Source organism: Sphingobacterium sp. UBA5996 (genome assembly GCF_002429765.1).
Classification (GTDB): domain Bacteria; phylum Bacteroidota; class Bacteroidia; order Sphingobacteriales; family Sphingobacteriaceae; genus Sphingobacterium.
This window is the reverse complement of sequence record NZ_DJAS01000003.1, coordinates 173,015-230,685: the sequence shown is the minus strand read 5'-3', so window position 1 is coordinate 230,685 and position 57,671 is coordinate 173,015. Positions and strand designations below refer to the sequence as shown.

Annotated in this window: 32 protein-coding genes (2 of these 32 running past the window's edge); 1 reads left to right on the top strand and 31 read right to left on the bottom strand. The window is 42.6% G+C overall.

Annotated features, from left to right (window positions below):
• From B3E00_RS02125 to B3E00_RS02000, 26 genes are all read right to left on the bottom strand, one after another.
• Positions 1–436: the 5' portion of an alpha-L-arabinofuranosidase C-terminal domain-containing protein gene (locus B3E00_RS02125; protein ID WP_293936589.1), read on the bottom strand. It extends 2,093 nt beyond the left edge of the window; 436 of the gene's 2,529 nt are visible here — the first part of the coding sequence; the start codon lies at positions 434–436; its stop codon lies beyond the left edge, outside the window.
• Positions 437–632: 196 nt separating this feature from the next.
• Positions 633–2,468, bottom strand: a complete 1,836-nt coding sequence (locus tag B3E00_RS02120; RefSeq protein WP_293936587.1) for a RagB/SusD family nutrient uptake outer membrane protein — start codon at positions 2,466–2,468, stop codon at positions 633–635.
• A 14-nt stretch (positions 2,469–2,482) separates the two neighbouring features.
• The gene (locus tag B3E00_RS02115) at positions 2,483–5,668 is read right to left on the bottom strand and encodes a SusC/RagA family TonB-linked outer membrane protein (RefSeq protein ID WP_293936584.1); all 3,186 of its coding nucleotides are present in this window, start codon (positions 5,666–5,668) and stop codon (positions 2,483–2,485) included.
• 14 nt (positions 5,669–5,682) lie between these two features.
• A complete protein-coding gene (locus tag B3E00_RS02110) occupies positions 5,683–7,152 on the bottom strand; it encodes a fasciclin domain-containing protein (protein WP_293936581.1) in 1,470 nt (489 codons plus the stop codon).
• Between the two features lie 11 nt (positions 7,153–7,163).
• Positions 7,164–8,972 (bottom strand): fasciclin domain-containing protein, encoded by a 1,809-nt coding sequence (locus B3E00_RS02105; RefSeq protein ID WP_293882898.1) that lies wholly within the window; start codon positions 8,970–8,972, stop codon positions 7,164–7,166.
• A 3-nt stretch (positions 8,973–8,975) separates the two neighbouring features.
• Positions 8,976–10,433 (bottom strand): RagB/SusD family nutrient uptake outer membrane protein, encoded by a 1,458-nt coding sequence (locus B3E00_RS02100; RefSeq protein WP_293882901.1) that lies wholly within the window; start codon positions 10,431–10,433, stop codon positions 8,976–8,978.
• A gap of 9 nt (positions 10,434–10,442) precedes the next feature.
• The gene (locus B3E00_RS02095) at positions 10,443–13,703 is read right to left on the bottom strand and encodes a SusC/RagA family TonB-linked outer membrane protein (RefSeq protein WP_293936579.1); all 3,261 of its coding nucleotides are present in this window, start codon (positions 13,701–13,703) and stop codon (positions 10,443–10,445) included.
• A gap of 13 nt (positions 13,704–13,716) precedes the next feature.
• Entirely contained in the window at positions 13,717–15,930 is a 2,214-nt protein-coding gene (locus B3E00_RS02090) for a fasciclin domain-containing protein (protein ID WP_293936576.1), read from the bottom strand.
• Between the two features lie 242 nt (positions 15,931–16,172).
• Positions 16,173–17,477 carry a rhamnogalacturonan acetylesterase gene (locus tag B3E00_RS02085; protein ID WP_293889425.1) on the bottom strand — a complete coding sequence of 435 codons (1,305 nt, stop codon included), beginning with the start codon at positions 17,475–17,477 and terminating at the stop codon, positions 16,173–16,175.
• A gap of 240 nt (positions 17,478–17,717) precedes the next feature.
• Positions 17,718–19,088 (bottom strand): FGGY-family carbohydrate kinase, encoded by a 1,371-nt coding sequence (locus B3E00_RS02080; protein ID WP_293889424.1) that lies wholly within the window; start codon positions 19,086–19,088, stop codon positions 17,718–17,720.
• A gap of 13 nt (positions 19,089–19,101) precedes the next feature.
• A complete protein-coding gene (locus B3E00_RS02075; RefSeq protein ID WP_293889423.1) occupies positions 19,102–20,376 on the bottom strand; it encodes a sugar isomerase in 1,275 nt (424 codons plus the stop codon).
• 80 nt (positions 20,377–20,456) lie between these two features.
• Positions 20,457–22,565: a bifunctional aldolase/short-chain dehydrogenase gene (locus B3E00_RS02070; protein WP_293889422.1), complete on the bottom strand. Its 2,109-nt coding sequence runs from the start codon at positions 22,563–22,565 to the stop codon at positions 20,457–20,459.
• A gap of 18 nt (positions 22,566–22,583) precedes the next feature.
• Positions 22,584–23,660, bottom strand: a complete 1,077-nt coding sequence (rhaT, locus tag B3E00_RS02065; RefSeq protein WP_209578225.1) for an L-rhamnose/proton symporter RhaT — start codon at positions 23,658–23,660, stop codon at positions 22,584–22,586.
• Positions 23,661–23,931: 271 nt separating this feature from the next.
• Positions 23,932–26,256, bottom strand: a complete 2,325-nt coding sequence (locus tag B3E00_RS02060; RefSeq protein ID WP_293936573.1) for a DUF5703 domain-containing protein — start codon at positions 26,254–26,256, stop codon at positions 23,932–23,934.
• A 6-nt stretch (positions 26,257–26,262) separates the two neighbouring features.
• A complete protein-coding gene (locus B3E00_RS02055; protein WP_293936571.1) occupies positions 26,263–27,684 on the bottom strand; it encodes a sialate O-acetylesterase in 1,422 nt (473 codons plus the stop codon).
• Positions 27,685–27,703: 19 nt separating this feature from the next.
• Positions 27,704–29,722, bottom strand: a complete 2,019-nt coding sequence (locus B3E00_RS02050) for an aceric acid hydrolase (protein WP_293936569.1) — start codon at positions 29,720–29,722, stop codon at positions 27,704–27,706.
• 7 nt (positions 29,723–29,729) lie between these two features.
• Entirely contained in the window at positions 29,730–33,131 is a 3,402-nt protein-coding gene (locus B3E00_RS02045) for a glycosyl hydrolase (RefSeq protein WP_293936566.1), read from the bottom strand.
• Between the two features lie 152 nt (positions 33,132–33,283).
• Positions 33,284–36,604 (bottom strand): glycoside hydrolase family 2 TIM barrel-domain containing protein, encoded by a 3,321-nt coding sequence (locus tag B3E00_RS02040; protein WP_293936563.1) that lies wholly within the window; start codon positions 36,602–36,604, stop codon positions 33,284–33,286.
• The gene (locus tag B3E00_RS02035; protein WP_349681456.1) at positions 36,582–38,813 is read right to left on the bottom strand and encodes a trehalase family glycosidase; all 2,232 of its coding nucleotides are present in this window, start codon (positions 38,811–38,813) and stop codon (positions 36,582–36,584) included. Before B3E00_RS02035 ends, B3E00_RS02040 begins: the two co-directional genes overlap by 23 nt.
• Positions 38,814–38,873: 60 nt before the next feature.
• Complete coding sequence (fucP, locus tag B3E00_RS02030) at positions 38,874–40,169, bottom strand: L-fucose:H+ symporter permease (protein WP_293936560.1); 1,296 nt, start codon at positions 40,167–40,169, stop codon at positions 38,874–38,876.
• Between the two features lie 11 nt (positions 40,170–40,180).
• Positions 40,181–40,633, bottom strand: a complete 453-nt coding sequence (locus tag B3E00_RS02025) for a MaoC/PaaZ C-terminal domain-containing protein (protein WP_288809038.1) — start codon at positions 40,631–40,633, stop codon at positions 40,181–40,183.
• Between the two features lie 53 nt (positions 40,634–40,686).
• Positions 40,687–41,772, bottom strand: a complete 1,086-nt coding sequence (locus B3E00_RS02020) for a Gfo/Idh/MocA family protein (RefSeq protein WP_293936556.1) — start codon at positions 41,770–41,772, stop codon at positions 40,687–40,689.
• Positions 41,760–42,986, bottom strand: coding sequence for an extracellular solute-binding protein (locus tag B3E00_RS02015; protein WP_293936553.1), 1,227 nt, complete (start codon positions 42,984–42,986; stop codon positions 41,760–41,762). Before B3E00_RS02015 ends, B3E00_RS02020 begins: the two co-directional genes overlap by 13 nt.
• Positions 42,979–44,121 carry a CaiB/BaiF CoA transferase family protein gene (locus tag B3E00_RS02010; RefSeq protein WP_293936550.1) on the bottom strand — a complete coding sequence of 381 codons (1,143 nt, stop codon included), beginning with the start codon at positions 44,119–44,121 and terminating at the stop codon, positions 42,979–42,981. The genes B3E00_RS02015 and B3E00_RS02010 overlap by 8 nt, the downstream gene beginning before the upstream one ends.
• Position 44,122: 1 nt before the next feature.
• The gene (locus B3E00_RS02005) at positions 44,123–45,274 is read right to left on the bottom strand and encodes a CaiB/BaiF CoA transferase family protein (RefSeq protein ID WP_293889413.1); all 1,152 of its coding nucleotides are present in this window, start codon (positions 45,272–45,274) and stop codon (positions 44,123–44,125) included.
• Complete coding sequence (locus tag B3E00_RS02000; protein WP_293936548.1) at positions 45,267–46,430, bottom strand: ABC transporter substrate-binding protein; 1,164 nt, start codon at positions 46,428–46,430, stop codon at positions 45,267–45,269. The genes B3E00_RS02005 and B3E00_RS02000 overlap by 8 nt, the downstream gene beginning before the upstream one ends.
• Positions 46,431–46,812: 382 nt before the next feature.
• Here B3E00_RS02000 and B3E00_RS01995 point away from each other — a divergent pair, with 382 nt between their 5' ends.
• Complete coding sequence (locus B3E00_RS01995) at positions 46,813–47,589, top strand: IclR family transcriptional regulator (RefSeq protein WP_209578213.1); 777 nt, start codon at positions 46,813–46,815, stop codon at positions 47,587–47,589.
• Between the two features lie 5 nt (positions 47,590–47,594).
• On the opposite strand, the gene B3E00_RS01990 is transcribed toward B3E00_RS01995, so the two are convergent.
• From B3E00_RS01990 to B3E00_RS01970, 5 genes are all read right to left on the bottom strand, one after another.
• A complete protein-coding gene (locus tag B3E00_RS01990) occupies positions 47,595–49,175 on the bottom strand; it encodes a sodium:solute symporter family transporter (protein ID WP_293936546.1) in 1,581 nt (526 codons plus the stop codon).
• Positions 49,172–50,266: a Gfo/Idh/MocA family protein gene (locus B3E00_RS01985; RefSeq protein ID WP_293889410.1), complete on the bottom strand. Its 1,095-nt coding sequence runs from the start codon at positions 50,264–50,266 to the stop codon at positions 49,172–49,174. The genes B3E00_RS01990 and B3E00_RS01985 overlap by 4 nt, the downstream gene beginning before the upstream one ends.
• A 1-nt stretch (position 50,267) precedes the next feature.
• The gene (locus B3E00_RS01980) at positions 50,268–52,778 is read right to left on the bottom strand and encodes an L-rhamnose mutarotase (protein ID WP_293936544.1); all 2,511 of its coding nucleotides are present in this window, start codon (positions 52,776–52,778) and stop codon (positions 50,268–50,270) included.
• Between the two features lie 67 nt (positions 52,779–52,845).
• A complete protein-coding gene (locus B3E00_RS01975) occupies positions 52,846–54,624 on the bottom strand; it encodes a RagB/SusD family nutrient uptake outer membrane protein (protein ID WP_293936541.1) in 1,779 nt (592 codons plus the stop codon).
• Between the two features lie 12 nt (positions 54,625–54,636).
• On the bottom strand, positions 54,637–57,671 hold the 3' portion of the coding sequence (locus tag B3E00_RS01970) for a SusC/RagA family TonB-linked outer membrane protein (protein WP_293936538.1). The gene runs 82 nt beyond the window's last position; the window shows 3,035 of its 3,117 coding nt (coding positions 83–3,117); its start codon lies off the right edge, out of view; its stop codon occupies positions 54,637–54,639.

The window sequence follows — 57,671 nt, the reverse complement described above, 5'->3', positions numbered from 1 at the left end:
CCAAATCATTTAATTCGACATAATAGTCTTGCCTGCCCCAATTAAAAAAATCAGTTGTAAAAGTATAGGCATATGGCCCATTATTTTCAGGACTTAATTGCCACGCACAGGACCACCCCCCGCCATTTCGAGGAAACAACACCGGATTTATCATCCGCTTTTCTGATCCCCAACGCCCATAATCTGATTTCACAAATGCGAGTTCTGTTCCAATAGCGTCCCATTGTTTACCGTCCAAACTCCAGGCATATAATAACCCTTCTCTACCAGCATTCTTATCTTTTGCATAAGCAAAGAGATAGGCTGAATCCGGTTCAGAAATCGTGCTGCTATAGGCGTATGCGGGCGTACTGAAAATCCAAAACAGACAAAAAAAGCAAATTGCTTTTGCAAGAAAAAAAGAGCAGGCTCTTAATGTGAAAATAGCTCGTTCCATTGGTTATAATTAATCAGAAATAATTATAAATGTAAATATTACATTTATAAAACACAAATCGAATGGTCAAATGATCGATCTGTCATTGACATGTTACGATGATATCGGCTTCTCGCAATCCGCAAAAAATAAAGAAAAAGGCCTGCACAAAGCAGACCCTTAACGTTTAAATCAATAATCCAAATCTATGCCGGCCTTACCGCAATTTAAATGGCAAATACCAATTGTTCATATCCATCAGCTTGCTGCGTACTGCTCCAGCTTTCGGGTTATTTGCTTTCAGCAATTTCTCATAGACTTTATCGGCTAGGAAAGCTGGATCATGACGGCGTTTTGCTATACGCATCAGATCGGACCAACGTTCGCCTTCGAAGGCTAACTCAAGAGCAGATTCTTCGATAATCTTATCTTCCAGATCAGCTTGCGGCACATTAAAAGCGGTCATCACGCTTCCGTAACCACTTACTGTACCTGGCCCATATTCAATGCCTGCGAATTGCCAACGCGGCATGGTAGCCCGTCCACGGATTCCCGAATTCCGATACCACACCCCACGTACGATACTCGCATTGTCGCGTGCATCAAAATAATAGGGCGAGGATTCGGCAAAAGTGGTCCTATTCGTCCCAAATCCTTCATGGGTTATCTCCGACTCCAATTCAAAAAAATTGCCAGGTATAATAAAACCGTCTTTCGTAAAAGCGCCATAATAGAAGGTACTGATTAGCCCCCAGTTTGCCAATGCATAGGCCAAACGGCCCTGACCATCACGATTAGCAGCTTCTGCAAAGCGAAGATGCGCCCCTGCGGCTCGATTGATATTCCAACGACCGCCCTTATTCAGCAAGCCCAATACATCTCCTGAATTGTCCGTAAATTTTGTAATCACAGGATCACCATTTGCAGCAACTTCATAAGATAGCTTACTCCGGGGATCCCAGGGAATACCCGCATTATTGGTCTGTGAATTCCATAAATCAATCACCTTTTGGGAGGGCTTAAGCGCATATTTTCCTGACTTAGCAAATAGCTCTATAAAAGGATTTCCAGGAGCAAAAGAGTTATGGTATGGAATAGACCAGTTCCATTCGGAATTCCATTCCCGTACCGTGTTCGATAGCGCAAACATACTTCGCCACCCGGCTGTTAGGGAATTGACCAAAGATGAACCCTCCTGGGCTCTTGCAAAACTCACATTAAAGTAGCTCCAGCCAATACGGTTGAAGTTGAATAGGTAATCAATATTGCTGTTATTGTCTTCAGCAGAGAGTAATCTCTTGTAACTCCTTGCGGCTTCATAATAGTTTCCTTTCCAAAGATAGAGTTCGCCGAGGACATGAGCCTTACTGATGAACACCTTCTGTGTGCTCGCGCCATCTGTCGTAAAAACCAATGTGCTGCCTGTCGGATAGGCATAAGGGTCTTGATATGGCAAATCTTTTGTATCATTGATCAGAGAATCGACCAAATGATCAAAAGTTGTTTTCGGATAGTTCTCCAAACTTTTAATCTCGTCAACACTTTCTATTGTATTTTTGATATAGGGAACATCTCCAAAGTGGATCCCTAATTGTAAATACAACCATGCACGCAGCATCGCGAGGTCAGAATAACGCTGATTAAATTCGGTATTGCTCAGCTTACCCTGCCGCTCCATCACCTTGAAGTTCTTCAAGGCATCATTGCAATTGAAGATAATTTTATAAAAAGCAGATGGATCGGCATAAGGATTATCTTCCGCTACTTCATGATTGGAAACTTGCTGCAAATAGGGATTTGCATTTTGTGTTACATCTATGAGATCGGCCCTTAATTCGTTCAGGACAATATAACGTTCACCTAGCCCAGCTACTTGTCCATAAATCCCGAGCACCACCGCATCAGCATCGGCAAGCGTATTGTACATTTTTGAACTGTCCAATTTATCTTCGGGAGAGAAATCCAATGCTTTCTTACAAGATGTAAAAGAAAGGCTACAGGCCAATATGGCCCAAAGCGAATATTTCGAATATTTTCTGTATGTGATAAACATAGTATATTAAATTTTTATAGACCGATCCGCAATCCCAGCTGCACAGAGCGAACGATGGGTTCCAGCGTCACATCAACCCCTTGATGAAAAACATCAGCAGACTGCGCGAATTCAGGATCATAACCCAAATATTTACTTAAAGTCAACAAGTTATTGGCAGTACCATATAGACGGACGTATTTGATGATACGTTTATTGACTGGAATACCGTACTCAACGGAAAGCTGACGAAGCCGAACATATGAGCCGTCTTCTATCCATCGGTTTGAAAATCGACTATTTCCCATTGGATCGTTGAGCGCAACGCGAGGTACATCGGTTTCCTGGCCCTCCGCCCGCCATCTATTTTGTAATAGTCCTGTCTGATTGTAAAATGTACTTCCCGACTCTAGTTGCGCCCGTGTATAGTTATAAATATCATTGCCTAAGCTGAACGTCACCAATGCACCGAATTTCCAGTTTTTATAGGTCAGGCTGTTATTCAATCCGCCCACCAGATCTGGATTAGGATCACCTAAGATCATTCTATCACGATCATCAATGATCTTATCACCGTTACGGTCGGTAAATCGAGCATCTCCTGCCTGGAAAGGTATTTTATTGCCTGTTGCATCTAAAATCGCCAGTCCGGAAGCGGCAGCTTCAGCACTGGTACGGTAAACACCGTTGAACTGGTACCCATAAAAGGCATTTGGTGCGCCGCCTTTCTCGCTCACAAAAGTTCCACCGGCATATTGTGTATAAGATGTTTCGGGAAGATCTGTGATCGTGCTTTTATAGTGACTTAGTGTCAATGATGCATCCCATTTGACCGGACCCGTCAGCATACGTCCAAATAACGTAAAATCAATACCGCGTGTACGCATTGCGCCATTATTATAGAGGTAGTAACTAATTCCAGACACAGTATTCCCCGAATTATAGGCTAGCATATCACTTGTCTTGTTTTGGTAGATATCTACGCCTAAATTGATGCGTTCATTCAACAACGAAAGATCTGTCCCAACATTTATTTTTTCAACTTTCTCCCATTTTAGATAAGGATTGGCTACACCATCGCGCACAAGCCCCTGGACACCTAAGAAGTTCTGGGAAATGTAATTCTGCCGCGCGTCATAATTGCCAATATCATCGTTGCCTGTAATTCCATAACTCGCCCGAAGTTTCCATAATGACACCGTACTATTTTCTTTCAAAAAATCCTCATTGGACAATAACCAGGCAGCTCCAACGGCCGGAAACACTGCATACACCTTATCTGCAAGCTTCAAGCCTCCTTTTGCTTTATCTCCAAAGCGGGAAGATCCATCCATTGATATGGATGCATTTAAGATATAGGTATTTTTCCAGCTAAAATTACCTAAAGCATAGGCCGTCATATTTGCCCATTTACCAATATGTCCGCCATAGACCCGGGATGCCGGTGTCGAATTACCAATACTGACCAGCTGATCGGTGGCCGAATTATAGCCTAATGCATAATCTTGTTCCGAATCATGCTTATGGTACCGGAATCCACCACTAGCTTCCAAACGGCCTTGAGTTCCCCAATCCTGATTGTATTGTAGACGCAAATCATTTGAAATTGAATAGTAACGAGCCACCTGCGCGCCCAGGCGACTGTAAACTTCCATATTATTTATCGTATCCTTCGCGACTCCTTTTTTAGGAATAAAGAAATCCTCTTGCGCTTTGTCATAGGTTACAGTAGACAAATTACTTAACTTAAAATTTGAATTGAACGCATAGTTGAACACCAAAGAGCCCAAAAATCGATATGCCTTTTTATTGTTAATCCCATTTTGTGTAAGTTGCATCGGATTAGAATAGCCGAAATAATCAGCTTCGGCATAATTCGGTGAGATGCTACCATCTGGAGCAATATCATGCTTATTTAGAAATGGAGACTTAATCAATGAAAGAAACAGCGGGTTGGTCTTCGGTGATAACCCCTGATCCTTCAAGTTTTGCTGCCCATAACCTATGGAGATATTCGTCTGAGCAGTAAATTTCCTGGTCAAGTTCATGTCGCCATTAAAACGTGCCGTGTAGCGACTTTGCTTTGTATTGTCTAAAACACCTTGTTCATTATTGTAACCTACTGACAAGGCATAGCGTGCAATGTTATCTCCGCCTGTCACGCGAAGAAAATAATTTTGGTCGACCGTATTATTAAGCACTTCTTTTTGCCAATCCGTTTCGTTATGATACTTTGCATATTCATCGAATTTTGGGTTATCATTATTGAAAGGCATATTGGCAATTTCCTCACCACTGTACGTACTCGTTGCCAACAAGTCATTCAAATAACTTCGATAGGCATAAGATTTCATGACAGGAATAGTTTTCGGACGGAAATTATAGCTTGTTGTTGCCTGCAAATCAATCTGTGTGGCCAACTCTTTTGAATGGTTGGTGTTAATGACCACGACTCCATTGGAGGATCTGGCGCCATAAATATTAGCGGAGACTGCGTCCTTCAACACCGTGACATCTTGAATATCACGCACGTCAATATGCTGCAAGGCATTATTGAGATGTCCTGTGGTTATAGAAGGACTCAAATGTTCCGCATGATATACAATACCATCAACAATATACAAGGGCTGATTATTGGAATATAATGATTGCAGCCCTCTAATATGGAGATTTCCACCAATTGATGGTGTTCCTGAATGTCGCGTTACTTGCACTCCGGCCAGCTTACCCTGCAGGTAGCTATTGACCGTCTCAGAATTCTGTTCCCAGGCATTAAATTCTAATTTATCGACTGCGCCAGTATTGTTTAAAACTCCATTATCACCAAATACTGTCTCTGTTTTTTTATAGAAAGAACGGTACCCCTCAGGGTATAATACCACCTTCATGGTTCCATCTAGCAGCACTGGTACCTGTTTGGCGATATATCCATCCAACGAGACTTCAACGATTGCATTGGAAACCGGTAGTTCCAAACGGAAATTCCCTTTACTATCTGTCAATTTCGCTACGCTAATACCATAAGTGATACGGGCACCTGCAATAGGTTTATTGGTTTGGCTGTCATAAACCGTACCTTTAACAGAATAAGCAGCGGTACCCTGACCTTGTGGTTGTATATTGCGGGCGGCAGTATCTTGTTGCGCCCAAGTGCTGTGCGCTCCCAACGTGGAAATAAACAAGATAATACCCAATTTATAATATATTTTGATCGAACTCATTTCGTTTTGCTTTGTTATTGAATAATCGGGACGAATCGGAGATATTCTAAAATAATAGGGCCAGTACCATTGCTCATCACAAGCAAAGGCAGATTCCCATATTGGTCTTGCGTCACCACACCTAAATAAACTTCTCCGTGATTAAGCGGCTGTACATCAAATGTCATTCGCGTATCGTTTGCTCCCAAGTTATTGACGACTGAGCGTTTGTATACATCGGCCTCATTAACCGAGATAAGTTTTGGATCAAAAAAGTAGACATATTGGATAAACGCTGCTGTTTGCGGATCACCAGCCAATCCCATAATTGCTCGTCCGTATACTTTATATTTAGCTACATTCATACCTGTAGCGCGATACTTTACATAAAAGGAAGTTACTTTATGATCATACACCTCAATATCATTGTAAAGGTTTCCCTCATTATCACGTTTGTCCCTGAAAAATGTATTTGAGCGCTTATCAGCTTGCTTGTAACCGATCGGCCTAGTCCCCAATACTTTGATCTCTTTGATCTGATCCGCTAGTGCAAACTCGAGTCGCTTCACACGATAAACGACCCCATTACTGGCCTTTGTCCTCGAGATGATATGGGCAGGATCAAGGCTAAATTTTGTTCCAGCTATCGAAATAAGATTATTTGTCAATTGATCCATCCCCAACTCTCCCTCTACAATAAAATCGCGTAATAGTGCCTTTTTGGCAAAGAAAGCCGTGGTACTGTCGGGGCGGTGTGTATTCCCCTCCTCATAAGCTGTCGCATAGAATGGTCTTAGCTTGGCATACTCGGTCTCAAAATTTTCATCGTCCACTACGAAATAGGTATGTTTTCTATTTTCAGTCGTCATATTGCGACGTACCTCCGTGTACCAGACCGGACTGTACCTATAATATAGGATATCACCTTCGGTAGACACTGTATCAAAGGAATTCAAGGCCTCAATTTGTTTGGTGTCTGCAAAAAAAGTGTGTACAAGATTAAAAATATTCTGAAGAGGTTTTAAGGGACGACCTACCACATGGTATAGTCCATTGCTCGCCACTAGATTGCTCTGGAGCGGTTCGACACCGTCAAATGTACCATGTGTAAACTCCACATATTTATTTCGGAAGTTTAATGCCTTTACAGTATCGGCTCCTGAATGCACATTATAAACCGAATTGATAATATGGTAGCCAACAAAACTCTTGATCACCGCTGTATCAGAAAAATTGTATTGATCCTGTATTGCTGCAATTGCTTCATTCGTCGGCACAATCAAGGTGTAATTTTTCGATGCTTTCAACGATTCACCGTAACCTGATTTGTTGAGTAGGTTCATAAAAGTTGAAAACTCAGGATGGTGTGCAACAATTTCATACAAGTTTCTTTGCGCATCGGCATCTTTTCCACCAAAATGATTCTCCCAATTTTTGGAACAAGAAGTCAGTAAAAATAAAGCCAATAAGGCTAGATAAATTTTGTAAATTATAGCTTTAATCATGGTGTATCTTATTATTTTGGTCTATAAAAAAGCTCGCCTGTAAGCTGATGGAATCTCGGATAATTTTGCTCGAGATCATCAGCAGGGATAAATTGGATCATGTCCAGATAGACCGTATTATTAGCACATTTTTTATCTTTGATCGCTTCAAAACGGATGATATGTCGATCAGTAGTCTCCACATTGATAATACCAGCCAAACGCCCCACGTTCAAAGGAGCTTCGCCGCCAGATTTTGCTTTGAGTCCGCCGGTAATATTATTTGGATTAAAATCGCCTACAGTTGCCATGTAACGCTTATACCCTTGTGCCAGCATCAGATTATCCGCGTTTGCATTCGCGAGGTCGCTTACACCTGATGCGGTGAGACTTTGATTCAATATGATCGTATTGGGAAGGATCTGTTCATCCCCCTTTCCAGGATTGAATGTCGCCTGAATCTCAGGTGCATCCCCATGCTGGGCATAACAAATCCACACTTTATAGCGGCCTTTTACGAGATATGGCGTCTTAAATTCTATCCATTTTGCCCGCGCACTATTGTTTGCACATAGCGAAAGACTCAAAAGGTCACCATTTGCATAGGGACGCTTCGTTTCTAAAGCTTTGTAATAGTAATATCCGTTCGTACCAATGGTTGAAACCGTTAAACTATTAAAGGCAAAAGAATTGGCTATCGTTGCACCATTGGCTACCAATGCCTTATTGCTATTCAAATAGGTACTTCCCAATGCATTTGTTAACTCTGGAGAAGTGGCAATATCAAAATAAACAGGCACCTGTTGACGAACTTTGATCTTAAAGGTTTGTTTTGCTTCATGCAGGACGCCATTGGACGCCAGCACATCACTCTGTACCCTGTTGATTTCGGCGCCGGCTTCATGAACGCCATTAAATACATCGTCATTCAATAAAATTTGCGCACCTACTAATTTTGTCGAGATAATTTCTTTTGGAGCCAAAGTATAAATTGTATTTGCAGCAACGATATCTTCCAAAAACTTGATGTCGTTGCTTAAATGATAGGCTACATATAGCCACAAACTATCTTTATGGTTTTTCACATCACCAGTTTGCGAATAAGCCGATTTCATTTCCGCATAGCTTGTGATCCCTTGTAACCGCAGAACAGAGTCCGACTCCACAATTGCGGTCTGAAAACGCTTTCCATCCGCCACAGATTCTCCTCGTTGATAAGATAACGTATCATAAAAACCCGTCTCTTTTAAAGCCTCGGCGAAAATGGAATAACGGGGATTTGTTCCTATCAATTCAGCAAGGCTCTGTGCTGGTGGAACTAATACCTTATCAATGGAGTGGATGATACCGTTACCACAGCTAATATTGGATCTGATAATTCTGGCCGATTTATTAATTCGATAGACTCCATTTTGCACATCTGTGTATAAAAATTCACCCAGTAAACTTGCTGTTTTTATTTTACCATCGGTAAACCGCGTACTGCCTACCGTATCTCGAACCACATGGTATTTGACAAAATCCAATAGCTGCTCATCGGTAAAATCACTCAATGCTGCTTTTCCATTCGCCTTGATCCAAGTGTTGATACTTTCATTATTGGGCGCAAAAAGTGTGTAAGTACCGTAGGCGCCAAGATAACCAGCTGTTTTCGAACGGTATAATATTTCGGTCAATAAGGAAAAATCAGTTTCATTTGCCTCCAAATAGCCAGTAATATTAACTTCATCTGAGGTAGAAATTCGATATTTTTCTTTTTGACAGGCAAATGTAACCGCTATAACCAAGACAAACCATGTCCCGATCAGCCAATACTGTTTTCTAAAATTTCTTTTCATCATGATCTATTTTAGGTAAAATGGGTTTTGCTTCAACCGTGGATCTTTGAAGAGTTCGGTCTCTAGGATGGGAAGATAATGGCTATCTACATCGCGTACTTTATTAATAGCAGATTGACGAACGTTAGCATCAACAACTTTAGTCACCAGATCCACGAGCACATTGATATTGGCGTAATTATCCTTTTTGGCCAGGCGTAAAAGGTCAAACCAACGTTTACCTTCGAATGTCAGTTCCCGAGCACGTTCAGCAAAGACAAACAAAATAATTCCGTCCAAATCGGTCGCTTCGATATTCGGATTCGTAGCTTGTAGGGCTTTACGTTTAGTTCGCAAATCCTCAATAAGTGTCAATGCTTCTACACCGCGACCCAATTCAGCCAATGCTTCAGCGCGCATCAACATGACATCGGATATCCGATAGAGTTGAAAATTATAGTAACTAGGTGATTCTGTACCGTATTTTCGCATATCTCCTGATACTCCATATAGAATCCCTTCACCACGGCTGTCAGACAAATCGATATCAACGGTCTCATTTGCCGGAAAAATTTCGTTATTCAGGATATCGACATTGGCGGTATAGGGGCGGCGCGCAATCGCACCAAGATTATACAGAAGATTTTCTTTCGAGTTTTTATGACTCAGCTCCAAGATGGTTTCCATCGTACCTCCATCAAAGAGCTCGGGAAGAGCAGCTCCAATTAAATTGTATCGACCGGTTTCCAAAATTTTTGACGTTTGTTCTTCAACTTTATCGTATTTCTCCATCCATAGATAGAGATCAGCCAACATTGCCCGTACAGCCGGCCTGGTCACCCGGCCCGCATTTGTTGCATTATAAACGGTACTGCTTACATGGTATTCGGGGACCCAGTCTAATGCCTGCAAGAGATCTTTCTCGATTTGTTTGAGTACCTCATCTGCACTGGATTGTCCTACAGAAACAACATCTGTATCTTTTGCCGTGCCTTTTAGTTTTAATGGGATATCCCGGAAAGTACGTACTAAATAGAAATACAAAAAACTGCGAACAGCCAATGCTTCTCCCAAGTCGGTATTGTATTCGGCATCTGAAAAAGTAGGATCTGCCTGTTTTGCCTGACCTGCGTAATCGATCAAAAGATTACAATTGTTTATCGCCGTATAGACAGCACTCCAATCTGCAATCACATTGGTGCTTAAAATATTATAATTTTTTACTAAACGGTTGTCATCGCTTGCATAAGTCGTCAAGGCTACCAGATCGGCACGCAGTTCGCCCCAAGTAAACAACTGCTGTTCCACAGCACCCGAATTAAGGGAAGAATAAATCCCAATTAAGGCGGCATGGACATCTTCCTTTGTTTTCCAAAATTCTGCCCTGGTGATTCCATCCTGCGGCTGTAAATCCAGCCATTTATTACAAGAATTGAGTAAAATGCTACCTGCAGCAATTAAACTCCATAAGATTGTTGCTTTCATAACCTTGTTTTAAAAACGTGCTGTAATGCCTAGTGTAATTGTTTTTAATGGTGGTGTCATTGAATTATCCATTAAGACAGTGAATGCATCCTTTAACTTTACGGCCACATCAGGATCTTGACCGGTATACTTCGTTAACGTAAAAATATTTTCTACTGTCACATAAGCTCCCAGCCCCTCGATATGAAACCGTTGTAAGAATTCTTTCGCAAAATCATATTTCAGAGTGACTGTGCGAAGCCGTAAAAATGAGGCGTCTTCGACATATCGGCTTGATCCTAAAGAATTATATCCAGTGCCAAACAAAGCTCGCGGAATATCGGTTACGTCACCATCTTTACGCCATCTGCGCAATACAGCTGTACTTTGGTTGTTATACCCAAGCATATCTGTCGTATTCATTTTAGTTCCATTAATAATTTGAGACCCTTGTCGATAGTTAAAAAAAGCGCTTAATTTCAATCGTTTATTATATCCCACATTAAATCCAAATCCGCCCGTAAGCTTCGGATTGCTATTGCCCAAATAGACAATATCCTTTTGGTCAATTACACCATCATGGTTGATGTCTTCATACATAGCATCTCCTGCCTGGAATACATAATCGACCGTAGGGTAATTAAAACGCATATAAATTGTCTCTCCATCGGGACTCGAAATGGCATTCCCTTGTGCATCTTTTGCAATGGTTGCGTCTTGATCCTTGTAAACGCCCAAATAGCGGAAGCCATAGAAAGATCCATACGGATTATTCTCCTGGAAATAGGTGAAAAACGCTTTATTCCTTAATGATGATTTGGCATTTTCGCGGGGATAAAGCGGTGATATCTCCCGGATCACATTCTGATTATGTGCTATATTAAAAGTAAAACTCACATCCCACTTTTTACTACGAATGGGCACCACGGTGAGATTTGCCTCCCAACCGTCATTGTCCATCGTCCCTACATTCATTGACAACCCACTGTACCCAGTGTAGGTCGGAATCTGGATATTGTCCATCATCAGATCTGTGGTTCTATTTTTATAAATCTCCCCGCCAAACATCAAACGGTAGTCGAACAGCTCTACATCCATACCCAAATTCTGCTGTGTCACGGTTTCCCATTTCAAATCCGACAATTCTATATTTTTCGAATAGACCCCGTTCTCATTCAAATAGGCATAGTCATTGGTGCTGTATACATTGATATAAGTATAATCACGGCGAGGAGCATTGCCGCTGCGTCCCCAGCTCGCCCTTAGCTTGATATCTTTGATGGCTTTAACATCTTTCAAGAAATTTTCCCTTCCGATCTGCCAAGCGGCCGAGAATGCAGGAAATAGTCCATACCGATTATCAGGGCCAAATTTTGAGTTGCCATCACCACGCAGACTTGCGGCGAAAACATATTTCTTGTTGAGCATATAGTTCGCCTGCATCAAAGCTCCGACTGAACGCGATTGCGACGAAACTGATTGGGCATATCCTGTCAGAGTCCGCGACGGTACACTTGGATCCTGCAGATAAGACGATGCCGTATTTGTCGAGCTAAGTCCTTGTATTGTATAGCGATAATCTGAAGTCAGGAAAGATAGATTGGCCGTGAGCTGGTGGTTTTCACCTAGTACGGGCGTAAATAGAAGTCGGGTATTTGTGCTGAGTGAAAATTCGTCCAAATCCGAGTCCGATGCCCTATTCACCGTATTTTCTGTAAACGGCCGACCTGTTGCCAACTGAGGTAGAAAGAGTTTGGTCTTGTTGTTTTTAATATTCAAAGCTAGCGTACTCACAAAGCGTAAAGTATTCGGTATTAACTTATAATCCACATTAAACCGCGTTTGTAAGATATCTCCCAATTGTTTGGCGATCGAATTGTTAACCATGGATAGGGGATTATAGGTGCCAGGATAATAACCTTGGGCCGAGGTAGAGGGATTAAAAAGATTACCTGTTGGATTACCGTACTCATCATATTCCCAAATGGCTTGATTGGGCATTTTGCGATAGGCAATATCCCGCACATTGGAATGATATAGATTATCGTTGTCAACGTGACTATAAGAGACGTCCGCCTGAAAGCCGATTCGCTCAGAAACGACATAATCTAGATTGATCCGGGCAGATAGACGGTTTAAACCTGTAGCAATCGTTGTTCCTTCTTGATTAAAGTAACCTATTGAGGCCAAATAACGTGCCTTTTCGCCCCCCCCACGCACCTGGAGATTATGATCTTGAAAATAGCCCAATTGAGTAATGACATCTACCCAGTTGGAATTATTACTGTAGTTGTGATAGATATAGGTATTGTTTGGATCATACTGGAACTGCTGGGCATTGTCTGTCGTAGAAAAAACCTTACCTGCGTTGTAGAATTCTTCGGATAATAAGGTCGAGTACTGATCACCATTCAATAACGGAATCGATTCGGGTTGCTTTGAAACAGATCCTTTGAAGGTATATCCCAATGTTGGAGCGCTTACAGTACCGCGTTTAGTTGTAATAACCAATACTCCATTTGCTCCACGCGATCCCCAAACAGCAGTTGCGGCAGCATCTTTCAATACCGAGATATCCTGAATATCAGATGGGGCTATATTTAAAAGTTGCCCATACGCATTATCATCAGAGGTTGCGAAGTTAAAATCGTCTGGAATAGTTATGTCATAAGGCATTCCATCAACCACAATTAATGGATCTGTTGCTCCGTTTAAAGAAGATGTACCTCGGATGCGGATCTGCATCCCAGCTCCGGGATCTCCTGATACCGTTGTGATATCCACACCCGGCAGCCTTCCCTGCAAGGCTTGATCGACAGATACAGATTGCATTTCGGACAGCTCATCCATACTGATGGTTGAAATTGCAGCTGTATTTCGTTCTTTCGAAATCCCCATGCCAGTTCCGTCATTGACAGGTTTGGACTTCGAGATAACAACCTCATCAATCACATTATTTGTCGATTCCATCTGCACATTGATCGTTTTTCTATCCCCTACGGTGATAGTGCCTGAAGATTTATACCCCGTGTATGAAACCGCTAGTTTCAAGCCTTGCGTCCTAGCTCTAAGACTATAGTTACCCTCAACATCTGTAGTCGTTCCTACAATTGTGCGGTTATCATTATCTTTTAACACAACTGTTGCACCCACGATCGGCTGTTTAGTTCCTTTTTCCGTCACCTTACCGGTCAGCAGAACCCCATTTGTCTGCGCATATGTCTTTCGGCTACAGAAAAGCAACAACGCCATACAGCCTATTAATATTAAATTCGTTATCTGTTTCATCATCAATTCGTTTAGATTACAGGCCATGCTTTAAATACCCTTTGAGAGAATGAATCAATACGCGCTGCCCCAGCTGATTGCTTTGGTCGACATCAGCATCGATGGTACGGTTTAGATTATCGACCACCTGCAACTTATTTATTTGATTGACAGACACCTGCATGGACTGCGCGTCACCTTCAACATTTTTACAAAGCGACTGGAAGTACCCTGTTTTTTTACCGTCGATAGCAAATGAATTGCGTGTAATATGGTATTGAATAAATCGCGTTACTTTGTCAATGTCTGCTTGCGCCGTTGGGGCTATTGAACTTGGTAAATCACCATTTGCAACGGCACTGGCTATTGCTGCATTATTCGGGATTAACATGGTATAGTTTAACCCTAGTTCCACTCCTTTTATAACGCCATCCGTGGCAGAATACAGAGCATTTGCAGTTAGATATTTATAGAATGAATTAAATGGAGAGGCGGCTTGATCAGCTCCCAACTTTTTGAGAAAGAAGCCGATATTGGTATTAGAAGAAGTCAATCCTCCATTGAGATAGACTGCAACTCCATTTAATGGTCCTGAGAGTTGATTTCCTATATTAATGGAGTCCACAGGAATTTGCTGTGGTCCGGATTCGATATCCATTGTTCCGCTGGAGGACATCTTCATCTGTGAAAATTTCACATATTCGCCTGCATAACTTTCCAGGATTCCGTTTCCAGACAAATCAGGGATAGGATCATTTCCTAAGGGAATAATATGAGACATCAGCACCTCCCGCATTTCTGGAGTACCATTTCCACCATTAAACCGAATTGGATCTGAGGTATTATAAGAATCATAGTCAAACCCCATTTCATATAACTTCTTATCTGATACTAAGATCAGCATATAACGGATCGTTGGGATTTTCAGCGTTAGATTCATGCTCATACGCTCCAATGCGCGACGCATAAAACTATACTTAGGATCCAATAACACATTGCCATATACGGAATGGAAAACATTGGCGGCCTGACAGGCATCTGTACCGTAAAATGTCCCATTACTCAACATTTTCATTTCTTTGATATTTGCGGTTGTCACTTTAGAAAATTCACCGACAAAGTTTTGTGCTTGAGCAAATTGGGATGGCCAAACCTGTGTATTGTACAAATGAGAATTTACAAATTCCGTCAAGACAGTAGGATTGGTATAAAAAAGATCTTTTAATGTTGTTCCTTGAGGGTAATATTTTAATAATACACGTTTAGCATAATTACTAACCGCCTCATTGTTCGGCACTGTGATCGAAATATTATTGGTTTGTGCGTCGTTGGGATCTTCCTTCGCATAATTTTCATTGTTGACTGCCAAGCCAATTCCAGTATAACTCTTAACAAATACAGAATCTTTTTCGCCTGTTAGGACCTCATTTTTTCGCGTAATCTCTGCATTGTACGTATAGGTGCTGAAGAAATCTAGAATTGATTTAAAGGCTGAATAACTCTTATTGTCACGAAGGTACTGATCGATACTTTTGTCGGCGACCAAAACTTTATCGACGACATGGATATAGCCGTTCTCTGCAGCGATATTACTTCGTTTAGGATCAATTTGAGCAGCTCCGATATTCAATCCCGTGTAAACACTCGTTGGATAAAATGATTGGTAATCCATAGCTCCTAAACCACGTTGGCTCATGTAATCCTTAAAAAAATAACTAATATGTTTATTATTGTTGTCGGAAATGGCATAAGCTATATTAGGGCCACGATTTGTTGAGATAAACCGTCTAATTTTTCCGTTCCCTACATCTTCTTTCTCGACAAAGTCATAGTACACAGACCGGCGTCGGAAAGCAAAACCCTGTTGCCAGCCTTTTGCTGAAAAATAATCGTTCAACTTCTCCAGCCGCTCACCATCATAAATCATCGAAGAACGCACAATCTTCTCGGCCAGTTGTGCATCAATCTTTGATACATTACTAATACCATTTTCCTGCATAAACTGATCAAAAGCTTGATCTGTGGGAGCAAAAACCGTCCATGATCCTGCAGTTCCAAGTGTATTCTTATAACCTGACAATTCAATACAGCTCAAATACGTTTTAAAATCGCCCATCGAATCGAGCTGTTGGTAAATTGGGCTTGCAAGCCAATCTGGTCTTCCATAATAGGCGTCAAAGGCTTCTTTCCGACACGAAACTATCGTCGTCAATAGTGCAATCCAAAACAGGTTAAATTTGGATGATAACATAGCAAATGTATTAGGTCAGCAATTGGGTTAATAACGAATTACGGCAAATTCTAGATCAGAGAGCTCAAACAATAAGTTTTATGACGCGAAAGTTTGTCTTTTTGCGGTTCATAATTGGTGTAACAAATATATATCTAAAACAAATTTTTGCCAACCTGCTCTATCCTGCTTGGATACGTCATTCTGCCATTAAAAAAGCCGAACAAATATGTTGTTCGGCTTTAATACGATATTATAGAAACCTAATTGCCATCTGGCTTTATAACACTATTGATCAAACTTGGAGGCCAATACCAAGTCTTAAAATCATCGGGGTGGTATGGATCAAACCCGTTAAAATCTACCATATTACCGGAAATAACAAGCTTATTTTCTTTAATTCCCATTAATACCATTTTTGCAATCTCATAAGCACCATACGGGTTAAAATGGGTATTATCAGCCAATGCATTTTCCTGATTTGGGAAAGTAGAAGCGGGATAGTGAACAAATGCTTTCTTGGAACCTTCAACGCCCAATGCTTCATAAAATATACTGGTCTTGTTATTAAGGTCGATCAAAGGGACTTGAAGTTCTGCCGCAACTTTACGTGCAGCATCTGGAAAGTCTCCTAAAGTATGAACTAAATTTCCCTGTTGATCAAATAAACGTCGTGCTGTCGAAGTGAGAATAACGGGAATACCACCCTTTGCTCTAAATTCATTGACAAAATAACGCAATCTTTCACTGTAACCTTTATATGCTCCAGCAGCTTCTCCCTTTTGCTTTTGATCATTGTGCCCAAATTCGATAAATAGATAATCTCCCTTTTTGGCTACAGATAAAATTTTCTCCAATCTTCTTGAGGATAAAAACGAACTTAATGCTAACCCAGATTCGGCATGATTAGCAATAGCAACGCCTGCATCGAAAAAGCGGGGAATCATCTGTCCCCAAGAAGCCCATGGCTCATCTTCTTGATTCACGACCGTAGAATTTCCTGCTAAAAAGACCGTTGTGACATTGCTCATCGCTTCAATGCGAATAGCCGAAATACAATTCGTTTGCTGAAACTCCAAAGTCAACTTATCATCCCAGTCTAACTTTTGCTGCTCCCGGGGCTTCTTCAATTCCACCCTTCCGCCTGATGAGATCTTGGGATCTTTGAGATGTACAATGAACGTTTTCTGTACGCATTTATTTGGCACTACTTCCTGATTTTCTATTTGTAACCGACGCGATTCTGACCGCACCGTGCTCTGGTAGGGTTTATCGCTTAAGCCATCGTAACTAATCGTAATTTTGTAATTCCCTTCAGGAACTTTCACAGAAAAGTAGAATGGTTTATCGCTAAAAAGATGTTTACTCTTTCGATCGATTCTTACATTTTTCTCTGTAAAAAACTCAAAGCCATACCCTTTGGCCTCCGTATACGGGAGGGCTTCCTTTAGCGCAATTACAGCCCGCTGTTTTTTAGTATCACCAAAGCTAAATTCCTTCACAATCTGTTCGGCGAACAATACCTGACAGAACAGTACAAAAAAAACAACCGTTGCAACTTTCTTCATCTTTAAATTTTATAATTTGGAATCTCAAATTTAATTTCCCCAGTTCTTCCTGCTCGCCAACTGTTCAGGACTTTACTCCCCGTTTGGAATCCCTTTTTAATATTGTTAAAGTGGCGAGAAACTCTTACTGGTTATTTGTTCATACGCTAGAAAATAAAAAGTAGGCCAGACAACAAAGTGCCTGACCTTTCACGATAACCAATAAAAAAAAACTAGATTCTTATTTGCACAAACTACCTTTTATATATGCGTTTGCTGTTTGGCCCTAAAATAGCGCAACTCGATCATGTCATTTGGCATAGCCTGCGTATTCCAATGCTCATGAATGACCAAGGCAGCTCCTAGTGCCGTAGCCTGTGCCATTGACGCTCCAAAAACCTCACTATTTGGAAAAGCTTGGGCCAATAGCGTCATGTATATTATATTTTTACTAAATCCGCCATCAACGAATATGCGTTGAACACCGTTGTTCTGTAACACCAAAGAGGTTGCTTTGATCTGTGCTTTTACCAAATGCATCATAAAAACATGATAAGCTTCGGTATAATCATTAAAATGGCTCAAATCAATGGATGAAAAAGCCGACAGCTCATCCGATATATCTAACGCTTGATATTTTTCTATAATATTCCATTGCAGCCCAATTTGCTTGAACCTGCCCGTTGAAACCTGAAAGAAATTTGCAATACGTTTGACTTGTTCTTCATGTTCATAACCCGCAAATAGGCGTGATGCTTTAACTGGTTTACCGGTGTAAGTCATATATTGTAAGCAGTCTTCATTCAGCTCTTCTTTAGTCAACGGTTGTTCGTTAAATGGGTTGAATGAAATGCACCAGGTACCCGTTGAAATCAACACAAAAGGTTCATGAAAATTCAACAAGTATGGGATGAGAGCCGAAGAACTATCATGCAGCCCACTGCCAACAAGATAACCACTGCCAGGAAATGTTGCCCTGAACAATTGGTCACCCTGCACAATAGGTGCCATTTTTTGGATAATGCCTGTATCAAGCACCCACTGATGGTAATTATTTTGGTTAAAATCCCAAAGTGCGGTATGACAACCTATACTTGTCATATCAGAATATGCTTGGCCTGAAATCAAATAACTCAGGTATTGCGGAAGATGCAATGCCCATTTCACCTCCTTATATATTGCCGGTTTTAATTTAAATATACGATAGATCTGCAATCCAGAATTTAGACTTCCCAAACTCGGAGAAGAGGTTTCCAACGCTAAGGTATCTTTTCCGCCATACTGTGCATAAAAAGAATCCAACAATTTCTTTGGATATTCTTTCAAATAGTTATATAATGGCGTTAAAGGCCGACCATCTTTATCAATATAGACGAAACTTGCGCCATAGGACGTAAAATTAATCGCTTTAATTTCAAACTCGCCTTTTCGAAATACCTCGTGCAAGGAATCGAAAACGGACAAACGTAAACTCTCCAGGTTTTCGCAACTATCACCATCTTCATCAGTAGTTTCTAAAAAACGGGCAGACCTTTCGAAAACAATCTGATACTGCTCATTAAAGAGAAATAACTTTTTGTTGGTCTTTCCAACGTCGAATATGGCGACTACTGGTATTGGTTTTCCCCTCATTCCTTTTCCCTCGTTACAAACCGGTAGCGACGGAATTCTTTCCGCGTTCTTCGATAAGTTTGGCCCGTAAATTTTCTTCATTAAATAATTGAACGGGATTCAGCGCCGCTCCACTTCTACGTCTTGCTTCTGCAACAAGCGGTCTGACATCGGTACGGAATGCATCCTGCAGGATTTCCTGTGCCTTCACGATATCGTTTGCTTGCTGCGCCTGTTTCAATGCCTTTCGATCGACCAACAATGCTTGAGCATAAGCAATCTTAATGGCCTCCACTGACTGTAAAAGATCTACCAGTGGATCTTTCAGATTATGCGAGGCATCAATCATCCAGCCCAATCCGCTGGCATGATCAATACCTTTCACATCCATACCATCGATCAGTTCATTAAAGATCAAGAACAGTTGATATGGCTTGATACTACCTGCTGTCAGGTCATCATCTGCATACTTACTATCATTAAAATGGAATCCACCTAATTTGCCTTCCATCAACAATAAAGAGACAATTTGTTCAATGTTTGCATTTGGCAGATGGTGTCCCAAATCAACCAGGGTATATGCTTTGGGACCTAACTTATTGGCCAACAGCAGAGATTGCCCCCAATCGCCAATCGTCATGGAGTAGAAATGGGGTTCAAATGCTTTGTACTCAACAAAAAGTTTCCAGTCTTCGGGTAGATGTTTATATATTTCTTGTAGGCTTGATAAGGTATTTTGAAAAGCCTCTCTAAAATTCAATTGTCCTGGGAAAGATGATCCGTCAGCCAACCAAACTGTTAAGGCTTTAGAACCGACCGCTTTACCATAATTGATAACTTCGATGTTATGATCTACTGCTTGCTGACGAACGCCTGGATCGACATGATGTAATGAACCAAATTTATAACTATGCTCCTGACCTGATTGATCTTGAAACGTATTGGAGTTTACTGCGTCAAATCCAATTTCTAGGGAAGATGCCAATGCTTTAATCTTTTCTGCATCTGATGGAATATCCCAAGGAATATGCATCGAAATTGCTCCACTCGATTTGTTGAGCGCATGCAGCAAGCCAACATCCTCTAGCTTTTGCTCTAAAGTACCGGGTTCACCTGCGCCAGAAAAGCGACCAAAACGCGTTCCACCTGTACCTAATGCCCAGCTTGGTATGGCAATTTGAAACTTTTGAAGTTTATTCAGCATTTTATCTAACTGTGGAATATCTGCCGACACGTAGTCAAATGCCCTTCTATGCTTATCTATTAATTGGTTATTGTGCTGATCTATAATTTTCTTATCCAGAATCATAATTTAATGGTTATTGTGTAAAAATGTGAGGTGTCGCGTCCATATTTCCCTTTCTGAACGCGACACCTAAGATATAAAAATTAGCGTACAAACGCCATTGCAACACCTCCGTCAACGTTTAAAACATTCCCTGTAGATTTGCTCAACAGTCCGCCCACAAAGGCGAAACAAGCGTTCGCAATATCCTCCGGAAGAATGATCTGATTCAATAAAGTTCGCTTTGCATAATAGGCCGGCAATTCGGCTACCGTGATACCATAAGCCTTAGCACGACCTTCGGCCCATCCGCCGGCCCAAATATTACTGTCTGAAATAACGGCGTCCGGGTTAACCACGTTCACGCGTACGCCTGCCGGACCTAATTCGGCAGCACATAAACGGCTTAAATGCAATTGTGCGCCTTTTGCACTTCCATATCCTGTATTATTTGGACCACTGACCAAGGCATTTTTACTGACAATATTGATGATATCACCGCCGATTGCTTGGCCTTTTAATAATGAAGTCACTCCTTGAGTAACAAGGAATTGACCTTTTACCAGTACGTTATATAATAAGTCCCAATCGTTCTCCGTATGATCTTCGATTGTTTTCGAAATCGACAATCCGGCGTTGTTGACCACAATATCAATACCACCAAATGCTAGCGTAGCATCTTTCAAAGCATCTTTGATCGAATTCGCATTGGTTACGTCGAGGCTCGTAGCGATGACTGCATCTTTTCCAAACTCGGCTACAAACTCGGCTTTGCTTGACTCCAAACGTTCTGTGTTGATATCATTTAACACGATAACAGCCCCCTCTTGTGCCATCTTTTTTGCAATCGCTTTACCGATACCACCCCCACTTCCAGTGACCAAAGCAATTTTCCCTGACAGAGCTTTTGGCTTTGGCATACGCTGAAGCTTGGCTTCTTCCAATAACCAATATTCAATATCGAATGCTTCCTGACGGGGCAAAGCGGTGTACTCACTCACTGCTTCTGCTCCTTTCATAACATTGATTGCATTGGTATAGAACTCTGCTGCTACGCGTGCTGTCTGTTTGTCTTTCGCAAATGCGAACATTCCTACTCCAGGGTATAGAACAATTACCGGATTTTTATCCCGCACTGCTGGGCTATTTTCATGTCTGCAGCTTTCATAATATTGCGCGTACATCTCACGGTATTCGTCAAATAAGGGTGTTAACTTTGCTTTTAACTCCTCCACGTTGTCTAAATCTTGTGATTTATCCAAATTCAATACCAATGGCTGAATTTTCGTCCTTAAGAAGTGATCCGGACAGCTGGTACCAAGCGGAGCCAAACGTTCTAAATCATTTGAATTGATAAATTCCAATACGCGCTCATCATCTGTAAAATGCCCGATCATGTGGCGCTCACTGGAACAAAAACCTCTTAAAACAGGAGCGAGTTTGGCTGCTTGTGCATTTCTTTCTTCCTTGCTGAGACTAGTTACTTGCTGCCCCCCGAATACAGGCGCTTTTTTACCATAGTTTTGCTCAAGATATTCCGCACAAGCTTCGATGACGTCCAGGGAATTGATATAACAGTCATAAGCCGTATCTCCCCAAGTAAATAAGCCATGTGAGCCCAACATAATACCACGGATACCTGGGTTTTCTTCTAAACAAGCACGCAACTGCAAACCTAGGTCAAACCCAGGGCGTTGCCACTCCACCCATCCTATAGTTCCATTAAACAATTCTTGGGTTATTTTCTTTCCATCTTTTGCCGCAGCAATCGCAATTGCAGCGTCTGGATGGAGGTGATCTATATGTTTGAACGGCAGAAACCCATGTAAAGGTGTATCGATAGAAGGGGCTTTTGATGCTAAATCATAGATACAATGGTTAAATAACTCAACCATTTCATCTTCATGTTCAAGACCACGATAGACATTTTCCAAATTGCGAAGACGTTGTAAATAAAGCGCTGCAAGACCTGACTTTTTCAACGTTCCGATATCTCCACCAGACCCTTTAATCCACATTACCTCTACTTCTTCTCCCGTCAAGGGATCTTTTTCCACTACTTTACAAGATGTATTCCCTCCACCATAATTTGTAATTCTTAAATCTGCACCTAGAATATTTGAACGATATAATAACAAAGCTACTTCATCACCCCTTAGTGCCTGAGCTTTCTCATCGTCCCATAAATAATTGACATGTTTGTACGTTTTCACTGCTTCTATATTTAAATATTAATTTTCTAATGTCTTCGCAAACCCTACAATGCAAATAGAGATGATAATGGTTAGAATTCCTCCTATGATTGAACGATACGTCGAACGATCGACACCTTTCCATTCCTTGAGCACTACGCCCCATGCATTGGAAATAAGAATGATAAAGGCCATGTGTAGGATCCAAGAGCTAGCGCCGTTTCCAAGACGGCTTTCTCCCATACCGTAAAAGAAAAACTGTAAATACCAGGTGGTTCCTGCTAAAGCACATAAAAGGAAATTCTTGCCTCTCGGTGCTTTTGATTTCGTATAATCCGAAAACGTTTTGTTTTTAATCAACAAATAAAGGCACCATAGGAAGTTTGTTGTAAACCCACCCCAAAGTATCACAATGTAGGTGACATTATTCTGGTAAAGAAATTCGCCTTGGTTTGGATTAACAGACTTCCATAATGTATTTGCCACATCGGCCATGGGTTTTCCGGCTTCAATCCCGAAATTGAAACAAGCACTTAATATCCCTGAAACAATAGCTACTACAATTCCTAAACCAAAATTATAATCGGATTTGCTCGCTGTGGATAGGGAGGTTATATGTTTCTCTTTAGAAACACCTGCCTTACCACATAGATATACACCAAGCACACAGACTAAAAGACCAAGGAGAATACAAATACCGGATTGGGTTGTAAAAAAATAATCTATGCCATGCTTGCCTTCTGCTTTATTAAAAAAATAATAAATGCTGGGCATTAAAGAACCAAACACCATACTCAGGCCCAAAATAATACTGCTACCCAGAGATACTCCAAGATAGCGTACACCAAGACCATACGTTAAACCGCCGATGCCCCAAAGCAAACCAAACAAAAATGTGTAACCTAATATCGTGTTATTCGCACTTTTAATAATCTCAATAAAATTGGGTATCGTCAACATCGCCGCTATGGGCGGAACAATAATCCACGAAAAAAGTCCGCCTAGAATCCACATGGATTCCCAGGACCATCCTTTTACTTTCTTGTACGGCACATAAAAACTTCCAGAAGCGAATCCGCCTATGAAATGAAATATAACTCCGAAAACTGCATTCATATAAACGTTATTTAGGTTCTTAGCAACTAAGATAATTCTTTGGTTTTTCAGAACTGTTATGCACTGTTATGAACGACCCGATTTTGTATAAAAAAAAACAAAAGTGGCTATCCAAGAAGATTGGATAGCCACTTTATTAATATTTTAGACATCGTGTGTATTGACCTAGGAGTAAAGGCATCAAACGGCTATTTTCTTATTTTTCAGCGCTCGATTTAATGGTTACAATGGGTTAATACGCGATGTTGTTTCGCTAACAATTTCGAAGCGGCTATTGCAATAGGTTGATAATTGCCGCTTCTCTTTCTTTTGGAAAAACTTTCAGCTCCAATAATTTACCGTCCTTTAATCTTCCTTCAACGGTAGTCTGCCCCGGCGCATGTAGTTTAAAATCCACATTCCAATCTTTGGGCCAAGCTGGAAAAAGATAAATTTTATCATCTGTTACCTGCAAAAGCATTTCCTGCAAGCCGATCATGCCCGAACCACCCCAGTTATGATCCGGAACCCAATCAAACCCTGGCCCCCAAAAGGTGGGGAATCGCCGTTCTGCATTTTTTAGTTTCGAGAGGGTCAATTGCTTCGCTTCGTCGGTCAACCCAAGGCGTGCAGCAAAGATATTATGCTGCTTCCAGCCAACATAGCTTTTGAATTTAAGCACATCGGGATCATAGGTGTACGTATTGAGGGCAATATCGATATCTGCTTTACCGATACCATAAATTCCCCAAGGATATACAGGATAGAGCTGCGGGGATTCGGTATTGTTGATCCGGGCCCATAGCTGCGCTGGAGCCAGCATTTTTTTGCCCCCGAGTTCACGCTGTGGCAAAGGTGGGATTCTGGTTAAAAACCCCTGAAAATAACCACGCGACTCAGCGTTGATATACCCCTCAGGCAATGCCAGCAATCCTTTGGTTACCTGCTGTAAAGCAGCAATTGTACTTGCCGAATTATAGGCCATTTTATAGGTTTCCGCAGAAGAGCCAGGATATAGTACAAGATGACCTGCATCATCCAATACCTTGCTACCCCGTTGCCGAGCCCGGTATTGATAATGCTCATCAAAAAAACGCAGACAACTTTCTATCAACGGAATATAAGTCTGAATATCGGACTTATTATAACGTTCTGTTTCCAGTATCATCATGCAGAACTCCAGCACCGTATCCCACTCGTATTCCAGCCAGGCATTATATTCGAGGCCCTTATCAAAATCTTTGGGCCGTTTCCAATTGTATTCAGCGGGATTGGGTAAACCAAAATTTTCGATCTGTTCTGTAAAACTGGCACCAGCGTGCCCCCAATAAAATTTGGATCGCCATTCGGCATTCTTCAAAAGGCGTTGATAAAACTTAAACTGCGCCGGCATTAGATCAAAATCACCGCTCTTCAATAATGGCCAATACACTAAGCGCTGATTTTGTGCAGTATGGGTACCTCCACCCCAATTCCGAAAATCCGGTGTGAACGTAAACGTACTATCGATCGTGACAGGATCGTAGGTAAATAAACCGCCATTAAATTTTGTTGGATAATCTCCGTAAGCATTACAAGCTAGCATAAATCGAAACAACTGATAGTTTCGGCCGACTTGCCAAGCTTCATTATGGGGATCTTTTAAGCCAGGCTGGATAACGATATGACTTCTATCCCAAAAAGATTTCCACCAGGATTCCGTCGCCCGTTTGAGCGACACAAAGCTAGGTTTGGGCGTAGCCAGATCTTCCAGTTCTGCTTTCCAGTGCTTTAGGTCTGCTTGCTGTCCTACGTGAAGCGTAACTTGAAGTGCATGATTGGTTTTTGCGGCTTTACTTTTGAGTACCCAAGCTTGGTATGGTGTATTCATATAGGTTCCGGCACGCTCACCGGCGTATACAAAATCTTCTCCTTTTAAAAGACCGCCTGAAATCCTATTTTTCAAGGGATTATATAACGAATCTTTAATGGTTGTCAGGCCTTGTTGATCGACGACAAGGTCAAACGCTGTAGTCGCTTGATTTTGATGATAGAAAATAATATTGTTTGCTTCTGCCACAATCTGATCTTTATGCGTCACCACTGGTTTTGGCGGTGCCCACTTCCAAGAATTCGCATTATTTTCCTTCTTCTTAGGAAACAGATCCTGAAAACGCCAGCTCTCGTAAGCTGCTTCCACCTTGATCTTCCGATTGGCACTTACTTCGAGATGTACATTGGGATTAAACACATCTACCCAAACCAGTACTTCGGCCTTGATGCCTTTGCTTTCGCCCCTCAGGACAATATGGCCTTTATCCAACTGCAATTCCTGCTGGAATTTTCCGTCTGCAAAGGGGTTGGGATATAGATGGAGGCGGATGCGGCCGAGCTTCAACAAGGTATTGTTCTCGTCAAATGCGCCTGTTTTTCCCAGATACAAAAATAATTCACCGTTTTCCACCCAAACGTTCAATCCAATATCTCCACCACCTACAGGCATGGATTCCGATGAATTTTTGCTCTTTGTGGTCCAAGATACATCGTAATCCTTCCAATTGAACTCTTGAGCCTCAATTGGGCTCAAGAAAACAACTATTAAAACTAGAATGCCTATAATACGTTTTTCAATCATCATTTCTGTTTACCAATCGTCTGTACGGAAAGAGCTTAAGGGCAAACCATTGGCTCCAAACACCTCTCCGACGACGAAATCTTTAAATGCATAACGAACAGCCACCGGCTCCTCAACTTTGAGCGACGCGACAATAATGGTCTTTCCTTTCAAAACAGCCTCTGCAGGATAAAAAACCTGATCTTTACCCGCAATTTCAAAAGTCTTTATTTCTTTACCATATGCTGTTAGCCCCAATGGTGCATCCTTAAAAGAAAGTATCGCTGTACTGCCTTTAATTTCCAACCTTTCATATAGGGGGCTTTTGAGATTTAACGCCTCAAAACCATAGCTATCGTGCAGTGCTAGGTAGGCCAATCGTTCGCCACTTTGCTGTTTATGTGATGGGTGGATGCAATTCTGTTCGCCCAAATCCAAGGTGACGGCCATTGCAGAATACGGAATTTTATCCAAAGATTTACGTTGTGCATCGCGTAGATAGGCCGAATTGTATTTTCCCCCAACATGATAAGGCGGCAATGAAGCATAATCAAATGGTGCAATTTGCATAAAATAAAACGGAAGTTTATTATTTCCCCATAACGCACGGAATTTTTCAACCATACGGGGGAATAGTATTTCATATTGCTCTGGACGATCGTAGTTAGATTCTCCTTGGTACCAAATCATGCCACGGATACCGTATCCTGCAATAGGATGGATCATACCATTGTACAACATGGTCGGAATACGGTTTTTATCTTTCAGGCCCTCTTCTTCTTTGGGGAGCTGCAGACCTTTCTGATCTGCCAACCAGGATGCCTCCATCCAGGCTTCAATAGTTGAACCACCATAGCTGCTATGAATCAAACCAACAGGCACCCCTAAAGTTTTGCGCAATTGCCGTCCGAAATAGTAGGCCGTTGCACTAAAACCGACCACGGATTGCGGTTCAGCTTTCTTCCAAACACTTGGTTTACTGTCAGCTGCGGGCTGAATCTGTGGATTGCGAGGCACGGTATAGATACGCAGTTGATCGTCTTTGGAATCCATCATCGTTTCGGTGCTACCGAGGATCGGTTGCCCTGGATAGCCTTTTAAAGGCATTTCCATGTTCGACTGGCCCGAACATAACCAAACTTCACCAATTAAAATATCATGGAGTTCAATGCTATTCTTTTCTGAGACCTTGATCTGATAAGAACCGCCTGCTACAGGTGTTTGTACTACAATTTTCCATTGGCCAAGTTTATCTGCTTTCGCTTGATATTTCTGCCCATTCCAGAAGGTCTGTACGGTTATTGTTGCCTGCGGTTCTGCCCAGCCCCAAAAAGGGACTTTGCTTTGTTGCTGCAGCACCATTCCATCGGTAAAGAGCGCCGATAAACGGACTTCTGCCTGGCTCTCCAATTGTGCCAATAGGAATACGATCATAAAAAAATAAGTTTTCATCTTCATACGATTTATCCCATTAAAATACTGGCATCCAAACGCTCATATCACCAAATGCACGGTTTCCCCAAGCAAAATAGGGTACTAGACGCACAGGGATAGTTTCAGGCTTTCCATCGGAAGTTTTACGGTATAGTGAATTCCATTTCGTGCTATTTGTACGATAGGCTTTTCCTTTCAACAAGACAATATCCTGCCCTAAGATATTTTCATTTTTCGGCACAAACTGTTCACCCTGTTTCATTTTCAGATCAAAGATATTGACATCCGCAGCCACATCCTGCTTCTCTAGGCAATACACGATCGGTCCACGCATGACTGCAACCTGGTTACGCGTTTCCTCAACCAGTGGATTTGACTCCATCAGAGCAACCTCCATCGGCAGTTTGACGGTAACGCGATCACCTTTCTTCCACAATCCAGCTAATATGGCATAGCCTTTCTCCATCGGTGCTTCGATTTTCGTTTCGTTTTTCCATATTTCAACCTTCCCAGCCCAACCCGGCACCCGGAGTTTCAGGGTATAACTGGAAGGAAATTCTTTTAGGATAAAGGTGGCGGATCCTTCCCATGGATAGCCGGATTCTTGTATGATATTGATTTTTTTGCCTTGATATGTTGTATTTAATTCATTTCCACCATACAAGTTGACTGCTACGGCATCTGTTGCTAATCCGTAAGCATAGTTGGCTACTTCTGCTATCGTACGAACAATATTAGGTGGACAGCAGTTAGACAGTGCAATATAAGGAACACGCTTTTTAGACCAGCGCTGCTGGAATGGAAGATCGGAGGAGTAACTCAATGGATTAGTATACAAAAATTTGTCGCCATCTAAACTAATCCCTGACAGTACACTATTATAGAGTGCCAGCTCCAATACATCGATGTATTTTGCATCGCCCGTGAAATTCGCCATGCGCCAATTCCACAACATATTACCAATATTTGCACAGCTCTCATTGTGCGCAGTTAAGTTGGGCAATTGATAATCCCGCCCAAATGCCTGATGGATTTTCTGTACCTCACTGGGATTATAGGAAGTTCCGTCAGGTGAGGTACCATCATACAGCGATCCCAGACCGCCTGTAATGTACATCTTGTGCTTCGTGACATCGTCCCAAATTTCAAAAAGGCGGTTGCTCAACGTTGTATCTGCAATTTCGGCGCATAAATCTGCTACACCTGCATAAAGATAGCTCGCCCGTACGGCATGTCCCGTAGCTTTATGTTGCTGACGGAACGGAATGCGATCTTGGTTATCATCCGTTCCATCTTCGATTTCACCTTTAATATCAATTAAATGCTTGGCTAATTCTAAATATTTTGGGTCTTTGGTCGTCCGATAAAGCTCGACGGTTCCCATATAATGGGAGGGACAGATTGCATTTCGGGCTAAAGTTGGATTGGACTTTTTATAAAACCCATACAGATAATCCGCTGCCTTTATTGCAATATCCAATAGTTCCAGTTGTCCCGTTGTCCGGTAATGTATGCATCCGGCCGTCATTAAATGTCCAATATTATAAGACTCAAAGCTCAAACGATCTTGAAATTCAATATTTTGTCCCGATCGCTGCTGGTCAATTGTCGCCTTGGTATAAATATAGCCATCGGCACGTTGCGCTTTGCGGATCACGGGAATCACTTCGTCCAGCATGCGAAGCAGTTTTTTATCTTTTGTCTGGGCATATAGTGCACAGACTGCTTCCAATGTTTTGTAGAAGTCGCCGTCATGAAAAGATGGTCCGCTATGCTCACCCTTTTCCAATCCCGCGGCGATTTCAAAATTACGATAAGCATGGCTAATGGAGGCATCGGTATAAACGTGCCAGAGTTGCGGTACCATCTGCTCATAACACGATTTGGTACGATCCGCCCAAAAGCCTTTCGTCCATTTCACGTCGCCCATATCAACTGCGTTTTGAACAGCATGGGGACTCGACCCCGTATTGGTAATAGACCTTTCCTGGGCCTGGACTTGACAGGCCGTCGCGAAGAAGAGCCCCAGGATCATTAGTTTGTGCTTCGTATTCATGATTTCTTTATTTTGCATCTAACCACAGTAAGTCAACTTTCCCTTGTAATCCGGAAGGTAATAAGCCTTTGAGGAACTTGTCTGACGCTGTTGCCTGCATTTTCTTTTCTACTGTTGTATTCTCTTTTTCATAAAGGAAACGGTTCCCCCATGTATTATAGACCTTGACCTGTACTTTATTATCACCTTGCCGGATAAAATCAGTTACATCGATCTGATAAGGTTTGGTCCAGACGACCCCAGCATATTGTCCATTGACAAAAATTTCTGCCATAGATTCAATGGCCGAAAATTGTAAATGAGCGCGTTGCTTTTCAGCTATTTTTTGGATATGAATGGTCGTTTGATAACTTCCTGATCCAGCATGATATTTAATGTCATCGTCTGCACTGGCTGTCCAAAACTGAGGCTCTTGCTGTTTAATTGCTTGCTTGCCGGATAACCCATCAGCCGTAAATGACCAGGGTCCTGTCAAAGCTGTTTTTCCGGAGTATTGATAGGTCGGTATATCTATTTTTTTATCGCTGGTCAATACAAAGCCAGATTGATACGCATCAAACGAAAGTTCGATAACGGTCCTATCGTTGATCACTTTAAACGGTAAAACCGCTAGTTTGTCGCTTACAGGATCGTAACGGTAGGCATATTTTTCTTTTGTCCGTAAAGATAAAGTTGCCTTTTGCGCTAAACTATCTTGATTGGCTACAAAAAACAAATCACCACCATCGAAACGGCGATGGTTCCAAGAAATATGTGGATTGTGCCCTTCGTTAATCAGCACATCGGGAGCAATATTTAGCGGCTTAAAATCTTTCGCTTCATAGTGGCCAACAAGCACACGGCCTTTGCCGATCTGCTTCGTTTGTAATGTTGTATTTGTGAATGGCTCTAGCCCAGTGAATAACTCATCAAGCAAAATGCGATACTGTTGTACTTTGTCATCGGTCAGTTTGCCCCGCCATGTCTGTGGAATATCTTGGAAGAGCACCGTAGCCCCTTGATTGACAAGACTCCTGATGCGTTCTAGCGTACGAAGGGAATATTGGCTACCATTCGGATTTAATGCTGTTTCTCCAGGCATCACAAGTAAAGCATAAGCAATATGATTCGCAAAAATCACCTTACCGTCCTGTACGCTAGTCTGATTCCAAAGCGCATCGGGATTGAAGGAATCGTAGGCATAGCCGCGTAGTGGATCGACCCAATCTTCGGGTCTATACATATTGGCTCCTGTAGTCACACCTGCAACTTTTTGTAAGGGTAGGCCGACATTGGCCAACAAAGAATCTGTACGATGAACACGGGCTTCACCAATAATACCGGGTAAGACATCGATCAAAGCACTTGGGAGTACAGACCTTCTTGGAATCTCCTCCCCAATAAACACAGCTACATCTCGTACCGGTACTCCATATTGCAGTAGCTGCTGTGAGCGGATCGCATAATTAACCCACTCTTTACCAGGTTTCCACCACGTTTGATCGCGCTGAAAATAGGTTCCGATACCGTCCATGGTCATACCAGGTTTACGGTCCATCCAGGGATTATGCACGTACACATGGTAGACCAGATTGTTGATGCCCAAGGCGTAATTTCGGTCCTGAAGACTTTTCAGAAGCCGCGGATGTTCATCCCATTGGGCCCGAATCTGGGTAAAGGCTTCGGACATAGTCACCTGTTTGCCATAAATATGGCTTCCTGAGATGGCATCCAAGATATCCGCAGGTTTATCGTGCGAAGGGCTTCTGAGCCAAAACTCACCCATTGGACGATCGGTTGAAGCAAAATGGGCTAGCCCGTCACCGACCATCACAGGAGCCGTGGCTTCGGCCGTAAATTCGACACCGTATTCATCCGCTTTCTGACGTAGTGTAGCATAGCCTTTCTCCTGCAACAGCTCACTGATGGTCTGTCTGTAATCTTGCAAAAAGGCTTCGGAATCTTCTACACTATTGACGAAACAACCCGCTAAAACTGGTAAATAGTCAGTCAGGTCATAACCCCGGCGTTTTAAAAACTCATCCGGAAAACTACGGGTCCAGTTTTGACTACCGCATTCCCAAGAATCAATATGAAATACCGTGAGGACTTCTTTAGATAACTGTGGATCCACATGCTTTTTGGCTGCTCCAAACCACTGATCAAATTGAAAAGCAACTGTAGTAGCGTCCAATTTATCACATTCCAGCCCCTTTCCAGCCCCAGCAGTTTCATTTTTATGACCTGTGGAGGTATGTCCAAGACGCAATATTTTCCACTTTCCTGCTGGTAATGTTAAGTCTACACGACCTGCTTGGTCTGGCCTAGGCAAACGGATAAGCTGCTGTTGTCCGAAAACAGCTTCCTTGGCAACAGCGCTTGGGTCGGATTTTTTCCCAACACGCCAGATCTCTCCTGTCTTGCCTTCGATCTGATTAACCTGCGCTTCTTCAAACAGACTGATTCCATTTAATTTTAGGGAAGGTTTCCATTTACCGGAATCAAGATCTTCGGCTCCCGGTTCACTTCCTGTAGGATCGTATACAAAGCGAAAATACTTCGCTTTGGTGTAGGGGATCAGATGTGTTACGCCATTATCCCAATCCAACCAGCCCATTCTTGGGGATTCTAATTGTGTAACCTTCCGAAAATTTACGCCATCATCGCTCGCCCAAACTTGCAAACGGTTTGCTTGGTAATTGGATGTTGTCCATTCAATTTTCAATGAATTGCAGGGGAAGGGCTGATCAAACGCATATTGTATCCACCCAGGCGCAGTCGTCGCAAAATTTTGTTTGTTATTTTTGTCTGCCAATCGTTTTAGATCTTCGCCATAGCTATTGGATACGTGGACCTTCTCCGTAAGGCTCTTTCGCGGCGAATGTGTCAATGGCATTGCAAATAACGCAATATCCTCGTAATAGCCTTGTTGGGCTTGTGGTTGTGGCAACTGAATATTCCGCAACCGCTTCCCCTTGCTATCGATTATAGTATCGGCATACACGACTTTCTGCATCGACTTCTCGGGACTGATCCACGGTCCCCCCGCGGTTGCAAATCCATCATTGGGCAATAAAGCTATTTTTACTCCGTATTTTTTTGCTTCACGGACGATATATTTGAACATATCCCACCATGCTGGTGTCAACGTCTCTGTCGGCGGATCGAAAAGAGGCGGATTAGTTTTGCCCTTGATTGGTGCTAGATAGGCTCCTGCGATCTTATTTTCTGCCATCGCTTTCAGATCCGCAGTAATCCCTTCCTTGGAATAGCTGGCATGCATAAAGTACCAAAATACCCAAGGTTTTGCTCGTTCAAACGAATGTTGATCCAAAGGAACTAATTCCGTTGGAATACCTTTAATCTGCGCATTGCTGCTCAAACAGCCCAAAAGAAGACTTGTCCCTAATAGCAACTTAATCCTCATCATATCTTATCTTGTTCTTTAAAGCTATCCAAAAGGTTGGACAGCTTATTTCTTTCAATTTTGAATGTATCTCCCTTATCGCGTCATTTCAACTAGTCGACGCCTACAGGGGTTAACTTTACTTACTGGATATCTTCCTGCTAATCTTCATTTATTTAATTAGATTTTACAAAATCCTCGATCGGTTGTTTCAAATCTGTCGGAATCAAATAAAAGGAATAATTGTAGTCTTTTGCCAGAATTTGATATTTTCCCAATGGTTGCGATACATCTGTCCAAGTATCATTTCCGCCAACACCCATCTGTTTTAAGTCGACATTTAAGGTAATCTTATCTTCCTTTTTCAATTTAAACCAGTGTTTTGCTTCGACGATTGCTTTTTGTGAATAAGGCCATGCACTCATAAACAGCGGCTGCTCGCCGACAACCAAAAGACCTGCATTTTTATTTCGAAGGTGCATCCAACGAACATCCATCCGATTTCCATTCTCCTGCGGATAAAGATAGTGCTCCATGAATTGATCAATATTCATGTGATAAACACCGAGATCAAATCCATAAGCACGATCAGGGTAGTTTTCCATTGGCCCTAGGCCATAATATTGGATATCTTCAAATGTAGGATTGATCCCCATTTGAAGTCCTACTTTCGGGATATTAGGTAACTCAGCCTTCACCTGAAGCTGGTAGTTTACCGATACAATACCTGGATTTTTCACCGTATAGATCACTTTTACCTGTGCAGAATCAGCCGCAAGGGCATACAGTGTCTGTATTTCATACCCTTGATCTTTTTCCTGCGCGTTTACCGACACTACTTTTGGTGTGCCATACCAGTATTTTAGTTTTTTCTCCGGTTTCCAGCCCCGGCGGTCATTGTCCGTAGCCGGCCGCGTAAAGTTTGGGCGAATGGCATCTTTGATTATTTCCTGTCCCTTGTAATTAAACGCAGTCAAACTTCCAGTCGATTTGTCAAAGCTAACCTGAAAGTTTTTGCCTGCGATCTGATACTTATCGGCAGTTTCTGTTTTGATCAATTGACCTCCTTTGTATGATAAAGGTCGTAGGACATTGGATTGTTCCTGCAATCGAACCTGCGATGAAGAGACAACAAATCCTGCTGGTCCCCATGCTGTCGCTTCCCGTAAACGAAACTGAATATCGAGCTGATATTCCTGATCTGCGGCACGCTTGAAAGGTAAATATTTGGCAAAGCTTACCTGGGCAGAATCGCCTGCGGCCAGATTCATGGCCGATATCGGCACTTCTTTCACCAGCAGCCCATTTCTGCGGAATAATAAGACAGCATCATAATGATTTAGGTTGAGCTCCGCTGATCTATTTTTGACTTGTACCGTGGCCTTTTCTGGATCAACCAAAGTGACCTCTGCAGGCTGATAGATTCGTTTATTCTCGTACATCGCCGCTTTTGGTCGCCCCCAGGCATCGGTGATACCATTCAAACTAAAAGCGCCATTGTGTACTTTTTCGCCAAAATCACCACCATAGGCCAATACTTTACCATAAACGGAATCTTTGCGAATCAAGGCCTGATCCTTATAGTCCCAGATAAAACCACCGATCAAACGGGGATGTGCACGAAAAATATCCCAGAAATCGCGAATGTTACCAGTCGAATTGCCCATGGAATGGGTATATTCAACAAAGAGAATCGGGCGATGGTCGCCATTGTCCTGATTTAAGAGTAATGAAGGAGTAAAAATACCGGGATAGAACCGCGATACCATATCAACATAATACTGATCCTTCACATTTTGAATCCGGTGCGAGTGATCGTTGGATTTTGGATAACGTGGGTCCGAAGGATCGATATAACCCGGTAGTTGGTGGCTTCCCATTGCCGGTTCGTAATGTACAGGACGTGTGATGTCGAAATCATGGATCCAGGCAGCCATCGCGGCTGTATTCGGACCTCTTCCAGATTCATTTCCCAACGACCAGATGATAATGGAAGGATGATTCTTGTCCCGTTCCACCATGCGTGTGACACGTTCCTGAAGTGCCGCCAGCCAGGAGGGATCGTTCATGAGTTTTCCACCAAGTCCATGGGTCTCCATATTAGCTTCATCCATCACCATAATACCATAACGGTCACAGAGCTCATAGATGTAGGGATCATTCGGATAATGAGAAGTCCGGATAGCATTAAAATTAAATTGTTTGATTTGGCGAATATCCGCTTCCATATCTTCCCGTGTCAGTGCCTTCCCGCGTTCAGGATGGTGATCATGACGGTTGACACCATAGAGGTACGTCGTTTTACCATTGATCAGGAGTTTGCTATCGTTTGGAGAGAAAGCGATGCTCCGAAACCCTACTTGACAGGTCTTCGCTTCGAGCAAACGATTTTCTTTGTCGTAAAGCGTCAGTACCAAACGGTAGAGATTAGGTTCTTCCGGCGACCATTTCTTTGGATTTTTGATCGTCGTTTCCAATAGTCCAAACTTCACATTATCCAATCTCGGATAGATTTCATCAAAGATAACCGAAGCATCTTTTTCCAATGGTTTGTCGAGAATAGGCTTATTATTGCTATCATACAACTGTGCTTTTAGCGTAAAACCGTTGATACTGTCGCCTGAAAAATTATCAACTTTTGGACGAAGCGAGAATTTGGCATCTTGATAATCAGCACCTAAAGTTGCCTGCCAATGAAAATCAGCAATACGCACTTTTGGCTCGGCCATCAAAAACACCTCCCGGTGAATACCGCTCATGCGCCAATGATCCTGATCTTCTAGATAGGAAGCATCGCTCCAACGCAAGACTTGGATAGAGATGCGATTTTTACCTTTTTTAAGATAAGGTGTGGCATTAAATTCAGATGGCAAGCAGGAGTCTTCCGCATAACCTACGTATTTGTCATTAATCCACAACTGATAGGCAGAGATAACACCACCAAAATGTAAGGTAATATTCATTCCATCCCATGATTCGGGCAATTCGAATGTTTTTTGATAAGACCCTACACCATTGTAATCTTTGGGAATGCGCGGCGGATCAATTGGGCTAAATGGATAGACTGCCGAACGGTAAATGGGAATATCATAACCTTTCATCTCCCAATTGGAAGGCACCTGGATTTTGTCCCATCCCTTGACCTCGGATAAATGAAAATCTTGAGGTGCATCGGCCGGTTTGAAGGCAAATTTAAAATCCCATTCGCCATTCAAAAAGAGCATCCGTTTGTTTGTTTCTCTTTCATTCTTCAAGGCTTCTTCAAGTGTGGCATAGGAATATCCTGTCGCACGTGAGGGGTCTCTATTGATGGAAGTAATCATCGGATTTTCCCAAGGCGCGGCAATCTGACCATTTGGTACCGGTGGGATGACCGCTGGCTTACCGTCTACCGTTTGCGCCTGTACTGAAACCGCAAACATCGACAGCAACAAGGCAACACTCAGCTTGGACACGACTATTTTTTTATATAACCTAGTATTTGTAATCGACTTCATATGCTATTCCTTTTTCCAAAACGAGCTCATAGTCGTTTCCTGAGATATGTTTTACTTGACCGTGTTTCACGCGTGGAACAACCTTGCTCCGCAGTTTTAATGTCCCTGTTCCAACAGGTGATTTTACCTTGATCTTGTTTTTCGACACGTAAAGTTCAATCTCACCCTTTGGTGTTGGTATTTTTCCCTCCATCCACGCTAAGGATGCCAAATAGGGCTTGATTTCGTACTGCGAATAACCCGCAGCCGTTGGTTGTACACCAAGATAATACTTGCCCAGCAAATAGATCGGGCTTGCTCCCCACGAATGACAAAGGCTCTTACCAAAATCTCTTCCATACATCGCATAGTGCTCGGCTCCTTTTTTTGCTGGATTAAATTCTTCCCAGAAGGTCGTCGCACCAAGTTTTAGCATACCGCCCCAATAGTCTTTCATTTCTTTCATCACATAGTCCTTTTCACCAAGTGCACACAAAGCTTCAAGTTCGTAGTAACGCATATAAGGCGTGGTAATCTGTTGTACCTGATCATTTAACAAGACATTAGCCTTCACGCCTGCCTGTTGCTGTTCGTTCAGATAATTAAAGAAAATCGCAAACATATTGCTGTAGCGTGTCACGTTATCGGTTTGCTTACCATCAATACGGCTATGTGCAAAGGCTTTTTTCTGATCGTTCCAATAATAGGCAAATAGCTTATCTTTGAGTTGTTGAGCTTCTTGTTGATAGTGTTGGTTGTCTTTCGGCTCGTCAACCAAATCGGCACACATTGCCATGGTTTCGAGACTGCGGCACAGCAATAATTGTTCAAAGCTCACTTCCCCTTGCTTGCTGAGACCTTCGGCCCAGTCAATAAATACCCAATCGCCAGCTAAACCTTTCATCAAACCATCGCTATTTCTTCTATCCAAACAAAACTGCATCAGACTTTTCATACGTGGATAAATACCGGCTATAAACTCCTTATCACCGGTATAACGGTAATAATCGGCGATACTCAAAAACCAATAGAAGGTATAGTCCATAATGGTGTTGATATGGCTGATCGTCGGTTCTTTACCCCGTAACGCTAAAATAGTTCTCTTGACAGCTTCGGAATCAAAACCCAAATAGTAATTCATGGCATACGATTGATAGGCGTCACCACTCCAGATCCATCGATCACGTTTGATACCATCAATAAAAAACTCACGTGTGGTTAGTTCCATGGTATATTTGGCGACATCCCATATCTTGTTTAATTCATTATCGGAACTACGAAAGAATCCGCGATCTGCAACTGGTAAGTATTCATATTCCATGGATATTTGATCAAATTTTACCGATCCTTCGGGTTCTAAATAAACAAAGCGGAAAGCTTTGGATAGATCAAGTGTACTATCTTGTGGCTGTTGATTATGTACCTCAAGTAAATCGATGGTCTCACTGGTTTTCGTCGAAAGTGCCTCCTCTCGGGATTCGCCATAATAGATGTTCAGGCGACCTGTCCCCACCAGCTTATGCAGAGTAAGAAAACCAAATGTATTTTTTCCGAAATCGACCAAAATACCATTACCTTGTTTTTCTTGCGAAAGCGCTTGTTGTGGTTTCACGGGCAATTTAAACGTAGATGGTCGAGCTGTTGGTCCGTTAAAGTTCCATTTACCGGCCTTAACATAGCTTGTTCCAGATTGATCAGACGCTTTACCTGTCTCGTCAATCCATTCCTTATCTTCATAGGTTGCGTTCCAATCGCTATCTGTCGTTACGTTTTTTCCTGCAACATACAGCGCGGGAACATTTCCTTGATTGTAAACTTTAATATTGATTTTTTGCTTCCCCTTTTGAAGATGCACTTTAGCAGGTGTCCCTGGAAGCATTTTCCCGTTGATCTTGACATTATATTTGCCTTCGGCATAAATACTGATTTCTTCATCAGCAGGCAAATCAAATTCTTTACTGAACTCGACAAGAACATAGTGACTATCCATCTTCCAAAACGGTGGAAAGAAGGTTCCTCTGTCCGTACGGCGATTTTGCATGTTGTTGCTCAACCACACTTCATAATCTCCAGGATACCAGATCCAGGTACTTACCTGTTGTGCAAATGCTGTCGTTGTTGCAATTAAACAACCTATAATTAAAATAATTTTATTCATATTCGAATCATTGTTAATCAATTCACTAACACCAAAACCAACGTTAACTTCGGCGGTATATGTGTTTTTCACTAGTAAAACACGCGCTATATTTTTTTCAGTTGCTCACTAAAAAATAAGATGAGACACAACTTAGGCTTTTGCCGGTTTATATCCTTTCAGTGCAAACCATAAAATAACAAGATAACAGACCAAAGGTACACTATAACCAATCTGCGTATTATCATCCAGCGCATCAATAATATTTCCGGTCACAAAGGGAAATACGGCTCCGCCGACAATTGACATAATCAACCAGGAAGAGGCTTGTTTCGTCTCGTCTCCAAGTCCAGCAATACCCAAAGAAAAAATCGTAGGAAACATAATTGACATAAAGAAACCAAGTCCACCTAGCGCATACAAGATGACCATACCTGTACCCGAAATGGCTACAGTTGCCAATATAGCGCAACAAACAGCATAAATAGCTAATAAACGCTGGGCTGTCGTATAACGCAGCAATAGGGTACCGACGAAACGTCCGCCCATAAAGAGCAAACCATATACACCTAGAAAATACCCCGCAGTCTTCTCATCGACACCTGCTCCCTGCTGTGCCATACGAATAAAAAAACTGGTTACACAAACCTGTGCTCCAACATAGAAAAACTGCGCGATCACAGAAAAACTCAAATGCTTGTGTCGAAGTACAGCAAATAATCCCGACTTTTCACTCGTCTCTCTTTCTGCCTTTTCACTTTGAATTTCAGGAAGTTTTATAAACAAAAAGACAAATGCTACAACTAACAGGATTAAACCTAATATCAAATAAGGCATTTTTACGGAAGACGCTTCATGGAGCAGATATGCCAGGCGATTGCTTTCTGTCATAGCCGACAATTCCGTTTCTGAATAGCTCGTACCCGACAAAATAAAGGTCGTACCTACCACTGGAGCGACCATTGCCGCCAATCCATTAAAGGAGGCCGCCAAATTAAGGCGGTGTGTTGCTGCTTCGGGCTTACCCAAAACTGCAGCATAAGGATTAGCCGCTGTTTCTAATAAAGCTAGTCCACAACCAATAATAAATAAAGCCAGTAAAAAGAGCTCATACATCCGGTGATCTGCCGCAGGGATAAATAAAAATGCGCCGACGGAAAAAGTAAGCAGCCCGAGAATAATAGACAACTTATATCCCCACTTGCGTAATATATAACCTGCGGGTAGTGCCATAATGAAGTAAGCAAAGAATACGGATGTATCAACCAGTGCCGATTGGCTGTTATTCAACTGACAGGCTTTTTTCAAATGCGGGATCAGCACACCATTTAAATTATGGGCCATACCCCATAAGAAAAACAGGCTGACAATCAGAATAAACGGAAGGAGATAGCCCTTATTAGACGATGCCTCTGTTAGCTTGATTGATGATTTTGTACCAATTTCCATGTGATGATAGGTTAAATTGAAACTTCCTTACGTTTTGCTAGCAGGATATGGTCTGCGACCAACACCACTTCACCATGTTGATTGATAATTTCAACATGCTCAACTACGGTACCGAATTCAGGCTTTTTTGCATCGGATTTTTCAGAAATAGTCACCTCAGCGTGGATGGTATCGCCAATAAACACGGGCTTGACAAAACGAAGGCGATCGTAGCCTTTGGAAAATGCTTCCGGATTAATAACTGAGGCCGTCAGTCCGATACCAATCGCAAAGATCATTGTTCCGTGCGCGATGCGCTGTCCAAAAGGTTGGGTCTTGCACCATTCCGCATCGAGATGATGTGGAAAAAAGTCGCCTGTATGTCCAGCATGAACAACAAAATCTGTTTCGGTAATCGTACGGCCCAATGTCGTCCGTTTGTCGTTTAATATATAGTCTTCAAAAAAAATCGATTCAAAATGCATATTGTTTAATTTATGTTTATAACCTCTAGTTCCTGCTCGCTGATCTCCAATCTTTATTTTCTAGTCTCTACGATAGGTACACCGCCCTGAGCACTGCTTTTATAAGCAGCCTCCACGACGGCCATGGTCTCGATAACATCCTCCACCGCCGCCGGTAACACAGCAATTTCGCCCAGTTTAAAGCGTATCAAGCTACCCATGCTACCGATAAAGGCATCGGGGAACCAAGTCCCTTCGATCGGGAATTGTACCCACTGCGGCTTACTACCGTCTGTCGGTTTGATGCAATATTCAAATACATCGGGCACGCCGTGCGGATAATCCATCAATAAGCCCATCGTAGCTTTGATCGCTCCTTTATTCCCTTCCCATTTGATGTAACTTTCTTCGTTGTGCGGTCCAAATTCATGGTCGTGATTGGTATTAACCACCGCGTGCATAGTATCCCCATAATCAAATAACAAGGTTGTCCGGCTCGAAGATAGCTCTTTGGCTGGATGCTTCAAGGTCTTGGCATAAACCGATGCCGGTGTACCCAAAAAGGAACGGATCAGGTCTATATAATGCACGCTATGGTACAGTATTTCCAAACGCGGATGCACCATCACGTGTGGAAAAAGCTGCCAAGGGGTATGCACGGCTACGCGCACCTCCATATCGTAGAGTTCGCCGATGTAGCCCTGATCGATCAGCCAACGAGCCGCATTGACAAAAGGCGCCTGACGCAACTGACAGTTGATCGCAGCCACCAAACCCTTGCGCTGGCAGACCTCCAGGATTGCCTGGCTATCGGCATAGTAATCGCCCATCGGCTTTTGGATCAATACCGCTGCTCCATCGGGCAAAGTCTCCAAGGTTTCGATATAGATATCCGGCATAGTCGTCATATCGTACACCGCATTTTCGGGTGCTTGCGCGACGGCATCCGCCACCGTATCGTACACATTCGGAATACCGAAATCCTGTGCCAATGCTTCTGCTTTCGCCCTTGTACGATTGACAATACCATGCACATGAAAGCCGGCCTTACGATAAGCAGGGAGATGTGCATCTTTTACTATACCGCCTGCGCCTATTATAATAATGGGCAAAGACGTTTGGGGTAATAGGGTTTTATATTGAATGTCTATCCTATCCATGTATTTAGTTTTTTCTGTGCTTTAGTCAATAATGAAAGACTACTCTCCTCGGAATTAATCGCTGCTATGACGGTCTCATCAATGATATGTGCAATCTGCGGCCAGTTGGCCAAGCACGGTAATGTACGTGCAGTATCATGCAATTCAGCCAATTTATTATAAAAGGGTATCATCTGATTGATTTCGGAATCATACCAGGTGGAGTAACGACAGCCTACTCCTCCTTCGACAGTAAGCAGCTTATCTTGTTGGCGTCCGACTGCAAAACGTATAAAGTCATAAGCCAACTGCTTATGACGGCTACCTTCTGGGATTGCATACAACCAATACACATTTAATGAAGGAGACATTCCCCCTTCTGCTGAAGGAATGGCTGCTACATCTACCTTACCTTGCACTGCCGACGCCGCATCAATTTGTGCCCAGGATGCAAATCCAAACCAATTGACCATCATGGCTACTTCTCCCCGCGCAAAGGCGGCACCGGCCTGCACGGATTCATAATTGGCCGATTCGGGGTGCAATCCCCTACTCTCTTTAAATAACCCTCTATAAAAATCCAATGCTTCTACAGCCAATGGCTGATCCAGCTTAACAGGTATCTCTTCTTGCTGCAAATCGCCTCCACGGGACCAAAGTTGAATACAGAAATCGAATACTGCATTGTGTCCATCCGGATAACCGGCAAACACGGTTCCGTACAGGTTATCTTCCGGACGGGTAAAAAATGTGGCAACGGTTAAAAAATCAGTCCAGGTTGTTGGAACAGCCAAAGGCTTTCCGTAAAGCGCGTGAAAACGGCTCTGCTCCTGTGGGTCATCGAACAGATCTTTCCGGAAGACCAGGCATTCAGGACCATCATGAAAAGGCAAACCAAACACCTGTCCATCAAAACGTTGTAAAGCCTGTAAACTTTCGGGCCATGCACACTCCACTTCTTCGGGTGGATATTGATCAAGCATAAGATCGAGATTAGCTAAACCTTTCGTATCGTAAGCACGTGCGATCCAATCGGTATTGATATGGACAATATCCCAGTCACCATTATAAAGGCCTTGGTTCTCAAAGAAGGCTGCTGTCAATTCCTCTAAATCTAATGGAACAAACTCTATCTCCATATCCGATGGATATAGCTCCTGATAAGCCGCCCAACATTTCTCCATGGCACGCTCAAAGGGGTCGAATTTCCGGACAGCAAAACGTAACTTATCCATACAGTTCCTCCAGTATTTTAGCGGTGTGCTCACCTAATTTGGGCGAACCTTTTGTCGCAGTCAAACGCTCGCCATCGATACGAATCGGACAACGGGTGGTCTCATAATGGAAGCCGTCGCCCATCGTTACTTCTTGTAGCATTTCTAGCACTTTAAAAGCATCGTGCTCGGTCAAACGGCGCCAATCCAATACATCGGCACACCAGATGTCTGCTGCTTCCAGTATTGCTAACCAATGCGCCGTAGATGCTGTTGCCAAGTGTTCCGTTAATATCGCTTTAATGGTATCTCTTTCGCGGAAAGCCTGTTCACCGTCCGCGAAGCCTTCCAGCGCTGTGCAATCTAATAATTTGGTAAGAAAAGGAATAGAGCCCATAGCAAGTGCCAGAAAACCATCTTGGGTACGATAAACGCCATATGGCGCAGCCAAATATGCATGTGCATTGCTCACCTCGCTACGTTGGGGTAACAATTTACCATCACGAAAATAGGTTGTGACAGCCTCAAATTGTATATCTACAGCAGAATCCAACATACTAACATGCACGTGTGCCCCGATTTGGTGTATCGCACGACGATACAGGCAAGCCAAGAGGGCACTACATAGATTCGAGCCGGCAAACATGTCCACAATGGAAAGTCCCATGGCCACTGGACCATTATTTGCGTCGCCACTCAACCAGGTCATCCCGGTAAGTGATTGCAATAATAAATCTTGTCCAGGTCGTTTCACCCAAGGTCCTTCTTTTCCATACCCTGAAATTTCTCCATAGATCACCGTCGGATTGATCTCTCGGACACTTGCATAGTCAAAGCCCAAACGTTCCATGACACCTGGACGAAAATTGTGCAGCACCACATCTGCCCGCGCGATTAAATCACGTATGATCTGTTTGTGGGATTCACTTTTTAAGTCCAACACCAGACTTTCTTTATTCCGATTAATGGCATGAAACACCGTTGAAGTACCATTGAGTATGGTATCCGAGGTATATAATTGCCTGCAAATATCACCCGTCTCTGGTTTTTCTATTTTTATCACCCGCGCACCTAAGTCGGCTAGCCGTAAACTTGCTAATGGGCCGGATAAAAATTGACTAAAGTCGACTACGGTATAGCCTGCTAATGGTAACATATTAATTTTCTAAATAATCGTGAACAATTGATGCGGTATGCTGGCCCACTTTTGGTGCAGGTTTGTCCGCATATAAACGCTTTCCATCAATCTGGTAAACACTACGGGTGGTGGTTAGCGCGGTACCGTCTTGTAAACTGACTTCCTGCAACATCCCTGTCTCCTTAAAACCTTGCTCCTCAAAAAAACGATGGTAATCGTTGACTGCACCACACCAGATCCCTTCCGATTCCAAACGGGATACCCATTCGCTAGTGGTCTTCTGGCACAATACCGTAGCAAAGGCCTCCAATATTTCATCACGTCGCGAAAACCAGGTTGAAGCATCTTGATAAGGCTCACTAGACAGACCTATTGTTTCTGCAATATGTCCCACATTGCCCATAGCCAAAGCTAGATAACTATCTAGTGTCTTATAAAGTCCATAGGGTGCACTTAAATAAGCATGGCCTGCGCCTCGAACAGCCGAGCGCTGTGGCAACTTACGTCCATCATTGACATGTGTGGTCAGCATTTCAAACTGCATATCCAACACAGATTCAAGCAAACTGACTTCAACAAGAGCGCCCTGTTGGGTACGGGCATGTTTCAACAATGCCGCCAATATACCTTGTGTCAGATGTGTCGCGCAATACATATCGACCACAGCCAATCCAAAAGGTACTGGTCCATCCTGCGCACAGCCCGATAGCCAAGAAAGTCCCGACAGCGACTGCACCAGCAAATCCTGACCCGGTTTTTTGGACCATGGCCCTTCATTACCGTAGCCCGTTACTGTGGCATAGATCATCTTTGGATTGATTTTCCGTACGCTCTCATAATCCAAACCGATCTTTTCCATCACCCCCGGACGGAAGTTATGTGTCATTACATCCGCCTGACGGATTAATTTCTTAATATTTTCCAGATCATTTTCGTCTTTCAAATTGGCCGCATACGATTCTTTATTTCTATTAATGGTATGAAACACCAGGCTGCTCTCATCTACAAAAATATTTTTAATCGCAATCTGTCGTCCGCCTTCTCCGGCGCCAGGACGCTCGATTTTGACAACTCGGGCACCGAGATCAGCCAACCGCAGGCCAGCGGTTGGCCCGGCCATAAATTGTGAAAACTCGAGAACTAAAAGTCCTTCCAGTGGTTTATTATCCATTGTCTTCTTTGTCCACTAATGATTCCCGATACATCTTGTTCATCTTTTCTAATACGGCAACTTCATCCCCGCCCTGTCTGAGATAGTCAACTACAATATCACCGGCGTGATCCTGAAAATACAGATGACCATCATACCGCGGGCGCAGATAGGCACGCTCCAATGTAGGCAGGGTATTTTTAAAATATTCGGCCGTATAGGCGTTGACTTGCTCATCTTCCCAAGCACCTAAATGTCCCGGCTGACCACCATTTTCGACATATAATGTTGACTGAATTTCTGGTGACGCAACAAATTGGGCGTAATCCATACCCACAGCAATATGTTTGCTCTGAGAGGATACTGCTAATCCCGCACCACCCAGTGTGCTAATCATTGGCGTACCGTTTAACGACACTAAATCATGAAAATGCAATACTTTACGGGCATACCCAGTTCGCGCATAATTGGAATAACCATACGCAAATGGACAATAGGCAATTTCATCCCGCTGCGTCATTTCTTCGAACACTTTGAACGGATTTTTCTCATAAAATCCAGCATCCAATTCATCCGCAAGTGATTTGAATAATTTTAAGACCTGTACTCCGACGGCTTCGCTGATTACTTTTTCGTCGTTTTGGCAGGGTTCTTCACCCAAAGAACAACAAAGACCATAAAAGTGCATCAAAGAATCAATCGGCAACAGTGAAAATCCAACCCGTCCTGCTTTAGCTAAGGCCAAGACTTCTTCAAAGGTACGCGGGAGCGGCACACCTAGCGAACGTAAAATATCTGGGCGACTTGCAGCCACTGGTGTCGCCGCATCTGTAGCCAAGGCCCATTGCTTGCCTAGAAAGTTGTAGCTTTCATAAGACTTCCCAACACTATTCGCCTGTTGACCGGCCAAAAACTCCGTGGACAGATAATCATCAAATGAAGCCAGCATCCCCTTAGCAGCGGCATGTCCAGTCCACGGATGATCGATCACCAACAGGTCATATTCCTTGGCTAAATCCGTTACCGACTTATCAGCGAATTCCTGCAAAGAACGTTTTGTCCAAACAATCTCTACTTCCGGATGTAATTCTTCATAACGTTGTGCCGTTGCAACCATTGGCACAAAACCTCGCGAATGCCCCCAGGTAATCCCCTTTAACCGGATTTTCTCTGTCATTGTATTTGTGTATTATTTTATGTAGTCTTGTTGAGATCCTTATCAACCATTTGATTACCAAACATCAAGTTATTCTAATCTCCAAAAACAGTAAAACATAACATTGTAGTTGTAGCTATTTTTATCCTGTTCTTCTTGATTATCCAGGCAAGATAATATAGCATAAGCAGCGCAATACTGTAATCTAATGTTGGTATTAAATATGTTTATAATCTTTTTCCCTTCTAATGCTTTTTCGCAATGAAAAAAGCGGTTTATAATATTCAAATATAAATACAATATTTGAATATAAAAATTTAACCTGTTTTTTTTGGATCGCTAAAAACGCCTCTTCAAATACTTTTTTTATCTTTATCCCAATCATTTGTTAGCAAAATATTTTATGACATTAAATAGCTCCGATAAATATAAAGCGCCAGCACTCGAAAAGGGATTGCAGATCCTGGAATTTCTGGCCTTGCAACCAACGGCGCAATCACAATCCGAGATCGCCCTTGGCTTAAATCGAAGTCCCAATGAGATCTATCGGATGCTTGCATCGCTGGAGTCAAATGGCTATATTCATCGTGATCAGATTTCATCCAAATATTCGCTTTCCCTGAAGTTATACTATCTATCGCATCGCCACTCTTTTGTAGAGAAATTACGGGCCACCTCATTATTGCCAATGCAAGAGAGCTCCAATGAAATTAAGGATCCATGTCATCTCTGTGTGATCTACGATAACCAAGTCATGGTAATTTCCTACGCCAAAGGATCATCCCCCATCAGCATCGTAGTTGAAGAAGGAAAGCTGTACAATACTTCACAAACGGCTTCTGGCAAGCTTCTTTTAAGTTTTTCAGATGCTGAAAAAAGAAAATCTATTTTAGGAGCTGATCCCTATTACAAAAGCTTAAAGAAGACAGAGCGTCAACAGTTTGACAGCGATTTGGAAGATATTAGAATGAAAGGATTTTATGAGATGCCCAGTGCTTACGCAGAGGGCATTATCGATATTTCCGTCCCTATAGGAACCAACGAAACAGGTATAATCGCCTGCCTCACTGTTTCAAAACTCATCCGACGTCAAACTGAGCATACTGTATCCACGGAGGACATTGTAACAAGCCTAGAAAAATGCCGATCACAAATTGAATCCAATCTCGGATTAAGGTGAAAAAGTCATTTCAACACCGTGTACAACAATAGCATTACGACAAATAAAATTGTCCAAGCGATCTTAACCCGGTTACTTGGCTTGCCCATCTTAATCTCGACCATATGCTGATGTGCTAATTCGTAAGCTGATTTTGGAAGGAGCAACGACACACCAATTCCAATAAGCAGCAATAGAACAAACAAACTGAATGAAAGCATCAAGTAATGCGGCCAAAAAGTATAGACATCTTTAGGAAATATCCAAAGATAACATATTCCTGTGCCCAAACTTAGTAGCGCTCCTAAGGTTAAAATGGTATTAATAGCTGCTCGATTAGTCCGTTTCCATAACACAGCCATCAGGAAAGCGACCGCTAAAGGGGGCGCGATAAATCCAAGGATAGATTGGAACACATCAAAAAGATTAAGTCCTTTAATTTGATCGATCGCCAGTGCGACGAAAACCGAAGTTAAACAGCCCACAATCACCGTATATCGGCCTATCTGCGTAATCTGCTGATTGTTTGCTTTTGGTCGAATATGCTTGAGGTAAATGTCCATGGTGAACACCGTACTCAAGGAATTAAGCGACGAACCAATGGTGCCCACCAATACAGCAATTAACACCACGATTACCAATCCATTCAGGCCTGTAGGAAACAGGTTAGTCACCATCGTCATATAAGCAAGTGATGGGTCTTTAAGTCCCGGAAATAAAACCGAACAGATGATACCGGTGAGGATAAACAACGGCAAGGAAAGTATCTTGAGCCAAGCGATAAAGTTAATTCCTAGTTGCCCCTGTTCGAGATTCTTGGCTCCCAAAACTGATTGTACCATGGCTTGATCCGTACAGAAAAAAGCGATCGCTGCCACTGGATATCCTAAGGCGATGGCGTACCAGGGGTAATCTGGATCACTCGCAGGTCTGATCAATGACCAATAGCTAGTCGGAGTCTGCTGTGCCAAAGCACTTAACCCTCCGATTTTGGACAATCCCAGAAAAGTTAAAAAGGCCGACACGGCGATCAGCAAGATCATCTGAAAGATATTGATTTTAGCAACTGTCTTTAATCCACCCGTATACGCAAACAGACCGGCTAGGGAGACTAAAACAGTAACCGATTGCCACATTGGAATACCTAAAATCTGCCGCACTAAAAATCCGCCAGCAAATAGTCCCAACGACAACCATGAAATAAGCATTTTTACCAATGAATACCAAGCCAGAATAGTCTGCGTATTTGGACCGAACCGCTTGCCCATAAACTCGGGTAAGGTACGTACTCCAGTAGCAATATAGCGGGGTGCGAACACCACCGCTAACAAAAATAAATAGATAAAAGCATACCAATCAAAATTGACTGCAACGATACCTGTTGTATAACCTACTGTAGCGAATGCGAGCAGCATAGATGGCCCAACATTGGTCGCCCACATATTGAAGCCAATACTGTACCAGCTTAAGGATTTGCTGGCTAGGAAGTGTTCTGCCCCTTCTACCTTTTTACGAGATGACAAGAGGCCGATTGTCAGTAATACTAACAAATAGGCTACGACGATGCAATAGTCGTAAATGGTTAACTTGTCTAAGATACTGTTCATCTTCCTAAGCTCAAGTCGACACCATATCTTTCCAGCAGTTCCTTTGGACGGACAGGCTTTCCTGTTGTCAATGATTCATCCATAGCTTGCAATAAAGCTATTGTCCCAATACCTTCTTTCATATCTGGATAGGCTTCCTCTCCAGTACGTATGGCTTTTGCAAAATGCTCTAGGTAATTTTGATACTCACCAGCGTGATGGCTTTTTCCTTCAAAACGGAAATAGTGTTTTAGTTTATGCTCCCAAGTCAACATGCGCTCTTCACCGGTTTTATCGGTAATCGCATAACGAAGGTCCATATAGTCAGCCTGGCTCGCCCCTTCTGTCCCTCTTAGAATACAGCTCATTTCGCTATCGCGTGTGACAGGCTGCACCGGCCCCGTATACGCCCCGCTCACACGGGCGACCCGGCCATCTTCGGCTTTAAAAATAAAATGCATCGTATCAACATTTTGAAGCCCACCTTTTTTCCCATTAGCACTCAACATGCCATAGCCCATCACCTCTTCAATATTGGGGAGGTACCAGCGGATGAAATCAACTGGATGGCTCAATCCTCCATAAAGCCATTTGAAAGAAGACTGCAAAGACCAAGGTTTGTCCAAAAACCAGCGGTGATCAGCGTGATAATAACCTTCGATCGTAATTAAGTCACCAATAAGTCCAGCGTCAAAATCTTCTCTTTGCTTTTTTACCGGTTCAAAAAAACGGGAACTCTGTCCGACAAAAACACGTTTATTTTTCTGAGTTGCGCGTTCCAATAAAGCGTTGGCATCAGCAAGATTATCGATAAAAGGTTTGGTACAGATGACGTGTTTGTCATGTGCCAATGCTAGCTCGATGTGCTTCGCATGTAGATGATCCGGAGTATATATCGCAATGGCTTCAATATTCTCGTCATCCAGCATGGCCTGATAGTCATTGGTATAAGCATGAAAGTCAAACTCTTTCATCCGCTTGCGCCCAAGCTCTTCATTCAGATCGCAAATCTTGACCAATTCGATGTGAGGGCTTTGCAATGCGGCTGACATCGTACTGCGCCCCTCACCTAATCCTAAAATCCCTAATTTTAACTGCTGTATATTTTCCATTTTACTGTTTATAAAAAATCCATGTTTCATTTTTTCGTGTTCCGGGAATACCTTCCTGATAGGAACTCATGAGTTTGTTCCACTCCACAACTCGTGGATTATCCTTGGTTGTCAACAGATCAATTGTTTTAAAATCCTGTCCTTTTGGAAAAGAAATATATAACATCAGCTGACGCCCATTGCGATAGACGAGCACTTCGTCAAATCCAGCGTTACAGAAACCTGCCGCAACCTCGGGCCATTCTTTAAATTGTGTTTTATGTGCGTTGTAATAGGCCTCCTGTTCTTTCTTATCATCGATCAATTGGGCGGTCAGTAGCACAAAATCGGTATCAATCTCTTTTTTACCAGCACAGCGGCTTCGGTCAAAGTCGTAGAACAGATCGGTAAACAATTTGTATTCAACCTCAGGATAATGAGCAATCCACGCACTCGCTAATTTTTTACCAATCTCATCACTGGTCATGACGAGCGTGTAATCGTTCCATCGATATATCTGTTCAGCACCCACTCCTTCTTTTGCCAAAAATCCTTTGATTGCTTGTGTTGTCAATTTCTGTTGCGGATCATAGATCTGGAAAAAAACAGGTTTGGTAAAAGGAATATAGGCGTTGAAAGATGCATTTTTAGGAATTGATCGTTTTTCAGACAACAAATAGGTATAACGCAGACCGATGCCTGCTTCGTCTTTGACCCAGGCATCCGCATCGGGGCCATTTTTTATCCACTCAACACTCGGCCCATTGGCATTTTGCAATATTTTATTAGATGGGAACCAGTTGTTACTCACATTCATATAGGCAGAACCCTCATCGGTATAGAGATAAAACCAATGCTCAGGAATATGCGCATAAGGTGACACATAGATGCTATCGATATAATTTTCCTGAATTTTTGTTCCGGGTTGTGCCGATAAGGTGTAAATACCAGCTACATCATACATGTATTTACCATAACGTGTGATCTTATTTTTTAAAACACGATTATTTCGCATGGCATTGACTGTAGGTGTCCAGCCCCAGCCCAAGCTAATTCCTGTGTACGGAAGATCCAGCAATTCATTGTTCGTAATAGCTACATTGCGGACAAATCCGGCGCCAATCCCCACCGTTCCCCAATCCTCATTTCCAATATCTTGGATTAGATTGTTGCTGATGACAACACCATCGGTCAAGATACGCTCGTTGTTGGGCTGAAAAGGCAAATGTGCTTCCATTTGTTCGTCTGAGAACTGACCGAGCAATATTCCGGATCCGCCAATATCCTGAAATAGATTTCCATTTAAACTATCTTTTAAATTGCCCGCCCGATAGTCTATGCCTGTCGCGGCCAAATGAGCAAAACGGCAGGCAGAAATTTTCGTAAACGCGGTATGACTAAGTAGAACCGCAGCTTGCGGCCGACCCAACCAAGCCTGATTTTCCAGCCCAGCTTTATCAACAGTCCCCGGCTTAGCTAATTTATACGCATCCAAAAAATACATACCTGCCTGTAAAGCAACATGACCGTAATAATGAGGTCTTAACCAGGCACTATGCTGAAATTTCAACCCTTCGATATACACATGGCTAACAGGCGTCTCTAATGTACCTTGCATTGTCAGAATTGTCTCCAGGTAAGGAGCCACAACATCTAACTGGTCTAAATTTTCATCAGGTCTTTTGTAATAATATACCTGATGATTTTCTTCATCTAAATACCATTCTCCAGGTTGATCCAAGAATTCAAGCGCATTCACTAAGCGAAAAGCAGAGTTGCCATGTTCTTTGGATAGCCATGGCTTTGGCCAAGGATGTTCGTTCTGAATTTTCCCTTCCGGTTCATGAAAAAATAGTGTGATACTATCTCTAGTAACAATCGTCTCACGAATGCGAAGCTGTGCTATTGCCCACCATTGATGGATAAAAAATTCCATTCCGGCTTTATAGTGAAATTTTTCAGGAAATACGTTAGGAATAATAGCAGCCTGCTGCTTAAAATCCCAATTAATAATCCGTGGCAAATGGGCATCATCATGACTTTCTGCACGAATCGCCTTACGTGAGCCAACCCACAATTGGCGGAAAGAAAGGTATTTGCCACCGACCTGGGGTGCATTTGCCACCATAACATATTTGGCAATAGCAGGATCCAATCGCTTGTCATTTTTTACGGGCTGCCAACCTTCAATAGTAACCCCTCCGGACAATATAGCTTCTCTGCCCACTGATTTTATCCATGTGGGACTTTGGGCAGTCCCACTATCTTCAGGTCGGATAAAAATTGTTTGGGAAGGCACATATTGTCCGTCTTGAATCCAGATTGTGATGCCATGATGCATACGCGGATCGTTTAATCGTCGCCATTCCTTAGCCTCACGCAGGGCATCCTCCAAACATGAAAATGGAGCTCCCCGGGTGCCATCCCGTTGTTCCTTCTTGCTTTGTTTACCCACATAGATCTCTCCTCCCTGAGCTGAGAATGCAGCTAGCGAAAAAAATATAAAGACCCCTATGAGAATTGTCTGCTTCATCTGTAAATAATTTTAAAATATCATACTACTTCGTTTCACCTTGGCTTATGGCCTCAGAACAATGCTATCAATAGCCATTGTTCTGAAGAAATTCGCCGGGGTTGCTAATGGCGTCCATCTGTCCCTGCGGAATTGGCCGAAGGCCGTGTACACCATCCTTAAAATATTGTCCGACATCAGGATTGACCGCCATCAAATAAGACCGGTTCAATTTGCCCAAGCGTTTCAGGTCATACCAACGTGTATACTCGCCGCACAGTTCACGAGCACGCTCATCAAGTATAAACTGGGCAGTGATATCTCCAGCAGTAATCTGCTTGGCCCCGACCCGGTCGCGTAGTACATTGATGTAGTTAGCGGCTGTTCCATTTGCACCGTTCAAGTGAAAGGAAGCTTCGGCAGCAATGAGATACACCTCTCCCAGACGCATAACAGTAGCATAAGCGTCGCTGGTAAAATTGTTAGCCTTGGGACTGATTAACGAACCTGAATTAAATTTTACCAAAGATGGATAGAAACTAATAAATGGGTTGTCCACCTGTCCAGGCTGCTGATTTATCCGTGTATATTTCATTTTCACTTTGTGGTCAGCACCGTATAGATCTTCTAGGTCTAGCCAAATATATTTTTTTTGAAATTGTATCTTTTTTTCTTCGGCATAACCAGTCTCTCCCTCACGGGCAACTTTAAGCGCTAGAGCTCCTTTCGGGAGATTGGTTCCGACAGCGACAGTATTTGCATCACGATCGAACTGCACAATAGCATCCCTGCTCCAATTGTAATCAGCATTGGAAAGCCACTGCGTCTGGAAAGAAATCGCATATCTTGGATCTAAGGTATTATCATCATTTTTAAATACATCAAGCAGGTATTTAGTCGGCATAAATGTTCCTCCGGACCACCGCCCAATTTCGGTTTGAAATCCAGCGGACTGTATCGCTCCAAATGTTGTCGGCGTACAATAGAACCGTTTAAAATCATTGTTGTGATCGTATACGTTGGTGGACCCATACTCCTGAGAATAAGGAATCTGGTAAAGTGCTTCGGCGTTTTTCTTATTATTTACCGCATTAAAATTGTCTATAAAGGAGGCATACAAACGCACATTATAACTCGCTTGATTATCAATCAATTTTTTTGCCGTCTGCAAAGCTTCCTCCAGGTACTGATTGGTATTATATTCTTTTGTCTGCAAACAAACCTTTGCCAATAGACCCAATGCAGCTTTCTGACTTGGTCGCCCGGCTTCTGTAGGTCCTACAGGCAAGTGCTCTGCCGCAAATCTCAGATCGGGCAGGATACATTTTTCATAAATTTCCAACACAGGTGTACGTATGGCGGCAGTATTGGCTGTAGTTGTCTCCGTGAGATTGAGCGGACAAGGACCAAACTGTTCGACCAAATGGAAATAATACAATCCTCTTAAAAAATAAGCTTGGGCAACTTTTTCCAGTTTTTCCTGCTCACTAGAAAAATCTTTGACCTGATCTACCCTACCGATGACAATGTTGCAGTAATTGATGGCATCATAAGCACCATTCCAGTAATCCTTAGCCATGTCTATGGACATGGAGCCACCGGAAGCATATTTTAAATAATTTTGGTTGTTATTTGAATTGAGATCGGAAGTCCATAAATCTGTTCCTCCTTCGGTAACAAGTAAGAAGTTTCGCCCGTAGAAATAACGTGGCAAATCAAAATAACAGCTATTGATTAGTTTATCGAAACCGGCCTTATTTTCTGCGACTTTATCCACAGTGACCCCTGAGGGATTATATTCATCAAGACCACAGGAATTTATAAAAAGGCCAGCACATAACAGTATATTAAAATAGTTGATTTTCATAACATATTGGCATTAAAAAGTAACATTCAATCCGACAACAAACTGCTTGGTCAACGGAAAATTATCCGAACCGTTGGATTCGGGATCCTGATACTTTAACAAGTTGCTTTTCGTAAAGATGAACGGATTGTTAGCGGTTGCATAAAAACGGAAACGATCCATGGAAAGCCGCTTAATAAATGATTTCGGCAAACTATAGCCCAAGGTGATATTTCGAATCTTGAAATAGGATCCATCTACGTATTTCAACGCATCAAACCCGATATAGCCACTGGTCGAGGAATGTAATCCTGGCCTTGGCAAATAAGCGCCTGGATTTTCTGGTGTCCAATAATCGATATCGTCGGGGCTATTTCCGACACCGGTTGTTGGATCATAACGTGTGATCAAATTATTGGACAGCATCTGTCCCCATCTTGCTGTTAAAAAGACCGAAAGGTCCCAGTTTTGATACTTGAAGTTATTCTGAAATCCACCGGTCCATTTCGGAACCGCAGATCCCAAAATACGTTTATCTTTCGCTCCATAGGCATGCTTACCATCTTCGTTGACCGTACCATCGGTGGATAACTTGATATCACCGGGTTTGGAATTGAATAAGGCTGCCTGCTCCGCTTCACTTTCCTGCCAGATACCGAGGTATTGATAATCAAAAAAGGTTCTGATCGGCTGATTTAGAAATAGGTTATTTGAAATCAGGTCTTTTCCCCCCGGTAGTGAGGTCACACGTTCTTTATTCGCCGCAAAAGTCAATGTTGAATTCCAGATAAAACGATCTCCCTGAATATTTTTTGTATTTAATGCGAGTTCAAAGCCCCTATTGTTTGTTGCACCAATATTCTGCCACATCTTGAAAGGGGCACCCCAGGAGCCGCCCAATGAAGCTGGCATATCTCTCAGAAAGAGTAGATCCTTCGTTTCAGTATTATACCAATCAATGGTCAGGTTGGCTCGTTGGTTCAAAAATTGCGCATCGAGCCCAATATTGGTCGTATACGACTTCTCCCAGCCCAGGTCCCTATTCGCCAGTTGTTGATTCAGAATAAAGGCCGGGCCGAGCGTACTTTCACCAAAACCTACCGGTTTAGGTGCATTATATCCCCCTGCTTGCGTACCGTAAGCCCCTACACCACCAGAATTACCGGTGATACCATAACCAGCGCGTAGCTTTAACTCCGATATTTTGCTTTTCAATGGCGCAAAGAACTGCTCGTCGCTCACACGCCAGGCAAAAGCTCCTGCTGGAAATACATCCCATTTGTTGCCTTCGGATAATCGAGAAACACCATCCCAACGGCTGGAAATGGATAGCAGGTACCGGCCTTGATAGTTATAGTTGATCCGACCTACATAAGACATTGACTGTGAACCAATATAAGAAGAGCGGATTACAGACGTTGTGGCCGCACTCAGGTTGTGGAAAGAATAGGAGTCAAGGTCGAATCCCGATCCGCCCGCATAGGCCTGCTCTGCTTGGTTTTTTGACCATGATGTGACTCCAGTAAGCGCAAAATGATGATCTTCACGTAGGTTAAATTCATAATTCAGGATATTTTCCCAACGGTAGTTGTAATTTCTGTCATTGATGATAACAGCTGCAGGCAATTTGAATCCAGCCTCCGGATTTGCAATTGACTGCGAGCCAAAATATCTTCCCGTCCGTTGAGAGCCAATCGTCGCACCAAAAATTGAACGAAAGGAAAATCCTTTGACCGGCGTAAAATCAAGATAGGCATTGCCCGCAAAATAATTATTCAGGATATTATTTTTATACTGATCCTTAATCTGATCGGATAAAGGGTTGGTGACTCCGTCCACTGGAATATGATTGATATTACCGTCGGCATCAAAAGCATCACCTAAAGGCAAAAAGGTCAAACTGTTACCGAATACATTTTGTGCAGCCTGGTTATTATCCTTATACGTATACTGTAAATTCGTACCTACTTTAAACAGGTCAGAGAGTTTATGATCAATATTTGCTCTTACTGCGTACTTTTTACTATTATCATTTTTGATAAGGCCTTCTTCATCGTTATAGTTGAGCGACAAAAAAGCTTTTGTTTTTTCATTCCCCCCGTTCACTGAAAAGCTATAGTTTTGTTGGATTCCGTCTTTTAAAATCAGGTCCATCCAGTCTACCCATTTGCCATTTTCATAAGCCTCTAGCTGTGCAGGATTTTTAAAAATATTATTGGCAAATTCCGGATAGTTACCATGCTCACCCCGATAGGCTTCCCTTTTAAGTTTCATATAATCGTCTCCCAGCAATCCATGGGGATATTTGGGGAATCCATTATACCCAAAATAGGAATCAAAATTCACAATCGCTTTACCGGCTTTGCCCTGTTTTGTCGTAATAATAATTACACCATTTGAACCCGCTGAACCATAGATTGCCGTCGACGAGGCATCTTTCAGAATGTCTATGGATTCGATATCACTGGGATTTAAACTCGTAAAATCCCCTGGAATACCATCAATAATATAGAGCGGATTATTATCACCACTGAAAGACCTATTGCCCCGTAGGCTCGCACCGACATTGGCTCCTGCACGTCCGGATGATTTAGTGATATCTAGGCCGGAGACCTTTCCCTGAAGGGCGTCCATCACATTGGCTGTTGGCGTCATCATAATCTCTTCGGATTTAACGGAAGCTACGGCGCCGGTTAGATCCCGACGTTTGGCCGTTCCATAACCGATGACAACGACTTCCTCCAGTGCTTGTTCATCTTTTCTTAATACAACATTGGCACTATTCCCAACTCTTACTGTTAATAAATTTTCCGAATAGCCCATCGAAGTGATTTTGATGGTGCCACTATCCCCTGTTATTTTAAGTGTAAATTCTCCCATCGCGTTGGAAGAGGTAGACTGCGTCGAGTTGACCACTGTTACAGTAGCGCCAACAATAGGATTTCCCTGCTCATCCGTAACTCTACCTTTTATTTCTTTTTCCTGATCTACCGTGACTTTATAAATCGTAGTGGCATGTAACGCAGCATTGGAAATCAATGGACTTCCGAGTATAAAACTGCTGCAAA

What these genes read in the sequence shown, in the direction of transcription:
- B3E00_RS02075 (WP_293889423.1), bottom strand. Translation starts at nt 20,376, where the DNA reads ATGATTCTGGATAAGAAAATTATAGATCAGCACAATAACCAATTAATA.
- B3E00_RS02100 (WP_293882901.1), bottom strand. Translation starts at nt 10,433, where the DNA reads ATGAAAGCAACAATCTTATGGAGTTTAATTGCTGCAGGTAGCATTTTA.
- B3E00_RS02025 (WP_288809038.1), bottom strand. Translation starts at nt 40,633, where the DNA reads ATGCATTTTGAATCGATTTTTTTTGAAGACTATATATTAAACGACAAA.
- B3E00_RS01995 (WP_209578213.1), top strand. Translation starts at nt 46,813, where the DNA reads ATGACATTAAATAGCTCCGATAAATATAAAGCGCCAGCACTCGAAAAG.
- B3E00_RS01980 (WP_293936544.1), bottom strand. Translation starts at nt 52,778, where the DNA reads ATGAAGCAGACAATTCTCATAGGGGTCTTTATATTTTTTTCGCTAGCT.
- B3E00_RS02040 (WP_293936563.1), bottom strand. Translation starts at nt 36,604, where the DNA reads ATGAAGTCGATTACAAATACTAGGTTATATAAAAAAATAGTCGTGTCC.
- B3E00_RS02105 (WP_293882898.1), bottom strand. Translation starts at nt 8,972, where the DNA reads ATGATGAAAAGAAATTTTAGAAAACAGTATTGGCTGATCGGGACATGG.
- B3E00_RS02085 (WP_293889425.1), bottom strand. Translation starts at nt 17,477, where the DNA reads ATGAAGAAAGTTGCAACGGTTGTTTTTTTTGTACTGTTCTGTCAGGTA.
- B3E00_RS02095 (WP_293936579.1), bottom strand. Translation starts at nt 13,703, where the DNA reads ATGATGAAACAGATAACGAATTTAATATTAATAGGCTGTATGGCGTTG.
- B3E00_RS01975 (WP_293936541.1), bottom strand. Translation starts at nt 54,624, where the DNA reads ATGAAAATCAACTATTTTAATATACTGTTATGTGCTGGCCTTTTTATA.
- B3E00_RS02020 (WP_293936556.1), bottom strand. Translation starts at nt 41,772, where the DNA reads ATGGATAGGATAGACATTCAATATAAAACCCTATTACCCCAAACGTCT.
- fucP (WP_293936560.1), bottom strand. Translation starts at nt 40,169, where the DNA reads ATGGAAATTGGTACAAAATCATCAATCAAGCTAACAGAGGCATCGTCT.
- B3E00_RS02010 (WP_293936550.1), bottom strand. Translation starts at nt 44,121, where the DNA reads ATGTTACCATTAGCAGGCTATACCGTAGTCGACTTTAGTCAATTTTTA.
- B3E00_RS02005 (WP_293889413.1), bottom strand. Translation starts at nt 45,274, where the DNA reads ATGGATAATAAACCACTGGAAGGACTTTTAGTTCTCGAGTTTTCACAA.
- B3E00_RS02090 (WP_293936576.1), bottom strand. Translation starts at nt 15,930, where the DNA reads ATGTTATCATCCAAATTTAACCTGTTTTGGATTGCACTATTGACGACG.
- B3E00_RS02120 (WP_293936587.1), bottom strand. Translation starts at nt 2,468, where the DNA reads ATGTTTATCACATACAGAAAATATTCGAAATATTCGCTTTGGGCCATA.
- B3E00_RS02050 (WP_293936569.1), bottom strand. Translation starts at nt 29,722, where the DNA reads ATGAATACGAAGCACAAACTAATGATCCTGGGGCTCTTCTTCGCGACG.
- B3E00_RS02000 (WP_293936548.1), bottom strand. Translation starts at nt 46,430, where the DNA reads ATGACAGAGAAAATCCGGTTAAAGGGGATTACCTGGGGGCATTCGCGA.
- B3E00_RS02045 (WP_293936566.1), bottom strand. Translation starts at nt 33,131, where the DNA reads ATGATGAGGATTAAGTTGCTATTAGGGACAAGTCTTCTTTTGGGCTGT.
- B3E00_RS01990 (WP_293936546.1), bottom strand. Translation starts at nt 49,175, where the DNA reads ATGAACAGTATCTTAGACAAGTTAACCATTTACGACTATTGCATCGTC.
- B3E00_RS02115 (WP_293936584.1), bottom strand. Translation starts at nt 5,668, where the DNA reads ATGAGTTCGATCAAAATATATTATAAATTGGGTATTATCTTGTTTATT.
- B3E00_RS02055 (WP_293936571.1), bottom strand. Translation starts at nt 27,684, where the DNA reads ATGAAAACTTATTTTTTTATGATCGTATTCCTATTGGCACAATTGGAG.
- B3E00_RS02110 (WP_293936581.1), bottom strand. Translation starts at nt 7,152, where the DNA reads ATGATTAAAGCTATAATTTACAAAATTTATCTAGCCTTATTGGCTTTA.
- B3E00_RS02015 (WP_293936553.1), bottom strand. Translation starts at nt 42,986, where the DNA reads ATGGATAAGTTACGTTTTGCTGTCCGGAAATTCGACCCCTTTGAGCGT.
- B3E00_RS02080 (WP_293889424.1), bottom strand. Translation starts at nt 19,088, where the DNA reads ATGAGGGGAAAACCAATACCAGTAGTCGCCATATTCGACGTTGGAAAG.
- B3E00_RS01985 (WP_293889410.1), bottom strand. Translation starts at nt 50,266, where the DNA reads ATGGAAAATATACAGCAGTTAAAATTAGGGATTTTAGGATTAGGTGAG.
- rhaT (WP_209578225.1), bottom strand. Translation starts at nt 23,660, where the DNA reads ATGAATGCAGTTTTCGGAGTTATATTTCATTTCATAGGCGGATTCGCT.
- B3E00_RS02060 (WP_293936573.1), bottom strand. Translation starts at nt 26,256, where the DNA reads ATGATGATTGAAAAACGTATTATAGGCATTCTAGTTTTAATAGTTGTT.